We start from the raw sequence: 42,164 nt of genomic DNA, 5'->3' as shown, positions 1-42,164 counted from the left end.
TAGCTGCGTAAAAAACAGTAGTGGTGGTATGGACCCACCCTGAATCTACGGGGCCCAGGCTCCGCACATCAGATGCTCGGTAATTTAATTGCCGAGTAGTTCACCATCTGAATGGAATTATGATAAAAATGGAGATTTAAAACCACAAATGGTTGCATGTGGATGCGTTAAAAAAGTTTGGTGGGTGCAGTTTGCAGAAAATCCCGAAACAGGAAAAATTATGAAATACGAATGGAAGGCTCAAATTAAAAGTAGAGTTAGTGGTGTTGGAAATCCTTTTTTAATAACATATAAAGGTGAAGAATATGTAAAAAAATATCTTCAAAAAAATGATGTTACATACATTTCACAACAGAAATTTTCAGATTTGCTTGGCACCGGTGACGGTAAATTATCATATGATTTTGCAATACCTGACGCCAAAAATAGATTTATTTTAATTGAATATAATGGCATACAGCATTATGAATCTTGTGAATTTTTTGGCGGTGAAGAGCAATTCAAAAAGCAGCAAGAACATGACCGCCGCAAGCGCGAATACGCAAAACAGCATGGATATAAACTTATCACCATCAAATACACATACGATACATATGAGAAAGTTGCTGAGTATCTGGATAAGCATCTGCCAAAAAGAGATTGCAAAAAAATTCCTAAAAAAGCCGCATAAATGCGTAATATTTTTTTGTACATTGTTTTCTAATGTTGCCGCCCGAAAAATCGGGCGGCTGTTTTTGTGATACAAATAATCTCACATATTGTTTATATAAAATTAAACAATACGGAGGAAAACAAATATGAAATATAAAAGTGGCACCATGGCTATGGTAAATCATACATTTACCTCAGAGCAATTAAATGATAAGTTATTCTACGAATATAATAAAATACGAGTTATAGAACCGCTCATTACATCTGCTATAAATAACGTAGCTGATAATCTTGAAACAGAGTTTTCAGGATTAGAATATTCCGTCAAAACAGCACCAAGTGTAGAAGACAAGCTTTTAAGAGCAGAAAAGAGAGATACGTCTGGCAGATTTTCGCCAAAACGAGAGCTTGCTAACTTTAAAGATATGATTCGATATACAGAAATATGTAATCACAGAGATATTGCTTCGGTCACAAAAGATACTATTGAGTTCATGAAAGAACAAGGATATACTTTAAGCGGCACGAAAAATTACTATACTCATCCGTTTGGGGCTACAGGATATAAAGGAATCCATTTAAATTTTATTTCACCATATGGTCAGGAAATAGAACTCCAGGTGCATTCCAAAGAAAGTTTTGATGCAAAACAAAAAGGGCATGAATTGTATGAAAAAATCAGAGCAGTCAGTACATTAAAAAGAGATAAAGAAGCAATGAAAGAAGAAATCAAAAGAATTCATGGGATTGTAAAAAATCCTCCAAATATAGAAGCAATCCATGATTATAAAATGCCTCAAAAAGAAAAAGAAAAATTGTTATCTATTGGAAAAGAGCAAACGTTGGTAGAGTATGAAAGTAAAAGAACGGATTCAAATTCAGAAGCAATTCGTTTTTCCGTATATTATGGAAATCAAGAATCCCCAATACTTGAAGGATACGAAAACCGCTACCCTGACAATAGTGTAAAGCATTACCATTCAATTGATACAGAAAAAGAACATTCTGCCGTCATTACTTCTGTTGACAAAGCAGGCCATGAAATAGCTGCTCATACGACAGTAGCGCATCCGCGTGAACTTAACGAAGTCGCACGTATTGCAGACGAAACAGTAAAAAAACATGAAAAATGGATGGAAACGAATTTTCCGGACAAAACCGAAACAAATATTGAATTAAACAATGCCGAAAAGATAACAGAAGCTCCATCAATAGCAGAAGCGTTTGATGATTATGAATTGTAAATTTTAACTGCCAAATATTTATGCATATTAAATTAGACATGAAGAAAGAAAGGAATATGAAAACCATGAATAAAGAAGAAAAGCTAACAAAAGCAATCATCTTTGCAACAATTAAACATGCAAACCAGAAAAGAAAAGATGGAACCCCATATATCTATCATCCGTTGGCTGTCGCAGAGCTGCTGAAAAAATATGGATATGATGTTGACTATCAGATTGCAGCTGTACTTCATGATGTATTAGAGGACACAGATGCAACCGAAGATGAAGTCAAAGAATTTGGAATGCCAGTTTATGAAGCCGTAAAACTGGTGACACGACCAGATGGAATGGATGAGGCGGAATACGTCCGCAGAATCCTGGAAAATCCAATGGCGGCCGCAGTAAAGAATGCAGATAAAATTCATAACCTTTATGAAATTGCATTTTCTGAAGACAAGCGAGCAATCGCACGATATGCTAGAAAAGCGGAAATTTACTATGAAGGGAATTTTTCCATGGCGCTAGATGATGCAATCGCAAAAGCCACATATATGAGTCATTTTCACGACGAAAGGAAAGAATATAAGGAATCCATTATGAGAAAAGGAATCCCGAATTTTACGCAGAAGGAAATGCGGTTGTATTCTGAATCTGAAAATATAGCAAAAAAAGAGGCATACAATCTATATATGAAGAACACGGACATTCCTGATTTAAACGATAATAAATTAAAGTTTGCTATCGTTGATGGAAATGACCCTCTTTGGTATTGCTATATTGGAAATGAAGGAGCCCCGGAAAAGACTTGGAGATTGACAAAAGGTGGATGGGTTGACGATTCAGAAGAAAATATCTTTTTTGCATATGGATTTGATATAAGTACTGTTTCCAAAAAAGATTTTATTGATGCAATGAATGAATTGTTTGTATCTAATTGGTTTTATGATTTCGTCGAGAAGAAAAAAATTTGTGGAAAGCAGAATCAATAAAAAATAAGATTCTGCTTTTTTGTATGTACAAAAATAGTGAACCTCCCCCACTGATTTCTGGCGAGCAGAAATCAAATGGGAGGCTTCGTTCATCCGTATCTGGAAGGTTTCGACGAATCGAAACATTTCAGATACAAAATTACTTGAAGGGCTACTCACAGTGTTATCGTTCACCTTGTTTTCACCTGGGCATGCCGTCAGGTTTCCAAAACTATCCGCAAGGCAAAGACCGAAGCCAATGCTAATTGGAAGATAACGGGCGCCATTTCTCATACCTTTCAGATGGATATGAATGATTTCATCCTTAGACGGGAAGTTCTTCCTCTGGTTTCCTTCCGATTTCCGGTTCACCCATATCCATATATATATTCAATTAACTTCGTATTGATAATGAGCATGAAATATGTAAATTATACAGTAGTTGCGTCTGGCATTATGTATGCCAGTTGGTTAAATATACCCGCAAGCTTTTTTAAAAAGTATGCACGGTTTTGGTAATTGCAGAATTCTTCTTTCATGTATTTATTCATGTCTGCAATGCATTCAAATTTGCCATATGGTATCATATGGTAAAATTTATAAGCTGGCTGTTTCTTTAAGCACCTTGCCAGAAATCTCCATTGAGACCAGTGATGCCTGTTTTTGTTATCCTGTGGAATCAGTGGACGGAGTTCCTTAGGAGGGCGTTCCTTGAATCCCATTGCCCTTCTTCCAATCGCCATTGCTGCGGCAACGTGTATTGATATGCCATAATGGCGCATATATTTTATTTTTCCAATTTGTGATGTGAATGCCGGTGCTGCTTTGTATAGACCGATTCCGTATTTATAAGATTTAGATTCTGCAAGCTGTGTGATTTTTGTGTAAGCAAATTCAGACAGTTTTCTGTTTAACTCTTCGTTTTTGTACATTGATTCATTCTTGATGTCTTTCAGGTTTTCCATCGCAACAGGTTTACATTTCTGTCTGGCATACTTAAATATCTGCTCAAGGGAATTAGATAGTATCTGTTCCCTCTGCTCATTCGTCTTTCCTGTGATGTCAAAACGAATCACTTCGTGGTGTATAAGGTTTCCATTCTTATCAAGTTCTGTCATTGCAAGATGGTTCACGTTTGTATCAAAAGAGGCACACCCATCGGTATAGTATTCATTTTTTCTCGGAAGTTCCTGTTCTACAGACACCATACATTTTACGAGTATCCTGTTGCCTGCATCTTCAAACCTCCACGCGACTGCCTGCCTGGATTCATTGTTTATTGCGTCATTGACAAAGACTTGCCCGTATAGAAATTCAACACCTTTTATCTCGTAAGTAACTGCCCGAAGGACGGACTCCTTTTTTGTCTTGGAACTTTTAGTCTTGACTGGAATCCTGGTCATGGAGTCATAAGAAAGTATTTTTGTATCAGTATCATATCTGACAACACAGTTGCCCTGTATGATGCCTTTTCTTCCAGGAATTGTCATACCATTATTTCTTCGGCTTCTGTATTCCTTAAGCCATTTATCATGTATGCCTGCATAGATGGTGTTCTGCTGCTTAAATAATTTCCTGCCTCCAAAACATACAGACGGCCGCCCGTTGTCAATCTGGGATTTTATTCTTTCCAATTCATGTTCGTGTCTTGTTCTTCTCTGCTCAATACAGTGTATCCTATGTTCAACACGCTTGATTTCAGGTGTAAGATACTGTACTTCAAAAAGGTATTGGTTTTTGTATGTCGTAACCTTCTTGCCTTTCCTTACCTGAAAATAGCCTTCGCTGGTTTCCGATTCATTGCCGCCGCGATAAGACTTGAACTTCACTTTTCTCTTTGACCCAGATTTACGATGAAGGCTTCTATTCACAAGAGACGCTTTTTCTTCTTTTAAATGGCCAAGCCGCTTCTGCTCCGAAGAAAGCTTCTTATCCTCCTGTTTGATTTTGCTCTCAAGCGTTTCGGCGTTCAGCTTTAGACACTCCATCGCGGATTTATAAGAAGCAACCGCTTCTCTTTTTGCAGCATTTGCAAAATGGTCGTTAACATCAAATTTATCTTTTAAATGGTTGTGTATGGATGTTCCGTCAGAAAGCGGCTTGTCCCCACCCATTTTGACAATAAGAGAGAAAGCATAGCACTTTATCTTATTGTAACGTACAATGTCTGTCTTTATGGAATCCATCGCATCCGGTTTTGTATATTTAGAAAAAAGACATTTTTCCATATGCTCTCCCTCCTTAAAATTGTTCTTGACATATATTACTTATATATTTATAATTATACTATATTCAAAAGATTTGTCAAGCATTTAGAAACTTACATACATAATTAATTAGGAGTATATTTATGGAATACAGGAAATCATCACATGCAGTGTACGGGCTGCAGTATCACATCGTGCTTGTGACAAAATATCGCAGAAAATGCATCAATGAAGAAATAGGAGACAGACTGAAAAAAGAAATCATCCGGTTGATAGAGGGACATGAAGGACATGTAATTTCAATAGAAGCTGTCTGTGACCATGTCCATATCCTGGCGGAACTAAGTCCAAAATATGCGGTCGCAAATGAAATTGCTACATTAAAAACAGTTACCGCAAGAATCCTACGGAGAGATTATGGAGACTATCTGAAGCAATTTCTATGGGGAGATAATTTCTGGTCAAGAAGTTATTTTATCGCAACTTCAGGTGGTGTTACATTGGATGTATTAAAAGAGTATGTTGAAACACAGAACAGGAGACCCGGCCGTCCTCATGGAACAAAAAAGAAAAAATAGATATTTTTCATTGTATTTTTTATATTTACAAATTCATCTCCACCTGAATCAAAGATTCAGATGGAGTCTTCTTTGCTTATTATGATAAAAAATACCCGCAAAAATCATCTGGTGGAGACTTCATAAGTAAGATGCAATTTTTTTACAGCGCCGTCCGATTACTCGGGCGGCTGTTTTATTTTGCATATTGTATATAAATAATATATCCCAAAAGGAGGTGTTTGTTTATGTTTCGCAGGACAAAAAGAAGGATTGTAATTGGATTACTGGCAGCAGCCTTGGCCGGCGGCGGAGCCGCCGTAAATAGAGATGCAATATATGAGAAAACCGGAATTGACATGGATTTTCTAAATTTGCGTGGGGTAGAAAAAATAAAAGACGCTGAAAAAATAATGGCAAAATATAGTATCAAGCCGGAAGATATGCAAAAAATATTGTCCAGCAAATGGGCTGAAGCAATGGAAATCCTGACAAAATACAATGTCAACCCGGCGCATATTGCGCAATTGGTCTTAACTGATGTCAAGAATCATTCCTGAATGTTTTTTGCACATTGTATTTGCAAATACGAAAAAAGAAAGGAAAAAATAATATGGAAAAAATAAACGGAGTAACAATGGATGGACATACAGTCGTAGATATTGACCGGAATGCAGATGAAGTTGTGATTCCTGAATATGCAAAAGATACAACATATCAGCTGCCATTGTACGGTATTAACTCTATGGAGGTAAGCGACCTGATGTTACTTGCACAGTTTGCCGGTTTACCAAAAAGGCTTGTGCTGAACGACAAAGGCAATTTGGCTTCTTATTCGTTGAGTTACTGGAGCGGCGTAAATGCAATCGATTCGGTCCTTGGACGCGCTGGTTTGGAATGGCTGGAACTGACAGATGACAATCCTTATTTCAAAACGGTTGATGGAATACTGTATTCAAAAGACGGATATAAACTAGTTAAATGTCCGGTGGACAGGAATGGAGGTGTAAAAATTACAGACGGCACGGTTAACGTTGAGCCAAGAGCATTTGAGAACTCCAAGATTTCCGCTGTGGAATTTCCGGATTCGCTGCAGGATGTTAGGAACAAAGCATTTTCGAACTGCAAAAATCTTGAACATGTGAATTTTGGACATGGTATACAACGCATCGGCTCGTCTTCACGATGCTTTCAGTCTTGCCATAAACTGAAACGGATTGAATTTCCGGAGCAGGTACGCAACATCGGGGAAAAGTCTTTCATGAACTGCGGCTTAGAAGAGGTAATCTTTCATGAAGGATTAATGAGTATTTCTTCTAGTGCTTTTGCATATTGTGATGAATTAAAGAAAATCTTTCTCCCAGATTCACTACAATATATCGGAAGATTCAATTTCGCAGAGGTGGAAGACATATATTTAAACCACAGTGTTCCAGTAGGGCTGCTGTCTATCATTTCGTCAAACTTTTCTGCAACATATACGCCTAGGTATAGCCAAAGATTGGATGTACTGTCAATACATATTGATAACGACATTATATGTGTGCCGAAATCATTAAATTTATCTGGCCAAACAGAAATACTGACCATTTTGGAAGAGAGAGACAAAAAGCGATACGGAGACACTTTTAAATTGTCATATTTAGAGCAGGCTAAACAGGATACGGCATTTTTTACTTATGCATATGGAACGCCAAACAAAAATACAAAAGAGTATTTAAAAGAACAGGCTGACGAAATTGCAAAAAGATATCTTAAGGCTGGACATACCGAACTCCTGGTAAAACTCCTGCAAGCCGGTTTTGTTAGTCGAACTGGACTAAATGTAATGCTGGAGATGCTAAAAGAAGACTCGAAAATGAACTTGGAGACACAGATGCTGGCGCCACCTGTTGCTGCAAAAATAGACAGGCAGGAACCTGTTGTCATGGCTTATATCATGCAGGCACTGGAAGAGTGCAGAAGAAAAAATGGAAGAGTGGATGCGGAAAATCTAAGATTGAATTGAAAAGCTGGACGTTTCGTTGCAGCCGGCAAAGCCGGCTGCTTTTTTTTCTTCGTGTAGGAATCAGGCATATTGGAGATGAAAATATAAAAGACAAAGAAAGGATAAAAAATATGGATAGAATTTATGGTAACGAAAGTGGAATTTCCTACTGTTATGATAACGGCGGTGTAACCTTCTATTGCTCAGACGTTTATACTTGCCGAGACATTGATATGGCATCGAATGTTAAACGCGTATGTTTTGGTGAGGACAACAACACAAATCAAATGTATTACAAATTAAGGTATTCTTGCATGATATTTCCGAATGTAACGGAGATATATATTGCCAGAAATGTTGCAGCAATAGAAATCAACAACAGAATGTTTCCAAATTGCCGAAAGATTGTCTCAAATAATGTAAATTATCGTTCCGGGAGCATGCTGGTGAAGAAAGATAAAGCCATGGACTGGAATTTTCTGCTTAATGCGTTTTGCCTGAAAAAAGGAGAAGACGTAGATTTAACCGGAATAGATATGATTAAATCAGGAGCCTTTTCCGGATGTGAAATCGTAGAAATCAAAAATGTTGCTGACCTCTCGCAGGTTGAAAAATATGCTTTTTCCGACTCAGATTTTTGTTCAGACAAAAACAAGGCGGTTGGCGGATTTCGAATGGCCGGACCAATCATTGTAGAAATGCTGCCGGACCTGGAAGAGTATGAGATACCCGACTATGCTATATACACTGCGCCACGGGCCGTAAAGGCTATGCAGAAAATGCACAAAGCCAAGCGGCTTATCATCAATAACCTTGCGGCTACGGTAAATGTACTTTGCACGACACGGCTGCCTAAAAAAGTAATTGTAAAAAATATAAAGAAAAGGACTGATGACACAGATTATGATTTGTTTGACATACTGGACAGCGAAACAACTGAAGAGATTGAACTTCAGAACTGTTCACCAGAATACAAAAGCATCAATGGACTTTTATATGGAAGAGTCATAGATGAATATGGTTTTTTTACAAAGACATGGAGTGTCCTCAGATGTCCGCGAGGAATGAAGAAAGCAGTGATTGATGATATTGCAGAAGAGATTGCGCAAGCAGCATTTATGGGATGCAGTGTGGAAGAAGTCGTGATGCCAGATTCCGTGAAAATGATTTGTAATGAAGCCTTTAGCTGTTGCAAATATCTTAAGAAAATCAATTTAAGCAAAAATCTACAAAAAATCACGAATCAGCTTGGCAATAACGCATGTTTTAAGAAATGCGAAAGCCTGAAGGGTATCGAAATTCCTGCCGGAATTAAAGAAATCCCGAATATGATATTTTTTGGATGCAGTGAGCTGTCAGAAGTGGTTTTTCATGACGGGCTGGAAGTCATTGGTGCCAGCGCATTCGCTTCATGCAGGAAGCTGAAAAAGGTAAGTCTTCCTGAAACGGTAAAACGTATTAAACGATGGGCCATACCTTATGTGGATGAATTACATTTAGCCTCAAACGTAATTCCAGATGGCCTGGTGCTTGGTCTAAATAGTTCGGCTTCCTCTGCTTTTTGTGCAAGGGTTATTTTTCCAGATGGAAAAGAAGTATTCGTATCTAAAACGGTGAATTCAGATGTAGAAGACAAAGCGACGCTGCAATTAAGCAAGCACTGCCAAGACCCAGATTGGTATATATACAGTTCAGATATAACAAGCCTGCGGTTAAATGGACTAACTGAATATGAGAGAAGACTAAAAGCACCAGAAGAATGGCCGGACAGCAGACCAAAACAGGCTGAGCTCAAAAGATTCTTACATTATAACAGTGTTGCCCTTATGGATTGGTTATCGACGCATAACAAAAGGCAGTCATTGGCAAAACTGATTTGTTACGGATTTCTGCCGGATTCAGCATTGAGTGACCTGTTAATGTATGCAAATGAGCATAATATGCCTGACATTGCTGCATATACTATCCAGCAGATGCAAAAAGAAAAGACAGACGACACAGAATTTCATATCTAGCAACATAGCGGGCAGAAGGCCCGCTGTTTTTGTGTGAAAATCCGGCATATTGGAAATGCAAAAAGTAAAAAAAAAGGAGAAACAAATATATGGCAATCGTAGAAACACCTCCCTGTAAGTGGACGCCTCCAGTTTGTAATGACAACGAGTATTCAGAACGGCCGATAACAGCAAGGGAAACAGAAGGAAGCGAAAAAGAACCGGAATACAGAAAATTGTACCAGTTGCCTTGGGCAAGGATAAAGAAAGCCCCGCCGTGCAAGCATATCCCGCCAATTGAGGAACCTTAAAGACTCGCAAAATTTGCAAAGTGGTTCAGCATATGGTATAGTATATACAACAAGAGGGAAGAAAAAAAGCCCTCAGACATCAGGCGGATTCGCCGCCGAAAATCCTTTCTTTGTTTGAAAGCCCCGCTGCTGTGGAAAACATGGCAGCGGGGCTTTTTTTGTTTTACCGGAACTGCTTTTCAGCATATTAAATACAAAGCTACAAAGAAAGGAAGAAAAAATATGGATAAAAAGAAATGGATTCCGACGCAGGATGCCTGGCTGTATTTCGAAGGAAACGTCTGTACGGATATAAAAGTGAGTACCCCTGGTACCAGTGTTCGGCTGGAGGCTCCAGAATTTGCGCTCAGGAATTGCAAGCGTTCTTTTCCAGGCGTAAAAGCATTAATCATTCCAAAAGGTGTTAAAAAGATTGATATTCCAAACTCACTGTTTCCGAATGTGGAACATGTGATTTCCAATTCTGATAAGTTTTTGACATCTACAATGCTTGTGAGAAAAAGTATTACGCAGGGGAATACGCTTTTGAATGCTTTTTGCAAATCAGAAGATGATGTTGTCGACCTCCATCGCGTCAATAAGATTGATAATTTTGCTTTTGAAGGATGCCGGTCTTGGAGCCTGGTAAACGATGCATCTGTTGAATATGTTGCTGAAAATGCTTTTACCGATTCTGCGTTTATGGAACAGCCATTTAAAGGCGGAATCAAACTTGCGGGACATATAATGATAGCAATGGATGATATGGCCGAAGAGATTGTTGTACCACAGGAACCACAGATTTTCGTTCTAAGCGAAAAAGTACAGTCTGCCATCAGAGACATGAAATACGCTGACACTAATATCAAGCGTATGCGTGTCAAATGCCTGGACTCCGTTGAGGCGTTTTGCTACATGCCGGAGACCGTGATTCTTGACTCCAAAGAGAAATGCACATGGTCAAAAGTCAGCAGAACGATATGCGGTATCGTTTCGGATAATACAAAAAATCTGATTTCCGAAATCCCAAGATATAAAAGCGTGGATGGAATCTTGTATTCAAGCGACATGAAGACTTTATGCTTCTGCCCAGGAGGAAAAACTGGACATGTGACGATTCCGGAAGGCGTAACTAAAATAAAAGATATGACTTTCTATAGTTCTGAGATACACTCTGTAAAATTACCAGACACCTTGCAGGACATAGGTTCGCGGGCATTTCAGCTTTGCCATAATCTCACGCATATTGATTTTGGTAATGGAATCAGAAGGCTTGGCGCAAATGGACATTGTCAAATATTTGATGTTTGTAATAGCCTGGAGTCTGTGGAATTTCCGGCGCAGATAGAGTATATTGGCAACGATTGCTTTGAAAACTGTAAAAAATTAAGAAATGTAAAGTTTAATGAAGGCTTGCAGGAAATAGGCCCTGAAGCATTCATGGACTGTGAAAGTCTTAAAAATGTGGAATTTCCAAGCACGCTGAAAAAAGTTGGGAAGCGGTCATTCACCGCAACAGATGGCGTCAAATGGCTTAAGCTAAAGATAATACCATCTGGATTTGTGCATGCATTCATAAGCAATGCTGGTCCGTGTGGTCAAAGATATATGGATGTAGATTACAATGGGAAACATTTTGCAATACCGAAACGCATGGATACTTGCAGGCTGTCAGAATGTGTACAACGATTTGAGTCTGAATATATCTCCTGGCGTGGACTGACTGACGACTTTCTGGATTCACTGTACCTATACTCACGTTCCAAGATTGAAAAACATCTGTGCGCTATGGTAGCATACAAATATACCAGAAAAGAACAGATAAAAAAAGATATATATGGACGGTGTAATACGAGCACAGTTCACGGTATAACTGAGCCAGAACGTGTGTTGCTAGCCCTGGATGAGAAAGACCTTTCTGAAAAAGAGTTTGTGGATTGTCTGAACACTGGATTCGTGGATGCGAGGCCTGAACTGATAGATGAGGTCAAGAAGAAGGGGTGGAATATAGCAGTAGCATATATTCTGGATAAATCAAAAGAACCTGAAAAAGTAAATCTATCTCTTTAATTTTGATGAGAAGGCTGGCAGCAGCCTTCTTTTTTTTGCGATACAGAATTAAGCATATTGGACGTATAAAAAAGAAGAAAGGAAATAAAAGAATATGGAAAAAACGAGCAAAATAAGATATCAAGATTGGTCATCCTCCAATGATACAGAAGAAAAGAGATGGAGTAAAGACGGAGTTAAGATGAACGGGAACACAATTGTGGCTATTGATGTAACCAAAAAGAAAGTAACCATTCCGCCATATGCTACGTGTACTGAATGGAAGAACCTTTGGGGACTTGAATGTCTGGAAATATCCAGTATTAACCTGCTGGCTCAATTTACGCACCTTCCCAAAAAATTGATTCTAAACGACCCGAATGCGTTGAAACTTGATGAAACGGACATTTTTTGCAGACACAATGTCGATTCCGTTGCCAAGATACAGTCTGTATTAGGCCAAGATGGAATGGAGTGGATGGAATTAAATGGAAGTAAAGACTATATTACAAAAGATGGCATTTTGTATACAAAAGATATGAGAAGTTTACTGAGATGTCCTGCTGCAAGAGCGGGTGAAGTTGTTATCCCTAAAGGCGTCAAGTTCATTAATGAAAAAGCATTTAGTCATTGCGAATGGATATCTTCCGTAGTCTTTCCTGATTCCCTGGAGGCAATCGGCCAGCAGGCGTTTGCCGGCTGTCACAATCTTAAACACATTGAGTTTGGAAACGGAATTAAAAAAATAAACTGCCGCTGCTTTGAGTTATGCTGGGGATTGGAAGAAATCAATCTTCCGAAACAGTTAGAGATAATCGATTATGGAGCATTTTCAGGATGTAAGCTTCGCAAAATAACTTTTGCAGAAAACGGTGTGAAATATATTGGGGATAATGCTTTTAACGGAAAAGACCTTGGTGAGGTTACGCTTCCTGAATCACTGGAATATATCGGTGCACAAAACTTCCAAAGTGTAAAGCACATAATACATCTAAAAAGTGTTCCAAAACGCTTCGTGATAGCTATAACTGGAAGCTCGTTTATGCGTTCTTTCTATGAAGACCCGATGCAGAATATGATTGTCCTGGATATAGACGGAAAACAGTTCTATATGCCGCGTACATTGAAACTCGGAACAGAGCATCTTGTGCAGAAAATACTTCAGGATAAAATAGAAGACTCCTACGGTATAATGTTTCTTTACGCTAATTCTGGACGTTGTAAACTGGTTGTTGCTGCCATGTCTTACATCGCTGGAAACCGTAACGCAAAGCTTGTTAAATTCGTGGAAGAAAACGAGAAAGCAATTTCTAATACGCTCCTGGCATACGGCCACATAAAGGAACTTTCAGAATTTATACAGACTGGTTTTGTTTCGCACCGTACACTGTCTCTTATGCTTAAAGCATTGGAAGATGGAACTGACACAAATGCTGCACTTAAAAACAATCCAGAAGCATCAATACTGCATGATGAAGGAAAACAAACTACTGCAAAAGCGTATATCTTAAAGGCGCTGAACGAGCAGAAAAATAAAAATAATGAAGAATTGCATATTTCCTGACTGTAAGAGCCGGCTTTGCCGGCTCTTTTTTTTTGTACAAGTATTTCTGCATTGTAACTGTTTTTGCAAATTCTGCATATTAAACGTATACAGATTGACTCAATGGAGAACGGGGAATCCCCGGCCGACCAAAAGTCGTCCGCGGGTCAAAGGTTCCGGTTTTAACTTCGCACGCGGGTCTGAATCCCCGTTCGAAACACGCTTCGCTCAGCCTTACGGCTTCGCTCGCCGCACTTCAGGCTGGTTATATTTATTCTGGTAACGAGTCCAGCTTTGCTGGCGAGTTATCATTTTTAATCTGGTACCGACTCCGGCAAAGCAGGGAAGGTATCATATTCATTCTGGTACTGAGTGCGAAGCATGAAGTACCATATTTATTCTGGTAACGAGTCCAGCTTTGCTGGCGAGTTATCAAAAGGAGGAATAAAATGAGAAACAGATGTATGTTTGAAAAAATGGCAGCCGGGATGGCGCTTGCGGTGACGGTGATGGCCGGTGCAGCGATGCTGCCTGAAAGCGGGCATGAGCTGATAGTCAGGACTTATGCCGCAGATGCGAGTAATCAGAATAGTCAGAATATTTCGGGAGGAGGTACCAGTACTGAGGATAAAATAGACGAAACAGGCAGCAAAGCGGGATGCGCGGAGAATAACGAAAACAGCGACGACGGAAGTGGAATTTACGACTTCAAGGATAATAAGACGGCCGGAGCTGTGGCCATCACCAAGAAATGGGATGGCGGACTGACCAATGCGGAGCGTGAAATCCCGGATATGTATTTAAGCACTGGAAGGCCGAGCAAGAGCACGAAGGGGTACACCGTCACATTCCACGGGAACGGGATAAAATTTGCCGACGGGACCAACGAGAATATGGTAGTTTATAACTCTTCCAGACAGATTGTGGAGGGGAGTTATAAGGAATCGGTAGGAACCGGAGTGGCGTGGTATGCGAATGAAGCGTGTACGCAGAAAATAGAAATTTCTGATGCTGGCATACCGCAGGTTGAACTGACCGGGGATGTGGATTTGTGGGCGAAAGAGATGACGTTTGAGATTAAAGGATATAATGACAACTATCAACGGAGAACGGAGAACCCTCGGCCGACCAACAGTCGTCTGCGAGTCAAAGGTCCCGGTTTTAACTTCGCACGCAGGTCTAAATCCCCGTTCGAAGTCTGGTTACGAACGCGAAGCGCGAGCTATAAACAACAATATAATGATTTCAATTCTTTAATCCCAAATACGGTTACTGAAATCGTGTTTACCGATGAGGTAAAACCAAAAGACAAAGCGACCATTGACGTTGACGCAGACGGGGATGGGGGTGTTGTCGCATGGCTGGATGATGATGCCAGAACAGTCATGAAGGTGTCTACGCAGATTCCGGGCGTAAAAGTACAGGCGGCAAAAGACAGCGAAAATATGTTTTTCAATAGAAGCAAGCTTCAAAAAATCGACTTTAAAATGCTGGATACGCAAAACGTGACGGATATGTGTTCCATGTTCAACGGCTGTTCTGGCCTGACAAGCCTGGATTTAACACCACTGGATACGCAGAACGTGACGGATATGAGTGGCATGTTTTACAAATGCTCCGGTCTCACGAGTCTGGATTTAACGCCATTAGATACACAGAACGTGACAAATATGAGAGACCTATTCGGACTCTGCTCCGGCCTCACGAGCTTGGATTTGTCTCCGCTGGATACACAGAAGGTAACGGATATGAGTTACATGTTCTACCACTGTCTCGGTCTGATAAGCCTGGACTTAACCCCACTGGATACACAGAATGTAACGGACATGGGTTCTATGTTTTCCAGATGCTCTGGTCTAACAAGTTTAGATTTGTCACCGTTGGATACTAAAAAAGTGTGGGATATGAAATCCATGTTTGACGACTGTTCTGGTTTGACAAGCCTGGATTTGTCTCCGCTGGACACGCAGAATGTGACGGATATGAGTTACATGTTTTACGGATGCTCCGGTCTAACAAGTTTAGATTTGTCACCGTTGGATACTAAAAAAGTGTGGGGTATGGACTCCATGTTCTACGGCTGCTCCGGCCTCACAAGCTTGGATTTATCCCCCCTGGATACACAGAATGTGACGTATATGTATGCCATGTTCTACGACTGCTCCGGCCTCACAAGTCTGGATTTGACGCCGCTGGATACGAAAAACGTGACGGATATGCATTCCATGTTCTACGGCTGCTCCGGCCTCACAAGTCTGGACTTAACCCCACTGGATACATCAAAAGTGACGGATATGACGTACATGTTCGCCGGATGCTCTGGTCTCACCAGCCTCACCACAGGCACCACATTCAAATTTGTTGGCACGGACTATGAACTTTCCGGCACATGGCAGAACACCGCCGGCGAAACCTTCACCTCCGGAAAGTTCCCCTTTAACGTTGCCGACACCTACACAAAAATATCTTAATCCAATCTATCTACAACAACATAACACTACGCGCAACAGAGCAGCCAAAGGCCGCTCTGTTGCTTGCCTTCCCTCTTTTTTTATTCATTTTCTCTACTGTCAACCATCCACCATCCATCTTTCCTTTTATCTTTTCCTCTTGCTTTTTGTCTTTTTTTCTATTTCTCATATTAATCATGTAACACAAACAAAGGTTAACAAAGAAAGGAAATGGAAAACTATGAAAAAACTAAACGATTTCGGAGCAAAAATTGGCGGAGCAAAGAAAGACTTATGGGCACTTTTTAACACACTTTCTGATGAGGAACAGGGCGAAATGGCCAGGAAGTCAAAGATTTGGAAACTGCCAAATTACCGGGCAATGATTGAAGAAGGTACGCCAAAAGAAGTATGCTTCTGGCAGAACCAGATGCGCAAGGCTGTTGTATCCAGACCGGAAGCAAACGCAAAGGCATATGTCAGATTCGTGCTGGCATTTAAGTCAGATGTAGAAGCGTGCAATACGATAGACGAGGTTAAGGCATTTTATGCCGGGAACCCGGATATCGTTGAGTCTAAAGGCGTTTTTGAGTATCTGAGAAAGGCTTCGGAGAATCCTAATGACAAGCACTGGGTTTACGCGGATAGCGAAACGAAACCATTTTTTGACGGCAGTAAAGTGCTTCGTTATGTATATAGCACAAAACGTATTTCAAAAGACTGCGCAGAAAGCGACTTCCTTATGAGAAGAGAAGATAAGGAGGCAAAAAAATACTATGTGTTTGAAGCAAAAGCGGAGAATATTGAAACTAAGCCATATAGCAAGAAAGGTGTTTTTGCAAATACAGTAAAAAGCAGCACTTGTATTACCACTTTCTTTGACAAGGTCAATTATTCTGAGCTGGTAGAAGAGTCTCCAGATGATTGCCTGTATATTGCCATGTACGACAGAACAAAAATCGGAGTATATACTTCCTGCGAAAATGCGAAAAAAGCCATTGAAAGCAAAAAAGAAAAAAATGCGGGAAAGAAAGAGGCAGAGAAGAAAGAAGCATTTCTTCCGCCACATCTTTCAGAGATTGAAAGGACAGGAAGCGATTACAGTTACTTCAGATTTACTGCTGGAAATGTATTGATGGCAAGATATGGACTGCGTGGTGGCGAGTTCGGAAACTATACTTCTTCAAAAGACAGAGTGGGAAGTATTAACATGGCTTATGATGGTTTTGAAGACCTCTATAAGGCCTTAGGTATTTCACATCGGGACATCAGCCTTGGTGGTGAACTGGCAATCGCATTCGGCGCAAGAGGCCGTGGCTCAGCAATGGCTCATTATGAACCGGATAGAAATGTCATCAATATGACTAAAAAACGTGGTGCCGGCTCACTGGCTCACGAATGGGCTCATGCTATGGATGCTTATCTTGGAAAGAAACTTGGGCTGTATGGATATATGTCAGAGAATGTGAAATCAGACAAGGTCTTTGCATCTGCAAAAGAGCTTCTTACGGCATTTGAAAAACAGGATGGAAAAGAAACTGCATTTTATGCAGCATCCAAAAACTTTGATGGGGCTTATAAAAAGGCCGGAAACGGTTATTGGTCATCGGCCCCTGAAATGTTTGCAAGGGCTTTTGCATGCTATGTCAGGGATAAACTTGGAGACAGAAAGTCAGACTATCTTGTAGGTCACTCTGAAGCGGCTTCTGATGGCGTTAGCGTGGCGATTCCTGTCGGGAAAGAAAGAGAAGTCATCGATAAGAAATTCGATGCTTTTATCGCCGATATGATTAAACTTGGTTACTTTTCAAAAGAGAAGAGCAGCACAGAAAATCCGACAGAATGCGACGATTCACCAGAAATTGTGGATATTATCTTCTACGAGGATAACGGTGGCCAGCTGATGTTTTGCTAGTTTTTAACGAAGAACGGAAAATCCCCGGCCGACAAAAAGTCGTCCGCGGGTTAAATGCTCCGGTTTTAACTTCGCACGCGGGTCTGAATCCCAGTTCGAAGTCAGGTCACGAGCGCGAAGCGCGAGTTATCAAAGGGCGGAACTTTTTCCGCTCTTTTTTTTGCGGTAAAAAAAAGAAGTCCCGGCGCAAAGGCCGGGGCATTCTAAAGCTGAAGTTTTTTGGAAGCGTTTTTTGGTGCTTTTTTCTCAATCTCTGTTAAGATGTATGCCGCGAGAGCATTCATGTTGTTTTCGTGTGCTAATTTCAGGAATTTTTCAAGAGAACTCTTTGCAAAAAATCCAAGCTGAAAGAACTTGACGAGTTTTTCCTCCTTTCCTTCGTTGAAATACCGTTTCACGATGCTCTGCCTTGAGCGTTTCAATGCATTGCGGTATATGTCTTTTTTGGTAATATCGTAGAGTTCAAAGGCTGTATCCTGAACAAGTGCGTTACTGAAACATAAGGCATACAGACTGTCAATCCAATCTATGTCAGCTGCTTTTGGAGAAAACATGCGGAAGCATTCATCCAGTTGTGAGATGACTTCTTTTGGCAGGGTTTTTGGAAAGTAAAACGTATAATCTTTGTCGTCTTCAGTTACAATAAGTTTGAAAGTGAGTCCTATCTTATTGTATGTTGATGTGTCATTGTATGCATTCAATACAGACAGCAGGATTCCTTCCGGCGCTCGGTCATACACATGTAATTCTTTAATGAATCTGCCAAAATTATTTGCTTTCACGGTTTTTAGTGTCCTGGGTACAGTTAATGTATCCGCAGCAATATCGTTAAACGTGGTATCGCCAATAATCTCCAGGCCTTCATGAAGGACAACTTTTTTTAAATTGCAGCATGAGAACATCATGCTTGACAATACCTTTATCCATGACGGAATTTCAAGCTCTTTGAGTCCTCTACACCCATAAAATTGGCCCATATCACCAAATCTGCTGTAATCGTCAATGGTATGGTTAAATTTGATATCTGTAAGTTGCCTGCAGTCAGAAAACGCATAAGTCCCAATTCTGAATAAGGACTCAGGGAATTTTACAGACTCAATCTTACTTCCTGCAAAAGCATTATACAGTATATATTCTGTCCCTTCCGGTACATCGTAATGACCATCACGTCTATTTGGATATTTAATAAGGACTTTCTTGTCTTTAGTATATACCACACCGTCCACAGTACAGAATCTATCGCTATTTTTAGCTATACGATACGCCTTAGCGTAGATGTCTGAAAGGTAGTCTAGTAAATCGTTTACAGATAAATTTAGCCTGTTGTTGATGACCAGTGTGTTGAAACTTGTGCCTTTCAATTTGTTTAACTGGTCCGGCTTGCTGAAAACGACCTCCTCGATGTCATCCGCATTTTTAATATATACACCGGTGGCATCATCGGGGATAACTGCCATATCTGCAGTACGGTCAATTCCTACTACCGTTTTACCAATCAAGAATACGCCATTTACAAATTGCTTTCTTCCGAATTCAAGCGCAGAACCGGCAAAAGAATTACCTTGGGCGATAATCTGCTCTGGGATATTTTTGATATGCTCTGAGAGGCAGCCCTCAAAGGCATACGACCTTACGAGTTCAATATTCTCCATATCTATGACGAAATCTTTGTCATGATAAAAGGAATTGAACAAAATACCCGTTTCTTTGCTGATAAGCATTGGCCCAGATTTAAAATTACGGCTATACGAGATAACCTTCTCAATATTTGGAAACATGGAGTTGTAAATCTCAATGCTTTGGACCCCCTCGTTGATGACAATGGTCTTGATGTTTGGAAACTGCTTCATTACGTCCTTCAAAAGATAGCCAGAACCGCTATAGGTATGGCTTTCGTCTATGAATGTAAGAGTAGTAGCGGATTCCGGGACATCAAGGTTTTTGCATGTATAACCATATACACCTTTTTCAAAATAAAAAACAGCTCCTTCTGGCGAATTTAATGTTGTTAGCATTTCTTTTCTTCCTTTCTTTGTTTTTTTTGTACATACAATATGCGATATTCTCGAGTATAAGAAAAACCCGGCATGTGCCGGGCTTAGATTGGTTAGATTCTGAAAGATGTTGTTTTTCTTTTTTTCTTATTGCTGCTTTTCTGCTGCATCTCAAGAATGTAGGAAGTTGCTGTCTTCATTCCGTTTTTTTGTGTTGTTTTTAAAAGAGTATTTAAGACGCGCTCGGAAAGGAATCCGAGTCCGACAAATTTGGCCAGCTGTTTTTCCTGATTTTCTTTTAATAGACGGTTCACGATTTTTCTTGAATGGCTTTTCAGATAAGCAGCCGCTTCTTCATTGCTGGAATCGTGTTGATACATAGCAATGGCAGTGTCCTGTGTGATAGCGTCATCGTCGCAATATATGAACAGGCTGTTAAAGTAAGACTGCGGAAATAAACGCCATGAAAAATTTGAAAGTCTAAGGTCTAGGCTGGAAGTAACATTACCGATGTATATATATCGTGGAATATATAACGTTTTTTTGCCTTTATCATCAGTTATGACAAGCTTAAGCAGTAAATTATCAGTATCAATGTCTCTGTCGGGACGGTCGGCGTTGCGTCTGCAGCGGCTGACCATATTTGATATAAGGCCTTCCGGTATCCTTTCATACACATTGATTGTTTTTGCTTTATTAAAATTATTACCGCACATCTTTTTTAATGAGCGGGGAAGCGTAATTTCTTCAAAATCAACAGAATCAAACGCCCAGCCGGAAATCGTATCCACCCCTTCTTCTAATTCGAGGCTTTTAAATTCGCATCCACTGAACATTGACGCTCCGATTGTCTTAATGTACGCCGGGATTTTTAACGTTTTAAGGCTTGTACATCTTGCAAAGATGTTTGAACCCCCTTTATCGTCATAATCGCTAATGCCTTTTCCAAACCCTATATCTGACAGGTCATGGCAGTCACAAAAGGCTGCATATCCGATTTCTGTCACAGAATCGGGAATCTTCACTGACGATATCCTGCTGTTTATAAAAGCGGAGTCATAAATCATTTCTGTTCCTTCCGGTATTTTATATGCCCCTTCGCGGCCAGAAGGATATGCGATGAGTTTCTTTTTGTCTTTTGTAAAGATGACGCCATTTATCGAACAATAGAATGGATTGCTATCCCTAACGAACAGGTTGAAGGCATTTGGACGTTTTGCATACGTCCTTATGTCTGGCATTTCTATGTATTCATCTGTGTCAATGATTACGCTGTCAAGGAACAGGTTGCTGTCACTGAACGCGTTAAGGTTTTTGACGTTTGCAGTTTTTATACACTTAATATTGTTTATATTTGTGTCTGTTCCCGTGTATATAGACTTGATACCATCAGGCAGCGTGATTTCTGTTGCACCAGGCTCAATATCAACAAGGACCGCGCCGATGGTACATATGCCATTAGTGAATGGCTTTTTTTCAGCGAATATGGAATATGCAAAAGCATTATCATTAATTTTGGCTACGTTGTTGCTGTTAACGATATCAACTGATTTACAACCTTCAAAAGCAAAGCTGTCTATCAAAATGACATCGTGCAGGTCAACCACTTCGTCCTGATTTCGGCAGAATGTATTTTCAAGCCTCGCTTCGTTATACCCGGTCTTTATCAGCATACTTCCGGTGGTATATGAGTAGCTGCGTGAAGATACCCTTCTGACGTTCGGAAACATCATATTGCTGATGTCAATATCGTCAACGCCTTGCTCAATCACGATTTCTTTGATGTTTGGGAACTGTTTTTTCACATCTCGCAAAAAATACGACGGTGCAAATACTCCATACTGTAAATTGCTGATAGAAACATTCCTCATACGTGCAAACGTCAATGTGGTAACATCATCGTCAATGTCAACATCAACGCATTTTCCTCGTTCTGCTATATAAAATGTAACACCTTTCTGTACAGAAACTTTTTGGACCATTTCAGTTTCTCCTTTCTTTGTAAAAAAATATTCAAAAATAATATGCAAGATTTCTCTGACAAGAAAAATCGCAAAAAACGATTCTGCGGACAAAATTTCAGCATATTGGATATGTAAAAAACAAAAAGAGGCTGATGAGAAGCCGAAAAAGGAGAAAATAATGATGACAATAGAAGAGATTGATAAAGGACTAAAAGAGAACGGATATATCCCAAACGATGATATCTGCTATGCTGTATTTGAGGCACTGTCACTGCAGAAACCAATTCTGATTGAGGGTGACCCGGGCGTCGGTAAGACATCACTGGCGATTGCTGTTTCCAAAATGCTCAGCCTGCCGTTTCTGCGCCTGCAGATGTATGACGGATTAACAAAAGACGAAATCCTGTATGACTACGACTACCAGCGGCAGCTGCTGACATTGGAGGCAGTAAAACCCAAAATCAATGAAGAAATCAAGGGCATGGATGTAAATGCTGCCATCAGAAAAGTAGCAGGAGATGTAAATTTCTATGGAGAAGAGTTTCTGATTCCACGTCCAGTACTGCAGACCATTAACGGGACGGGAAAGAAACTGCTGCTGATTGATGAGATAGACAAGTCTTCAGAAGAGACCGAATATATGCTGTATGAATATCTTGAAGGATATGGAATCAATATCCCACAGCTGGGACCGGTAAATTGCCCGGAAGGCCAGAAGCCGGTTGTGTTCCTGACGTCTAATGGATACCGCGAATTATCAGGTGCAATGAGAAGGCGCTGCGGGTACCTCTATATCAAGAAAAAGACCAGGGAAGAGATTATTGAAATCCTGAAGAATAATGCAAAAGTTAACGACAAAGTGGCAGCCGGCATCGCATCATGCATTGTATCCCTGCAGGAGGAGCACCTGAAACATCCCGTATCTATTTCGGAGGCGGTCGATTGGGCGAACTTCCTGAAAAATGATGCAAATAAAGACATGGTCATGAAATCTATCGGACTGCTGGCAAAAGACAGAAGAGACATGGGAATTATCCGAAAGGCGGTTGAAACATACGCAGGAGATATTGCTGTAGAGTAAGGAGGGGGTTTGTTTGAATTGGATTGATTGTGAGGTATGTTTATTTTCCGAACAGTGTGATGGTCCCGATTATGCCCCACTTTGTATGGACTTTGATGACTATGAGTTTGATGACTATTGCGACAATTCTAATCCTTCGCAAGGTGTTGTAGGAGACCGGGCCCCGGTAATCCCGGAAGTAACGGCGGATACGCCTTCCTACCTATACGAATTCATCTTTGAGGCATGTGAGTATTTTAGCAGCGCAGGTTATATCTGCAATGCTTCAGAAGTGTTTTCCGTTATCAGTGATATGCGCGGAAAGGTAAATATCAAACGGCTCCTTTCCACAATGCTTGTACATAGTTATCAGGAGTCAGCCGCTTTTGATAAGATTTACAGTGAATTCCTTGAAAAATATTACTACCGGCACCGCGAAGAACGGGAAGCAAAAGATGAGCACGAAAAAAATAAGAAAAAAATGAATGAAAAACTGCAGCGCTTGACAGGGAGGCAGCAGGAGTTAAAGCAACAACAGGAAGAAGGGCAGAAAGAATCAAAAGAAGTTAGAAAAGCAGAGCAGACGCAGGAACAGCAGAAAGGTATTAAAAATCTGGAAGAATGCCTGGAAGGCCAGAAATCGTTAAAAGAATTCGTAAAAGTAGTAAAAAGTGGCATAAAACCTGAGCAAAGCCAGTTAATGCGTGAAGTTAAAGCTGCTTCCATGAAAGCGTGTACGAAACCCAACAGCAGCGAAATCATGGCGGCTATCCGGGAACGTGGAAAACAGCTGAAAGCAATCAAGGAAGAAGCCAAGAGCTTGAGTACACAGATTGCTCAGACGGAAAATGATATCAAGACAATGCAAAAGAGAATGCAGGAAGAAGACGCAAAGTTCCAGCGCAAAATGAATGAGATTGTGAAGGAGCAATCTAATATGCATCGTGCTGAATTCAATAAAGCGCTTGCCAGGAATGCAGTAAGGTCCAAACATGCCGGTGACATTGTACTGGATAAAGACTTCGCAAAAATGAATGATGCAGAGAAGCGGCAGATTGCAGACTATATCAAAGACAATGCAAGGAAATTCCGGACAAAAATGTCACGGAAGATTCGGGCAAACCGTTCATCTAAGATTGATATCCCGGCTACGATAAAGAAAAGTTGCCAGACTGGCGGCATCCCGTTAAGACTTATACACCAGAAGCCAGTGAGACAGAAGTCAAACTTGATTCTGATTCTTGATGTGTCTGGGTCCTGCAAGAATGCCTCTGAAATGATGCTGGTGTTTATGCATGCAATGAAGGAAGTGTTTCCCGGTGGATGCAAGACTTACGCTTTTACGAATCGTCTTTATGATATTTCAAAATTCTTTGAAACAGACAACCCGAATGAAGCAGTGAAAGCCGTTATGGATGCGATACCGAGGGCGGGTGCCTATTCTAACTATGAAATCCCGTTCAGAACGTTCTACGACGAGCACATGAGTGAGGTGACTGGCGATTCTTACATTTATTTCATCGGTGATGCGAGAAATAACAAAAATGCCAGCGGTGAAGACTATGTGAAAGCAATTGCAAGAAAGGCAAAAAAAGCGTTCTGGCTGAATACAGAGAAGACGGAAGAATGGAATCACGGCGATTCTATCATTGGAACATATGCAAAATATATGACAAAGGTGGCACAGACGGTGACGCCGGCGGAATTGCTGGGATTTTTGGAGAGGTAAGAATAGAGGGCTGCCACGCAAGCACGCCGCGGGTCCCCTTGCGGCTTTTGCTTCTGTCTGCAAAGACGGGCTTTTGTCAACGAAGAACGGGGAATCCCCGGCCGACCAAAGGTTCCGGTTTTGACTTCGCACGCGGGTTTGAATTCCCGTTCGTGCACTGCACTCAGCCTTGCGGCTTCGTTTGTCAGCAGCAAAAGCCGCTTGGTTATATTTATTCTCTGTACTCAGCCTTATCGATGGGCGGGAAACCCGCCCTCGTCTGGTACACGCGAGCATAGCTCGCGGTATCACGGCTTCGTTTGTCAGCCTCTGCGAGGCTTGGTAACGAAGGCGTAAGGCTGAGTTATCATGAAAAGAATTCCGCATATTAAGTGCAGAAGCAAAAAGAAAGGAGCAAAAAAAATGCCAAAATCAGCTAACGAAGAAGTCAGGACGATTTACCGGCCGCCGTATTCTGTAGATGCATCGGCGAGTGCTAAGATGCTGAAGAAATACTACGACGCCAGGAAAGACGGAGAAATAGTAGACGTGGTGACTCTGACAGAGCCATATAATATAATCGGAAGTAATGCTTTTGATTTCTGCCATGTTAAAGAGATTACTATTCCGGATACCGTGACACAATTGAATCGTTTTGCTTTTGCTGACTGCAAAACGCTAAAAAAAATCACGCTCGGAAAAGGTATTAAAAAATGTGGGGAGGACCTAACTTTCCGGTCAGGCGTGCAGGAAATCGTCTGGACAAAACCAATTAAGGAAGATGTAGACGATGCATTGTCGTCATTACTGTATGGATTAATCCGGGAAGAATCTTCAATATTCTACCGGACAGACGAAATCCGGCTAAACAAAGGGAGAATATTTCTCAATACAGGAAAAGCACAGAAAACCTTTCTGCTGACATATGGCGGCAGAAGCATAAGACTTCCAAAGTGCATTAACAAATACCTCAACATGTTTGTCATCCAGGATATGGTGTACGCGGCTCTCGCCAGCGGTACAGATAAGACAAGCCGGTCTCTGTCATACCGTCTCATTTTTAGAATGATGCAGGATTTTCAGAACAAAGCGAGCGTTGCACTGGAGCTGTACATCCTGGAAGGTTCGTCAGATGCGAAAAGATACCTCCAAAACAATGCGGCGAAAATCGCAAAAGCATTTGCGGAGTGCGGAGATGATGTTGCATTGTCAAAATTTGTATCTCTTGGCCTGATGGATGCAGAAGCGCTGCTGTATACACTGCCAGTCGCGCAGGAGAAGGAATTGCAGACATCCGTATCGTATCTGCTTGATGAGATGCGAAAATGCGGACTTGCAGTGCCGGATTCTCTGAATTTGTAAGTTCTTTAACATTTGACAAGCCGCTGCCAATCCGGCAGCGGCTTTTTTACTAAAAATCCAGTATATTGTACATATAAACACAAAAAGGAGAAATAATATGGATTTTGCATTTTATACAGACGCAGAAAAGAAACTAAAAGAACTGCGTTCAAAAGAAGAAAAAATAGAGATAAAAGAAGGTACAAAAATAATCGGCTCGTTTGCGTTTCGTGCCCCAAATGCCAAAGAGATTGTACTTCCTGATTCAGTTGAGACGATACAGATGTATGCATTTGGGAATTGTGAAAATCTTCAAAAAGTTGTTTTTGGGAAAGGAGTAAAGTGTATTTTTCCAGACATATTTAGTGGGTGTCATAACCTTTCCGAAATTGAATTTGCAGGAGATAAGGACCCGGATTTTGCGTTTGAGAATGGAGATGTAAGCGGAAGAGTGGCGTTGCTGCTTGACTTGACTCAATTTATTATGAACCTGAATGTAAGACCGAAATCAGTTTTCCAGCACATTGAGAATTTTCAGTTATGTGATTTGATGATGGAAAAATTTCTCACAGCAAAAATTCCACAGATGACAATCAAGATTACAGCTGGAGAAAAGAGTCTGCGTCTTCCAGTACCAATTCCAAAATATAAGGATTACGTGCTTGATGGGCTACTGCGTGATTGGTTAAAAGAAGTACACAGTTCAGTTTTTCGCAACAGGCTAACATTGTTAACGTCATTTGTCAACACTCCTGATACCAATTACGCGCTGGCGTTAGAGCTCTATCTTCTTGATGGTGATGCAAATGCACTGAGATACCTGAAAGAGTGGACATATTCTGAAATGATACATATTGTCAAATCTGGGAAATATGAAATAGTAAAAGATATTTTAAAGCTTGATTTCTTCACCGATACTGAGTTAAAATCGATGATTCAATACTTAAGCGAAAATAACATGATAGAGGCAATGGCTCATGTCATGGAATATGTAAAGGATGGGAATTTCAAAACAGATTTTTATTTGTAGATGTTAGCGCCGCAGTTTTCTGCGGCTCTTTGTGTGCATTTTTTTTGCTTATTTTTTCTTTCTGATACAAATTTCCGGCATACTACAAGAAACAAAAAAAATATAAAAAAGGAGAAAAAGAAAATGCTAAAAAGCAACAACACCAAATCATCAACTGGATATGACAGAATAGAGTTCTACGTTGACTTCGTGCATGTCCTGCTGTCGGCATTCCTGCTGGGGTATGTAATCGGTAAGGACAAGGTAAAAAAGAAAGGGGAAAAATGATATGCGTACGCTAGAAGAAAGAAAAAGACAGGCTGACGAAAACATGGAACGTATTGATGCTTTACTGACAAGAGAACTGGCATTCAGTGTTAAAAGTGGAGATGTCTGCAGCAGTGCTGTTCAAGCGCTTGCGCTGGCAAAAATTGCACTGGAGATGAGCAGCGAAAATCTACGAAAGGAGGAAAAATGATGCTTACATTTGAGCGAGAATACTTCGAGCGGCCGGTATACGGCCCAGACACGCAGTGTGTGATGGACCTGATGGCCGGAAAGATTACGATTAGCGAAGTCCCATTTGCGTATCGTGGAAAGCGTGAATTCAACTGCGCTTTCCAGTATACGAAATCACTGCCGCATGCGCAGGCAGAAATCGAACGGGAACTCATCAGAAAACAGATGCTGGATGATATCGCGGAATGCCGAAGAAGAGGAAAAAGAGGAGGCAAAAAAGAAAAAGATGTTGTGGAAATTTACATGAGGCTGTCTGAAGAGGAAAGACTCGCAAAATTTGCATAACGTTTTGTGCTGTGGTATAGTATATACAACAAGAGGGAGCAGAAGCCCCCACAGACATCAGGCGGATTCGCCGCCGAAATTCCTTTCTTTGTTCGAAAAGGTCGCTGCAGGTTTTGCAGTGGCCTTTTTTCGTATGAATGAAAATCACGCATATTATGTGTAAAGTAAAAAAGAAAGGAGTAAGTCTAATGTCTAAAGAAAGAGAAGTGTTATATCAAAATGCAAAATATGTAGTCAGGTTTTTGAAGGTTCATCTTGGAGGAAAAGATGAAATGGCGTCTTATCAGGAGGTCCGGCTCTTTGCGTATGATGAGGTCGGCAAATTAATTGTTGAGCGTGAATTGCTTTTTAGGTGTAATCCGGGATTTATCGTGCCAAGATTCGAAACTTACGAAGAAATCAGAAAATTCTGGAGCTATCCAAATCATGCAAGGCTGGAAGTTCAGCCAAAAACGATATACGACATCAGAGAAATTTAAATCTGCCCACTGGGCAGATTTTTTTTGCCACAAAATACGCTGTTCGTTCTTTTTCTTTCTTCCAAAGAAATTCAGCATATTGTATATGCACAAAAAAACGAAAAAGGAGATTTAAAAAATGGATATTGGAGCATACGCAAGGATTGATGACCTGTCAAACATCCTGGCTTCCGCAGGAGTAGATATCCCGCGCCTCCGCGGCCTGAGATTAATGGCAACAGAAGAAAAGATTTCAGAAGAAGAGATTAAAGAAATGACTGCCTCAGCAGATGTTGATGCGGTTGAAGACCTGGTTAGGTCCTGTCCACCATGGTCAGTTGGTTCTGATTGTCATTCTTACTGTTGGAGAACAGATAAGAACTTAAGACGCTTCCTGGTCTACACTAAGGATGAGAGTGGATACGACAGGCCGACTGCTGTAAGATGGGAAAAAATCCACGGCAAAAGAAGAAAAAAAATTAAGCTACTTACTAAGACACAGGTCAAACGCATCCGGAAATCTATGGATACGTTCAATAAATATGCCGGCAGAAAAGACGTGTTGTATGTTCATGCCCGTATTGGCGGAAATAACTGGGTATTTTTTTGCGGTCAGAAGGTAGCAGAGCATCCGGCTTTCATTGAAAGAGTGGATGACTGGTTTGATTCAACTTATTGCGATATCTATCTGAAAGTAGATGAATCTATCGTAGAGCAGTATCTCAAGGAAGAGAAAGAAAGAGAAAAAGAGGCTGAAAAAGAATCCCCTGCACTGTCCGAAGCGGCAGCAGCAGACGAGTCTTAAAAACTCGGCAAAAAAAATGTCTGCCAGAAAATATATAGTATATTACAAAAAAAAGGAGCAGCTTTTGCTGCTCCTTTAAGATAACAAGCGGGAAGCTTATGGTTCAGGATAATTTACAGATATACTCAACACATTGAGATTCCGTCATATATCTTGGAATCATATTCTTTTTACCACAATGGTCTATGGAAATCCAGTCGTCTTCCGTTATTTCCACTTCGCAAGGAACAATCGTAATGAATTCACGAATTGTTTCAGAAAACCCATTTGGGAATGTTGGTGTTTCGCAGGTGATGGATGATACCTTATGCCCTGAGATAGACGCATCTGTTGTAAACGCTTCAACGCTTTTTGGGATGCATATAGATTCGATATCATTAGATATGAGTTTTGTACCAATCAGCCAGGTTTTACCAGGAAATGTAACATTACCTTGTAAAAACCATGGGGCTGAACCCGTGATAAGCATTCCTCGATTAGTCTGATAGAGAATGTCATCTTCGCATCCAACTCTTGTAAGCTCTTCGTTGTTTGATGGAGAAAGCAGAACGTGTTTGCAACTTAATTCCAACTTATTTTTTTCTATTGCTTTTTCTAATTCCACTTCGTCTCTTGTTTTTGCGTCGGCATAAAGATGAATGGTTTCACAAAAAGGTTTGTCAGAAAAATTTCGAAGTACATGCAGTAACCTGAAATCTTTAACAATGAGTTCTTTGATATAGTCAGCACTATCGAATCCGTCTATCATTACAATTCTTTTAATAGAATCTGTAAGTTCAAAGGAAATATCTTTTCCGTTCACTTTAACCAGACAGTCTCCGAACATAATGAGAGTATCCTCCAAAGACTCAAAGTAAGAATCAGCCAGCGCATCTTTATCCAGGCTTTCCAGCCTTTCGGTATTGATTATTTGGTGTGCCATACATCCGTCAAGGGCCATTCCTGAAATACGATTGACATCTTTAAAATCCAGAATGTAATCCGAGGGTTTGCAAAACGTATTTAGAAGAGTCCTGCCGTAATACTCCTCTTCGTACCCAGCATCCGTATTTACTGAAATGAGCATTGTTGAACCATTCTCAAAATGTTCTGATTCAGAAATGACTTTACAAATATTAGGGAATGTTCTGTTTTTCATTCGGATTTTTACAATTCCATCCTCAATCTTTAATGTAGTTACATGTGGAAAAATTTTTTCCATATTAGTCAAATCATATTCTACAACAGCGTTGGACTGACCAAAAAGTGTAAGGACTGTATCTGATTCGGCAAGCATGACATCGGTCAGTATTGTATTAGTATCTATCGCAGCTAACTGCGCTTTTTTCTTTTTGCCTTTTTTGTCCTTTTTCTTTTTAGCTTTCTTTTTTTTGTCTTTTGTAATAGTATCGGTTTCAATACTATTCATCTCATTTTTCTTGTTCCCATCGTTTGCATAATTTTTTTTCATCATTTTTTTCGCAGGAAGCCACATCCGACGAAGAAACGATATTGTTTTCGTTTCGCAGTCAGACATGAGAAGAGTGCGTTTCGCATCCATCCTGCTTCTCCTTTCTTGATATTTGTCAAATATAATATGCATGATTTGATAAATGGCGGAAAATCTCCGGTCAATTTTGCTGTCCGCAAGTAGATATTGCATTGTAAAGACTTTTGCAGGCCGGTACATGCCATTAACGGAGAACGGGAAGTCCCCAGCCGACAAAAAGTCGTCCGCGGGTCAAATATTCCGGTTCTAATTTCGCACGCGGGTCTGAATCCCCGTTCGAAGTCAAGTAACGAGTTCAGCTTTGCTGGCGAGTTATTAAAAATAAAATATAAGAAACAAAAGAGACGAAGACTCGCAAAATTTGCACATACATTATTCGTATGGTATAGTATAGACAACAGGAGGGGAACAAAAAAATCCCCCAGACATCAGACGGATTCGCCGTCGCATACCTTTCTTTGTTTGGCACCCTGCCCGGAATAACCGGTCGGGGCGTTTTTGTATAAACCGGATTTTGCATATTGGAAAAGACAAAGAGTAAGAAAGGAGAATAATCATGATTGATTTTAAAGATATTAGATTTACAGATAAAGAGGAGCTCATTTTTTTACCGGCAGCGCTGCTTAACGATTTTTTGTACTTTCTGGACTGCAAACGCCCGGATGTAAAACATAAAACTTTCATGCTGTTTAAGATTAAGAGGAACGAAAAAATAAAAACAGCAAGAAAAGAATATGTAATGCAGCATCAGTATATATTTGACGGGACTGCATATGCAGACTGCCCTGTAGATAAATATATGGGCCTGCTTTCCAATATTGACCCTGATTGGCTTTATACAGAGCTTCGCAAGTTCTATTACGGTGGTCCGGAAGAAGACCCGGAAGTTAAAAACTGGAGATATGAGAGCGTTAAGCCAATAATCGTGACGGAGTCACCAAAAGGCGATAACGTGTCCATTGTACGGTTAGACCCAAAGCGGTTTAAGGGTATCGGCTCTTATCGAGAAATGACGGAACTGGAAGGGTTGATGGAAGACAAGCATCTGTCGCAGCATGACATTGATGTTATCCTCAGTGCGCTTAAAATCAAATCTGAATGAAGAGGCTTTTGACCTCTTCATTTTTTTTGTCTCCTGTATTCTTCATATTAAACATATGAGAAAACAGGAGGTGAGCGAATTGGCTACCTTAAAAGAAATTGAAAAAAATTACGATAAAATAAGAGTTGATGATATATTAAGTTATCGTTCACACGCAGAACAAAAACATATTTCCGTGTCAGAAATAGATTCAATGGAACGTATACTGAAAGAAGAAAAGGCAACACAAAGCATGTTTATCGCAAATACCGAAAGGCCAAATGACTCAGAGGAAAATAAAGTTTATGCTTATGACCTGATAGCGGAGGCTTTGGCGTACAAAAAAAATGACGTGTTGGACTGGCTAAAAGATGAGTACAGCGACAGGCAGCTGATGATTACCGTACCATTCGATGAATATGTGGGGCGTGGGTTCGTGCTTGATAAGAAAAAAGGATTGATTAAAGAATATGAAACAAAAGATATTACCTTATGTCTGGAAAAAGACCTATACTCTAAAACAGGGTTCGGCCTGGTAACGGCATATCCTGAGCTAAGAAATGAAGAACGGATACAAAAAACTGAAAGAGATTTGTCTTATGTCGCTAAGCAGACAAAAACCTATAAAAATGCTACCGCTTTGGGAAAAGCGTATATCTTATACAGAACCAATCCGCAGTCCAAAACAATTGTAAAATACAAAGAAGACAGGTATACCGGTGAGGAATATATCCTTTTGCAGTCCAAGATAAGGCCAAAAGAGGGGAAGCCATTAAAGATAAACACGATAAAGATGAACGAGGATTCTATTACGCTGAGAACCTCACAGTATCGTGATGAGAGCGGACGAGGTCGACCTGAACCGATAGAGACAAGACTCTCAGAGATGGCAGAAGAACGTGGCTTTGGAAATAAATTCAGTGTAAATCTAAAAGACCCGGAAATACAGGAGAAATTCTCCACAATATTCAAAAATGCCTGCAATGCTATGCGGCAGGTTCAAGATGCGATAAAAGCAGTGCAACGGGACGCGCTCGGACGGGATGAGAAAATGATAGACTCTGTAGAAGAAGAAAGATAGTCCGCAAAAATTGCAGAAAACGAGAAAATATGCCATACTATAAGTAGAAAAGGAGGTGTTTGAATGATTTCCTTTAAAGATATAAAGCTGACAGAACAAAAAAATACAATTTATATCCCACAGCATCTGAAATGGACGCTGGAAAACTTTCTAAAAAGAGATTTTCCAGATATGGAAACATGGACTATCATGTCATGGCGGATGAAAGACGGTTCGGCGGCAGCACGGGCAAGAGATAAGTTCCTTTTTCATCACAAAGATATGTTTGATGGCACGGAATACGAGAATCTGGCTGTAGAATACTATGTGGGATTTGAATCTTATATTAGCACTGACTATCTGCTGGAAAAATTAAAATCTTTCTACGGACTCGGGAAAGATGAGGAAGTAAGAGAATGGGAAAAAGAACGTAGTAAAAACATGCTGATGAGCCATGCTGCAGATACAATGGATGATGTTGTTCTCCCACTGGATAAGAGAGAGTTTGAGGCGATTGGCTCTTATGAAGAAATGGAAAACCTGCAGGAACTGATGAGGAAGAAAAACCTCGGAAGAGATGAGATTGCGCTGGTTTTGAGATGTTTGGAAAGAAATGGATAGAAAGAATGAGCAGGCTTATCGCCTGCTCATTCTGCTTATTCTACGAAAGTGTATTATTGATTTTAAGTATAAGTTCTCTCATACTTGCATTTTCAGCCACAGATTTGATTTCTCTTAAGTCATCTTCCAAAAGCATTCCAATATTCACGGCGACGATGGCATCGCTTTCCCTATCTTCTTGAATATACCGCAAGACGATGGACTTTATGTCATCTTTCAGGTATGCTGCAATATTTTTATCTTTCGAAAAGGCATATTCTCTTATCATAGTATCCTGTCTTACCTCTTCATTAATTGCATATTGGTATGCCTTTTTCAATGTTGCAAACTCTTCATTACAGATTTTGTCCAGCTTTTTGATACTCTTTTCGGTCATATATCGTGGCAAAAAAACATGGCCTTTATTACATACAACCTTAATGACGGTATTTTTGTCATCCGGATATGGCTCATAGTTCCTTGCGAATGCCTCAATGCAGCCATGCGGAACATTTTCTCCATTACACTGAATAACTGTGACATTGTCAGCATTAAGGAAAGCTCCAGACTGAATATTAGTCACAGAAGCTGGAAACTCTACTGAAGCAATATACGGAGACGAAAAAGCATATGTACGAATAGTCTTGACTCCATCTGGTATTACCGCATTCCCTGATAGGAACCATGCGGAATCATACAGAATACCACCTTTTTTATCGAAAATCATATCGTTTTGGGACTTAAGATAGTTATTCTCATCGTTGATTTGAACATGTTTCGCGTTTAAACAAATTTCGTTCGAGCCAAATGCTTCTCGAAAATCTGTTATATCGTCAATGTACAAGGTATCGCAAATCTGAGCATCCCCAATTCCATTAAGCACACTGAGCAATTTGTAATCTTTCACAACGAGTCTTTCTAGCTTACTACCAGAAAAGCCTTCCGGAAAAATAATATATTTTACATCTTTCGTGAGCTCATACGAGTCAGTGTCATCATTGAATCCAATGAGACAGTCTCCAAACATGATAGGCCCACTTCCAAGGTGTGCTTTATTTAAGTCGAAAGCAGAGCCTGAGAGTCCGTCTTTGTTGATACAGGTAAGATGTTCTGTATTAAATACTTTTTTTGTATCACACCCATCAAGTGCCATGTCCGCTATAACAGCAACGTTTTTGAAATACAAGGCTTCTTCTTCAGATTTACAAAATGCATTCAGCAAAATTCCTTTTTCACTTTTCAATTTGCTTGTTCTGATAAGCATTGTTTCCTTTGTCTCAAAGAGCGGAGACTCTGATATAACCTTTCGGATGTTCGGAAATGTACGATTTGATATCCGAATAGCCGTTACACCGTTCTTGATTTTTAAGGTCGTAATATTTGGAAATTCTTTTTTCATCCCTCTTAAATCATAAGCGGCAACATCTCCTTCAAGAGTAAGAATTTTGTTTCTCTGCGTAAGACCAATTTCAGTGACTACATCGTTTGTTATTTTTCTTTCCATTTTCTTATTCTTTTCTTGATTTTTTCATAGACAATATGCTATATTTCAGAACAGGCAAAAACAGATATCACTGATAATGGAAGGGTATGTATAAATGACAACAAAAGAAAAGTTATTAAAAGAATTCGAAGGATGTTTATTTGATTTTTGGGGTGAGGAACCAACAAAAACAAAGATAAAAGAGGCATGGTACGACTTTCTGGATACAGTCAAGGAATCCGAGAAAGTTCCAAAATCTTATTATACATTGACAAAAGATGAAAGAGAAAGGCTGTATGAAATCGCCGGCTTGTGACACCAAAAAATAATTCGGCCATATATACATAAGCCAGGAGGACCGCCTCCTGGAGTGTAAGAAAGATTTGCCGTCTCAATTCATTTTTTTTGTTTGAAATTAAAAAGAAGGCTAAAAGAATCCGGCAGAGCATGGAAACGTTCAATAAATATGCTGGACGAAAAGATGTTTTATACGTTCATGCGCGGATTGGCGGAAACAACTGGACTTATTTTGGCGGCTCGGAAATTGCACGGCACCCGGCATTTATTGTGCAAGTGGATGACTGGTTCGATTCTACGTATTGTGATATCTACGTAAGAGTAGATGAGAAGGTTGCGGAGAAATATCTGAAGAGGAAAAAAGAGAGAGGAAAAGAAGAAGAAAAAGATTGTTAATGCATAGGGCGGATTCTCCAGTGTAAGTTAGAAATCCCGCTACTGGACGATATAGCAGTGGGATTTCTTTTATTTTTTTGCTATGCAATGGCACAATCCTGATTTTTTAAGCATATTATATGTGTGACGGGATAAGAACAATGCAGTACAAAAACTTTTGTGCAATTTACACAACGAGGTGTTTAAGATGGCTGAAAGCCGCATAAACACTGAGTGTTCCCTCACTGCACGTGAGGGTATATCGCATGGTTAATAGTGTTTCCGGGTTTCGGTGGTGTTCCCTCACTGCACGTGAGGGTATATCGTCACCAAGACCACAAGCCTCCAGGTCTAGCAGGTTCCCTCACTGCACGTGAGGGTATATCGCCAAATATAAGGCGCAAAAAGAGGTTAAGAGGGTTCCCTCACTGCACGTGAGGGTATATCGTTCGACCAGGTACTCATATCGGTTCTGAAGTGGTTCCCTCACTGCACGTGAGGGTATATCACATTTTTCGGAATCACTGGAAGCCCGCAATAAGTTCCCTCACTGCACGTGAGGGTATATCGCAAAAACGAAATTCTGTTTCGTAATGTTTGTCGTTCCCTCACTATACGTGAGAGTATACAGACACTGTTTTGCAGTGTCTTTTTTGTATTTAAATATCTCGCATATTAAATGTATAAATTAAAAAAAACACAACAAAGAAAAGGAGAAAAAAAATAATGGCAAAACTTTATTTTAGATACGGTGCCATGGGCAGTTCCAAAACCGCAAACGCACTTATGGTCGCTTACAATTACAATGAGAGAGGCAAAAAAGCACTGCTTGCAAAACCTCTGACAGACACGAGAGAGATTGGTGTAATGCATAGCCGAATTGGGCTGGAGCAGCCGTGTATCAGCGTTGAAGAATTGGTTCAGATGAACGATGCAGCGCTGAAACAGTATGACTGTTTCATTATTGATGAAGCGCAGTTCTGCAGGAAGTCCGATATTGAGTTTTTTGTTCACATCGTGGATGACCTCGGGATTCCGGTCATCTGTTACGGCCTGCGTGCTGATTTTCAACAGAATCTTTTCGAGGGCAGTCAGTGGCTACTTGCGTGGGCAGACAAGATTGAAGAAATCAAGACGGTCTGCTGGTGTGGAAAAGGAGCCCGCTGTAATGCAAGGATTGACGAGAAAGGCAGAATCATCCGAGCAGGAAGACAGGTGATGGTTGGCGCTAATGAGAGTTATATTTCTCTTTGCAGGCGCCATTTTAGAGAAGGAAAGACTTATCCGGACATGCAGACAAAATCAGATTTGCCCAAAAGACATATGGTTGAAAAATAGTAGTACACAAGCATTTTAAGAGCAGGCGAAGCCTGCTCTTATTTTTTAATCGTCCTTATCTACCGTACAATCGACAAATATATTGATTTCAGGCCATTCTTTTGAAATGATATCCCCGACATATTGCGCTGTCTGTTTTATTTTCTCAATCCCATCATATTTTTCTAGGAATTCTTTTATATCGATTTCGCAGTACTCATCTTTGTGCAATTGATTCATTTGTATGATGATAGAATACAAGTAATCATCATACTTCTCGGAAAATCCGCCTGACTGAATACACACTTTTATACATTCCAGACGTTTGCCCAGGTAATTAATGACATCTTCAACTTCAATAAGTAAAATATTGTCATCGTATGGTAAATCATGTATTTCGTTAACAGGCGAATAACTGTCTATCAGTTTCTCTTTTTTATAGTCAATGTCTACATCTGGAGATAATGAAGAGCCTTGCCCTGGGTCATCATCATAGAAATCGAAGAATAATTTTTGTATCATAATATGCCATCTCTCTTTTAGAGGGTATAGATGCTTCTCAGGAAATGTATTAATAAGCAATCCTTCGATATGCCCACTAAATGCAGACCACTCTGCTTTATCTGTAAGAATGTCGGCATCTGCGATATAAACTGTGAAAGTATTTTTGTCTGTCGGTTTATCGTTAAATAATACAATCTTCAAAACGTCAACATTTCTTCTGTCGAAATCAAGGCCAAACATTACGGCCATTTGCGTATGGCTTTTGTTTTGAATCTCTTGCTGTTGCTGTAATACCCTAACAACCTCTTCATCTGAGTATTCTTTATTTACTTCTTTACCATTACTTTCAGTATACTTTATATATTTTTTCATTTATATAAAAAATCCCTTCTTTTCATTGTTTTTAGTATAGCAACTGCACAATATCACGTCAATCAATTTATACTCTGCACTCAGCCTTACGGCTTCGTTGGTCAGCGGCCAAAGCCGTACTGTGCTCAGCTTGACGGCTTCGCTTGACATTTGCTGCGCAAATTGGTAGCGACTCCGGCAAAGCCGGGGAGTTATCAAATATAACGGTTTTGTGAAAATTAGACATTTTTCGAGATATTTCCCACAAAAAAACAACCTCACAGATATTTTCCGTGAGGCTGTTTGGTCAGTTCTTTTTTGCTTTATTCTTTTTTTTGCTGTTACTTTTTTTCTCCGATGAGTTAGATGACTTGTATGCTTTTTTGTAGATTTTTTTGATGCCTTTTTTAATCTTTTTATTGTGCTTATCTGAGATTTGATAGTCTACAACAGAAAGCATGACCTGGAAAAAATCATCTTGGAGGGCATCGTCTTTTAATTGATTACATTTGCGGCAGCAGCACTGAAGATTACTGTAATCATAGGTTCCTCCTTTAGATATCGGAACGATATGGTCAACGGTAAAACTATCAGGCGGCACGAATCTTCCACAAATGCCACAAGTGCCTTTGTCCCGTATGTAAATATCGCGGCGTTCCTTCGCTGTAAAACGTCTGCGCGGAGTTTTGATGATTTTAACTGAACTGTTTGGCAAAGCTGATGATGCTGATTTTTTCACGGATTCAGCAGGGATACTCTCAAATCCTTTTAATTTTTTACTGCATCTGTTGAGAATCGATACAGCGAGGTCATTCGCCATCTCGGTCGCTTCATTAACATCGCTTACCAGGTCAGACCTGCGCGCAGAGGCATCGTAGTGTATATACTGCTTCGTTGCCTGTTTGTAAAGAATCTGCATTTCTTACTACTTTCTTCTTTTGGTTGATGTAAAAAAAATATGCAAAATTTCCGCAAAGAAGAAAAAAGGACGCAAGATTCAGCATATTGCAGACAAGAGAAAATAAATGTAAGGAGGAAAAGAGATGCTAATTAAAGCGTGTGTTTTCATTTTATGTCTCGGCATCGTGGTAATCATTGGTGGGCTTGCGATGCTGTGCTGTATGAATAAAGAAGAAGCAGGCGCAAAAACAATGCTGGCGGGGTTTCTGTTATCGAGTCTTGGGGCGGTATGCTTATTGTTCCGGACAGTCGGTGTTGCACCGGCCATCATTGTCGGGCTAATATGTGTATGCTATGCGCTGGTAATGATTCTGACAAGCTGATTTCTTATGTCTCAGGTTTTTCGGCATATTAAAAAAGTAAAAAAAATATCAGAAAAAAGAAAGGAAAAAGAACTATGAGTAAATTAGAGAAAATGCCAAAGGAAGAACTTGTCAACGTGCTTTCAATACTTCTGAAGTATGACCCGCAGCTGAAAGACTACGATATTGAATTCAGACCTGAAGCCGTGAACATCAGACTTAATGGCCAGCCATGCGGAGGCATTACCGTCAGAAACATTTACGATGCGTATGAAAGAGTGGGGAATGTCTCACAGATTGCAGATTCTGTAAAAGATTGTATCTTAAGACTGAAACCACAGTCTCCACAGGCTCATCCGTCTCGTCAAATGGGACAGCAGCCAGAAATGCAGAAAAAAGAGCCGGTTATCATTGAAGTGAAAGCGTCCAGGGTCATGGAAATCCTGGAAGAGATGAACTCCAGTACTGCAGATGTAGAGTATAGGAGACCAGCGGCAGCAGCCAAGCCAGAATGCTTTGATTATGCAAAAGAAGAAGACACTTCCGGGACCGTATCACGGACAAAAACAAATCAGGAGAATCAGAACGATTTTTTAACAAATACGACAAAACAGCAGATTAACAGCAACGAATTCCCTCTCGATGATGACGATGATGACGATGTGACCGAATCAGACGTTCAGGCCACACCGATGGTCTCAACCGATGGCCCGGAGGTCGCTCCGGCAGCATGTGATTCCGTAAATTTTACTCCAGCCCAGGAGGCGAAAGAGGATACAAAAAAGTCTTCAAATCCGCAGGCCGGCATGGGATTAAAAGATGTACTTTCAGCAGCGTTAGGCGTACCGGAGGCTGGAAGCGAGGAGGCAGAAGCCGCAGCAAAAGCCGAAGAAGATAGGTTTGCTCTGTAGGCATAGTTAAAAAATAGCAGATGCGTCAGCACCTGCTATTTTTTTTGTATTTTTTTTCGCTGGCAAAGGCAAATATTCTGCATATTGCAGATAGAAAAACATAAAAAAGGAGAACGACATGGCAGAAAAAAAGCCTAAAAGTATAGAATCTGAACTACATAAAAAGGCTGCAAGGCCTAATACGGCACCAATTGTGAATAAAAAAACGCAGCAAAAAAAGAAGAAAAAGAAAAAGAAGAACCCTCAGGCGGACAAAAAAAATCTACAGAAAATGGAGGCACAGCGTTTTAAATCAGCATTAAGCAAAATCACACAGGGGATTGTTTTTTCAGAAAAATCCATTTTCCAGTCTGTCGACGTATCCTCAGAAGTACATACTACTAAAAAGTCTGTGACTTACACTGTTATGATACAGCCAGTGCTTAAAAACAACAGCATCGGGCATGTCAGGGAAACAATCCTAGTGTACAGCAAGAACTGGACAGTTGATATGATGAAAAAAGAGATATTGGATGTGCTGAAGCGTGACTCTTACGATTTTATACCAGATAAAGAAACAGAAACGGATATCAAGCAAAGAATCCTGGACATTATAAAGTCTCATCCGGATGTCGTCGTAGATAAGGAATTCATACCATATACAGACTGGTTCTGCTCACGGTATTTCTGGCTCGCAAATGCAGTGATAAACAATGATACAGAAAAGGGAGAACCAATCAGACACAAGCTCACAAACATGGTAATCAGCCGAAACGGGGAAATCAGTTTCCAGTATTATCAGTTCCCATTTATCTACAAGAAAGGAAAGATTGGAACGCGGAAAAACTACGGCCAGAAGCAAGCTGCAAAGTTTATTAATGAAAACGCTGGAGAACTGCGAAAATGTCTTGCTTTTCAGCAAAACAACAAAGACGAAAAGAAGAATATAAAGATAATCATCAATAACGATTCCGTACACATAACAATTGGTTTTGGCGATAAAAGCTATAAAAAACATATGACAGGAACGGTTGATTCTGTTGCGCTTGAAACATGGGATGAAGTAGTGACAGAAGAATACTATGAGGAAAAAGAAGCCTTAAAAAAGAAGATTGAATCCAGGCTCAAGAAACTGAAAACCTGTGGAAGCCTGCTGCACCGGACCATCCTGAAAATGGTTGCAGAAAGAGAGGGAGAAGAGTGGCCGGAGAAAGACGCGTATGACTGGGAAGAAAAAATCATAACCGAAGAGATATATTTGACCCTGGGTTCCGGGGTTTCTAATATCGTCTCCAAGCAGGAAATCACTGATGCGGTGGCGGACCTCATAAATTGTGGCCTGCTGCGAAAGAAAACGATGAAAAAAGTGGGTAAAAATGGACGGTTCAGCGAAATATTCCTGCCGGGTGCCAAGAACACAGTCCTGCTGCCGGGTGCTGACTATAAAGTCTTTGCGGAAATGCCTTTTGAGAGGAAATGTTGCGGATTTAATCATTTTACAGATATGGACTGGATAGACTGGCTACGGAGCCGTACGCCGGACAATCTAGACCAAACTCCTGACAGCAATATCACGGAAGCCTTATCTTTACTGGAGCATCGCTGTGTTACTATGCTATATCCAAAAAAAACACGTGAATTTCTTAGAAAGATGCCTCCGGCCTGGATGGAATACGCCGAAACTATGTATGAGATTACTGACGATGAAGGCGAAAGAAGGTACTGGAAACTCGTGCAGAACTGGCTTTCTTAAGGCTTTCGGCATTCTGCATATTGCTTGGAAAGAAGAACGAAAGGAGACAAAAATATGCAGAAAGATAATTTCCCAAAAATTCCACCGCTGCCGCACATTACCGGAAAGGAGTTGTTCGAAGACGATAAGAAAGCGGAGGAGTGGTTCCATGCTTTAACCCTGCGGCGTGCTGCGCTGGCTAATCTGATTGCCTTAACACAGGCTTCCATGTACAGCAAAGACGGAAGTCCGGATGCGGAAGAGTTTGTCATCGTGTCGCCGTGCACAGATGGCGTATATCGATATCAGTTAACGAAGTTTGACAAATTCGGGCCGGTGTATGACGAAAAAGGAAACGACGAAAGAGAAATCGCAAAAGGGATTCCGAATTCGTATGTTGTTGTGGAGGTGATGGAGAAGTAGCGGAGTGAATAAAGCTTGGAATGGAAAATGGAAAAGAGAAGAAAAAAGACGAGGAGAAGATACAGAGAAGCCCCAGAACCCGCAAGCGGGTTCTGGGGCGTTTTGCTCCAAAAGGGGTTTTACATCATCGATAGACTGGTACACGCGAGCATAGCTCGCGGTATCATAAATATTATACTATACGTTTTCCTCTCGAAACTAATTGTAGTATACACAATATTTTTGTAAAATACAACCTTCTTTGCATTTTTCTGCATATTAGACATATACAGATTGATTCAGAAGGAGGAATAAAATGAGAAACAGATGTATGTTTGAAA

At 40.4% G+C, this 42,164-nt stretch carries 38 protein-coding genes and 1 CRISPR repeat array; of the genes, 31 read left to right on the top strand and 7 right to left on the bottom strand.

Going from position 1 to position 42,164, the window contains the following annotated elements; all coding sequences use genetic code 11:
- Window positions 1-88: 88 nt before the first annotated feature.
- From LI091_RS14355 to LI091_RS14345, 3 genes are all read left to right on the top strand, one after another.
- Complete coding sequence (locus LI091_RS14355) at window positions 89-670, top strand: zinc-ribbon domain-containing protein (protein ID WP_173734177.1); 582 nt, start codon at window positions 89-91, stop codon at window positions 668-670.
- 127 nt (window positions 671-797) lie between these two features.
- The gene (locus LI091_RS14350; protein WP_173734178.1) at window positions 798-1,895 is read left to right on the top strand and encodes a hypothetical protein; all 1,098 of its coding nucleotides are present in this window, start codon (window positions 798-800) and stop codon (window positions 1,893-1,895) included.
- Window positions 1,896-1,960: 65 nt separating this feature from the next.
- Complete coding sequence (locus tag LI091_RS14345) at window positions 1,961-2,866, top strand: HD domain-containing protein (protein ID WP_265191295.1); 906 nt, start codon at window positions 1,961-1,963, stop codon at window positions 2,864-2,866.
- 410 nt (window positions 2,867-3,276) lie between these two features.
- Here the strand turns inward: LI091_RS14345 and LI091_RS14340 are convergent, their stop codons facing one another.
- On the bottom strand, window positions 3,277-5,073 hold the full coding sequence (locus LI091_RS14340; RefSeq protein WP_265191293.1) for an IS200/IS605 family accessory protein TnpB-related protein: 1,797 nt from the start codon (window positions 5,071-5,073) through the stop codon (window positions 3,277-3,279).
- Between the two features lie 122 nt (window positions 5,074-5,195).
- On the opposite strand from LI091_RS14340, the gene tnpA reads away from it, so the two are divergent.
- From tnpA to LI091_RS14295, 9 genes are all read left to right on the top strand, one after another.
- Window positions 5,196-5,630 carry an IS200/IS605 family transposase gene (tnpA, locus tag LI091_RS14335; RefSeq protein WP_173734181.1) on the top strand — a complete coding sequence of 145 codons (435 nt, stop codon included), beginning with the start codon at window positions 5,196-5,198 and terminating at the stop codon, window positions 5,628-5,630.
- Between the two features lie 227 nt (window positions 5,631-5,857).
- Window positions 5,858-6,169: a hypothetical protein gene (locus tag LI091_RS14330; protein ID WP_173734182.1), complete on the top strand. Its 312-nt coding sequence runs from the start codon at window positions 5,858-5,860 to the stop codon at window positions 6,167-6,169.
- A gap of 53 nt (window positions 6,170-6,222) precedes the next feature.
- A complete protein-coding gene (locus LI091_RS14325) occupies window positions 6,223-7,617 on the top strand; it encodes a leucine-rich repeat domain-containing protein (RefSeq protein WP_173734183.1) in 1,395 nt (464 codons plus the stop codon).
- Complete coding sequence (locus tag LI091_RS14320; RefSeq protein ID WP_265191291.1) at window positions 7,566-9,611, top strand: leucine-rich repeat domain-containing protein; 2,046 nt, start codon at window positions 7,566-7,568, stop codon at window positions 9,609-9,611. The genes LI091_RS14325 and LI091_RS14320 overlap by 52 nt, the downstream gene beginning before the upstream one ends.
- An 89-nt stretch (window positions 9,612-9,700) precedes the next feature.
- On the top strand, window positions 9,701-9,901 hold the full coding sequence (locus tag LI091_RS14315) for a hypothetical protein (RefSeq protein WP_173734185.1): 201 nt from the start codon (window positions 9,701-9,703) through the stop codon (window positions 9,899-9,901).
- Between the two features lie 222 nt (window positions 9,902-10,123).
- Entirely contained in the window at window positions 10,124-11,950 is a 1,827-nt protein-coding gene (locus LI091_RS14310) for a leucine-rich repeat domain-containing protein (protein WP_265191289.1), read from the top strand.
- A 94-nt stretch (window positions 11,951-12,044) separates the two neighbouring features.
- On the top strand, window positions 12,045-13,493 hold the full coding sequence (locus LI091_RS14305) for a leucine-rich repeat domain-containing protein (RefSeq protein ID WP_173734187.1): 1,449 nt from the start codon (window positions 12,045-12,047) through the stop codon (window positions 13,491-13,493).
- A 428-nt stretch (window positions 13,494-13,921) separates the two neighbouring features.
- Window positions 13,922-15,943 (top strand): BspA family leucine-rich repeat surface protein, encoded by a 2,022-nt coding sequence (locus LI091_RS14300; RefSeq protein ID WP_265191288.1) that lies wholly within the window; start codon window positions 13,922-13,924, stop codon window positions 15,941-15,943.
- A gap of 220 nt (window positions 15,944-16,163) precedes the next feature.
- The gene (locus LI091_RS14295; protein WP_173734189.1) at window positions 16,164-17,837 is read left to right on the top strand and encodes an LPD1 domain-containing protein; all 1,674 of its coding nucleotides are present in this window, start codon (window positions 16,164-16,166) and stop codon (window positions 17,835-17,837) included.
- Window positions 17,838-18,040: 203 nt separating this feature from the next.
- On the opposite strand, the gene LI091_RS14290 is transcribed toward LI091_RS14295, so the two are convergent.
- Together LI091_RS14290 and LI091_RS14285 are read right to left on the bottom strand one after the other, a co-directional pair.
- Window positions 18,041-19,852, bottom strand: a complete 1,812-nt coding sequence (locus tag LI091_RS14290; RefSeq protein WP_173734190.1) for a leucine-rich repeat domain-containing protein — start codon at window positions 19,850-19,852, stop codon at window positions 18,041-18,043.
- Between the two features lie 92 nt (window positions 19,853-19,944).
- A complete protein-coding gene (locus tag LI091_RS14285) occupies window positions 19,945-21,813 on the bottom strand; it encodes a leucine-rich repeat domain-containing protein (RefSeq protein WP_173734191.1) in 1,869 nt (622 codons plus the stop codon).
- Window positions 21,814-21,973: 160 nt separating this feature from the next.
- On the opposite strand from LI091_RS14285, the gene LI091_RS14280 reads away from it, so the two are divergent.
- From LI091_RS14280 to LI091_RS14240, 9 genes are all read left to right on the top strand, one after another.
- Entirely contained in the window at window positions 21,974-22,876 is a 903-nt protein-coding gene (locus tag LI091_RS14280; protein ID WP_173734192.1) for an AAA family ATPase, read from the top strand.
- Window positions 22,877-22,889: 13 nt separating this feature from the next.
- Complete coding sequence (locus LI091_RS14275) at window positions 22,890-24,584, top strand: VWA domain-containing protein (RefSeq protein WP_173734193.1); 1,695 nt, start codon at window positions 22,890-22,892, stop codon at window positions 24,582-24,584.
- A gap of 402 nt (window positions 24,585-24,986) precedes the next feature.
- Window positions 24,987-25,925 carry a leucine-rich repeat protein gene (locus LI091_RS14270; RefSeq protein ID WP_173734194.1) on the top strand — a complete coding sequence of 313 codons (939 nt, stop codon included), beginning with the start codon at window positions 24,987-24,989 and terminating at the stop codon, window positions 25,923-25,925.
- 97 nt (window positions 25,926-26,022) lie between these two features.
- The gene (locus LI091_RS14265; protein WP_173734195.1) at window positions 26,023-26,934 is read left to right on the top strand and encodes a leucine-rich repeat domain-containing protein; all 912 of its coding nucleotides are present in this window, start codon (window positions 26,023-26,025) and stop codon (window positions 26,932-26,934) included.
- A gap of 123 nt (window positions 26,935-27,057) precedes the next feature.
- Window positions 27,058-27,201, top strand: coding sequence for a hypothetical protein (locus LI091_RS14260; protein WP_173734196.1), 144 nt, complete (start codon window positions 27,058-27,060; stop codon window positions 27,199-27,201).
- 1 nt (window position 27,202) lies between these two features.
- Window positions 27,203-27,391, top strand: coding sequence for a hypothetical protein (locus LI091_RS14255; RefSeq protein WP_110102677.1), 189 nt, complete (start codon window positions 27,203-27,205; stop codon window positions 27,389-27,391).
- On the top strand, window positions 27,388-27,717 hold the full coding sequence (locus tag LI091_RS14250) for a hypothetical protein (protein ID WP_173734197.1): 330 nt from the start codon (window positions 27,388-27,390) through the stop codon (window positions 27,715-27,717). Before LI091_RS14255 ends, LI091_RS14250 begins: the two co-directional genes overlap by 4 nt.
- Window positions 27,718-27,905: 188 nt before the next feature.
- Window positions 27,906-28,196 carry a hypothetical protein gene (locus LI091_RS14245; protein WP_173734198.1) on the top strand — a complete coding sequence of 97 codons (291 nt, stop codon included), beginning with the start codon at window positions 27,906-27,908 and terminating at the stop codon, window positions 28,194-28,196.
- Window positions 28,197-28,314: 118 nt separating this feature from the next.
- Window positions 28,315-28,980, top strand: a complete 666-nt coding sequence (locus LI091_RS14240; RefSeq protein ID WP_173734199.1) for a hypothetical protein — start codon at window positions 28,315-28,317, stop codon at window positions 28,978-28,980.
- Window positions 28,981-29,083: 103 nt separating this feature from the next.
- Here the strand turns inward: LI091_RS14240 and LI091_RS14235 are convergent, their stop codons facing one another.
- Entirely contained in the window at window positions 29,084-30,520 is a 1,437-nt protein-coding gene (locus LI091_RS14235; RefSeq protein ID WP_173734200.1) for a hypothetical protein, read from the bottom strand.
- 505 nt (window positions 30,521-31,025) lie between these two features.
- Here LI091_RS14235 and LI091_RS14230 point away from each other — a divergent pair.
- From LI091_RS14230 to LI091_RS14220, 3 genes are all read left to right on the top strand, one after another.
- Window positions 31,026-31,571 (top strand): hypothetical protein, encoded by a 546-nt coding sequence (locus tag LI091_RS14230; protein ID WP_173734201.1) that lies wholly within the window; start codon window positions 31,026-31,028, stop codon window positions 31,569-31,571.
- Window positions 31,572-31,650: 79 nt separating this feature from the next.
- Window positions 31,651-32,631, top strand: coding sequence for an RNase A-like domain-containing protein (locus LI091_RS14225; protein ID WP_173734202.1), 981 nt, complete (start codon window positions 31,651-31,653; stop codon window positions 32,629-32,631).
- A gap of 63 nt (window positions 32,632-32,694) precedes the next feature.
- Window positions 32,695-33,231 (top strand): hypothetical protein, encoded by a 537-nt coding sequence (locus tag LI091_RS14220; RefSeq protein ID WP_110102686.1) that lies wholly within the window; start codon window positions 32,695-32,697, stop codon window positions 33,229-33,231.
- A 40-nt stretch (window positions 33,232-33,271) separates the two neighbouring features.
- Here LI091_RS14220 and LI091_RS14215 read toward each other — a convergent pair whose 3' ends face one another.
- A complete protein-coding gene (locus tag LI091_RS14215; RefSeq protein ID WP_173734203.1) occupies window positions 33,272-34,714 on the bottom strand; it encodes a leucine-rich repeat protein in 1,443 nt (480 codons plus the stop codon).
- A 94-nt stretch (window positions 34,715-34,808) separates the two neighbouring features.
- Here LI091_RS14215 and LI091_RS14210 point away from each other — a divergent pair, with 94 nt between their 5' ends.
- The 3 genes from LI091_RS14210 to LI091_RS14200 all read left to right on the top strand — a co-directional run bounded on the left by LI091_RS14210 (window position 34,809) and on the right by LI091_RS14200 (window position 36,703).
- Window positions 34,809-35,009, top strand: a complete 201-nt coding sequence (locus LI091_RS14210) for a hypothetical protein (protein ID WP_173734204.1) — start codon at window positions 34,809-34,811, stop codon at window positions 35,007-35,009.
- An 89-nt stretch (window positions 35,010-35,098) separates the two neighbouring features.
- Window positions 35,099-35,386, top strand: a complete 288-nt coding sequence (locus tag LI091_RS14205; RefSeq protein WP_173734205.1) for a hypothetical protein — start codon at window positions 35,099-35,101, stop codon at window positions 35,384-35,386.
- A gap of 215 nt (window positions 35,387-35,601) precedes the next feature.
- Window positions 35,602-35,995: direct repeats of the CRISPR family, unit length 28 nt; unit sequence GTTCCCTCACTGCACGTGAGGGTATATC.
- Window positions 35,996-36,091: 96 nt separating this feature from the next.
- A complete protein-coding gene (locus LI091_RS14200; protein WP_173734206.1) occupies window positions 36,092-36,703 on the top strand; it encodes a thymidine kinase in 612 nt (203 codons plus the stop codon).
- Window positions 36,704-36,748: 45 nt separating this feature from the next.
- On the opposite strand, the gene LI091_RS14195 is transcribed toward LI091_RS14200, so the two are convergent.
- Complete coding sequence (locus LI091_RS14195; RefSeq protein ID WP_110104262.1) at window positions 36,749-37,558, bottom strand: hypothetical protein; 810 nt, start codon at window positions 37,556-37,558, stop codon at window positions 36,749-36,751.
- Between the two features lie 286 nt (window positions 37,559-37,844).
- Window positions 37,845-38,456, bottom strand: coding sequence for an HNH endonuclease (locus tag LI091_RS14190; protein WP_265191287.1), 612 nt, complete (start codon window positions 38,454-38,456; stop codon window positions 37,845-37,847).
- A gap of 124 nt (window positions 38,457-38,580) precedes the next feature.
- Here LI091_RS14190 and LI091_RS14185 point away from each other — a divergent pair, with 124 nt between their 5' ends.
- The 4 genes from LI091_RS14185 (at window position 38,581) to LI091_RS14170 (ending at window position 41,844) form a co-directional block, all read left to right on the top strand.
- Window positions 38,581-38,820, top strand: coding sequence for a hypothetical protein (locus LI091_RS14185; protein WP_173734207.1), 240 nt, complete (start codon window positions 38,581-38,583; stop codon window positions 38,818-38,820).
- Between the two features lie 74 nt (window positions 38,821-38,894).
- Entirely contained in the window at window positions 38,895-39,710 is an 816-nt protein-coding gene (locus LI091_RS14180) for a hypothetical protein (RefSeq protein WP_173734208.1), read from the top strand.
- 118 nt (window positions 39,711-39,828) lie between these two features.
- Window positions 39,829-41,442 (top strand): hypothetical protein, encoded by a 1,614-nt coding sequence (locus tag LI091_RS14175; protein ID WP_173734209.1) that lies wholly within the window; start codon window positions 39,829-39,831, stop codon window positions 41,440-41,442.
- A 54-nt stretch (window positions 41,443-41,496) separates the two neighbouring features.
- Entirely contained in the window at window positions 41,497-41,844 is a 348-nt protein-coding gene (locus LI091_RS14170) for a hypothetical protein (protein ID WP_173734210.1), read from the top strand.
- Window positions 41,845-42,164: the final 320 nt, after the last annotated feature.

The organism is Blautia sp. MSK20_18 (assembly GCF_020553125.1).
In the GTDB taxonomy this organism is placed as follows: Bacteria; Bacillota; Clostridia; order Lachnospirales; family Lachnospiraceae; genus Blautia_A; species Blautia_A fusiformis.
This window is presented reverse-complemented; position numbering and strand designations above follow the sequence as displayed.

Bases quoted from the DNA above. Each gene is read 5' to 3' on its own strand.
- LI091_RS14350 (WP_173734178.1), top strand. From the start codon at position 798: ATGAAATATAAAAGTGGCACCATGGCTATGGTAAATCATACATTTACC.
- LI091_RS14345 (WP_265191295.1), top strand. From the start codon at position 1,961: ATGAATAAAGAAGAAAAGCTAACAAAAGCAATCATCTTTGCAACAATT.
- LI091_RS14340 (WP_265191293.1), bottom strand. From the start codon at position 5,073: ATGGAAAAATGTCTTTTTTCTAAATATACAAAACCGGATGCGATGGAT.
- tnpA (WP_173734181.1), top strand. From the start codon at position 5,196: ATGGAATACAGGAAATCATCACATGCAGTGTACGGGCTGCAGTATCAC.
- LI091_RS14330 (WP_173734182.1), top strand. From the start codon at position 5,858: ATGTTTCGCAGGACAAAAAGAAGGATTGTAATTGGATTACTGGCAGCA.
- LI091_RS14325 (WP_173734183.1), top strand. From the start codon at position 6,223: ATGGAAAAAATAAACGGAGTAACAATGGATGGACATACAGTCGTAGAT.
- LI091_RS14315 (WP_173734185.1), top strand. From the start codon at position 9,701: ATGGCAATCGTAGAAACACCTCCCTGTAAGTGGACGCCTCCAGTTTGT.
- LI091_RS14310 (WP_265191289.1), top strand. From the start codon at position 10,124: ATGGATAAAAAGAAATGGATTCCGACGCAGGATGCCTGGCTGTATTTC.
- LI091_RS14305 (WP_173734187.1), top strand. From the start codon at position 12,045: ATGGAAAAAACGAGCAAAATAAGATATCAAGATTGGTCATCCTCCAAT.
- LI091_RS14300 (WP_265191288.1), top strand. From the start codon at position 13,922: ATGAGAAACAGATGTATGTTTGAAAAAATGGCAGCCGGGATGGCGCTT.
- LI091_RS14295 (WP_173734189.1), top strand. From the start codon at position 16,164: ATGAAAAAACTAAACGATTTCGGAGCAAAAATTGGCGGAGCAAAGAAA.
- LI091_RS14290 (WP_173734190.1), bottom strand. From the start codon at position 19,852: ATGCTAACAACATTAAATTCGCCAGAAGGAGCTGTTTTTTATTTTGAA.
- LI091_RS14285 (WP_173734191.1), bottom strand. From the start codon at position 21,813: ATGGTCCAAAAAGTTTCTGTACAGAAAGGTGTTACATTTTATATAGCA.
- LI091_RS14280 (WP_173734192.1), top strand. From the start codon at position 21,974: ATGATGACAATAGAAGAGATTGATAAAGGACTAAAAGAGAACGGATAT.
- LI091_RS14270 (WP_173734194.1), top strand. From the start codon at position 24,987: ATGCCAAAATCAGCTAACGAAGAAGTCAGGACGATTTACCGGCCGCCG.
- LI091_RS14265 (WP_173734195.1), top strand. From the start codon at position 26,023: ATGGATTTTGCATTTTATACAGACGCAGAAAAGAAACTAAAAGAACTG.
- LI091_RS14260 (WP_173734196.1), top strand. From the start codon at position 27,058: ATGCTAAAAAGCAACAACACCAAATCATCAACTGGATATGACAGAATA.
- LI091_RS14255 (WP_110102677.1), top strand. From the start codon at position 27,203: ATGCGTACGCTAGAAGAAAGAAAAAGACAGGCTGACGAAAACATGGAA.
- LI091_RS14250 (WP_173734197.1), top strand. From the start codon at position 27,388: ATGATGCTTACATTTGAGCGAGAATACTTCGAGCGGCCGGTATACGGC.
- LI091_RS14245 (WP_173734198.1), top strand. From the start codon at position 27,906: ATGTCTAAAGAAAGAGAAGTGTTATATCAAAATGCAAAATATGTAGTC.
- LI091_RS14240 (WP_173734199.1), top strand. From the start codon at position 28,315: ATGGATATTGGAGCATACGCAAGGATTGATGACCTGTCAAACATCCTG.
- LI091_RS14235 (WP_173734200.1), bottom strand. From the start codon at position 30,520: ATGGATGCGAAACGCACTCTTCTCATGTCTGACTGCGAAACGAAAACA.
- LI091_RS14230 (WP_173734201.1), top strand. From the start codon at position 31,026: ATGATTGATTTTAAAGATATTAGATTTACAGATAAAGAGGAGCTCATT.
- LI091_RS14220 (WP_110102686.1), top strand. From the start codon at position 32,695: ATGATTTCCTTTAAAGATATAAAGCTGACAGAACAAAAAAATACAATT.
- LI091_RS14215 (WP_173734203.1), bottom strand. From the start codon at position 34,714: ATGGAAAGAAAAATAACAAACGATGTAGTCACTGAAATTGGTCTTACG.
- LI091_RS14210 (WP_173734204.1), top strand. From the start codon at position 34,809: ATGACAACAAAAGAAAAGTTATTAAAAGAATTCGAAGGATGTTTATTT.
- LI091_RS14200 (WP_173734206.1), top strand. From the start codon at position 36,092: ATGGCAAAACTTTATTTTAGATACGGTGCCATGGGCAGTTCCAAAACC.
- LI091_RS14195 (WP_110104262.1), bottom strand. From the start codon at position 37,558: ATGAAAAAATATATAAAGTATACTGAAAGTAATGGTAAAGAAGTAAAT.
- LI091_RS14190 (WP_265191287.1), bottom strand. From the start codon at position 38,456: ATGCAGATTCTTTACAAACAGGCAACGAAGCAGTATATACACTACGAT.
- LI091_RS14185 (WP_173734207.1), top strand. From the start codon at position 38,581: ATGCTAATTAAAGCGTGTGTTTTCATTTTATGTCTCGGCATCGTGGTA.
- LI091_RS14180 (WP_173734208.1), top strand. From the start codon at position 38,895: ATGAGTAAATTAGAGAAAATGCCAAAGGAAGAACTTGTCAACGTGCTT.
- LI091_RS14175 (WP_173734209.1), top strand. From the start codon at position 39,829: ATGGCAGAAAAAAAGCCTAAAAGTATAGAATCTGAACTACATAAAAAG.
- LI091_RS14170 (WP_173734210.1), top strand. From the start codon at position 41,497: ATGCAGAAAGATAATTTCCCAAAAATTCCACCGCTGCCGCACATTACC.